Source organism: Flexithrix dorotheae DSM 6795 (genome assembly GCF_000379765.1).
GTDB classification, from domain to species: Bacteria; Bacteroidota; Bacteroidia; order Cytophagales; family Flammeovirgaceae; genus Flexithrix; species Flexithrix dorotheae.
In genome coordinates this window covers 1-57,671 of sequence record NZ_KB903453.1, presented here as the reverse complement: position 1 = coordinate 57,671, position 57,671 = coordinate 1, and the positions used below count along the sequence as shown (strand labels likewise).

The window sequence follows — 57,671 nt, the reverse complement described above, 5'->3', positions numbered from 1 at the left end:
CAGCAGGGATTTTTCCAGTAAAAGTTACTTCCTCCTGTCCGGATTCAATTTTTTCATTTCCCTCTAAACCTGCAACATATACATAAGCCTGTTCAAAATCTGATTTTTCACTTGCTGGCATTGGTCTGTCATTTTTGATGGTTCTTTCCAAAGCTGGAAAGGTTGCATTAATGGCCAACCCACTTTCTCTTGGAAACCTGCGAAGGGTAATGGAATAGTCTCCATCTTCCACAAATGCGATTTTCCATCGACCAATATTTTGGGAGGCTCCCGTTGCCCCATGTTGGTGCCATGCCCCTCCATGTTTGCCGGTAAACATATCATGAGCAGAAATTCGGCTTGGATTTTCTTTGAGTGAACCTACTTTGATATAACCATATCTTTCATTAGGACCTTCAGATATTATCGATTGCCACCACTTTTCATAGCCCTCAGCCAGGCGTGCAGCTACTTCCGGATGCTGCTCGATTATATTTTTAGTCTGACCGAGATCTTCATTTATATTGTATAATTCTTTTCCATTTACAAGGCGCCAGTCATCATCCATCACGGTATAGGATTTATATTTCACAAGATTTTGCTTGCGCTGTGTATCCATATACAAAATGCGATTTTCCCAGTTTTGATTTTCTCCATAAAGAAGAGGTTTGAGGCTTTTGCCATCAAGAGGTTTTACAGGATTAAAATCAAACCCGAATAAGTCCACAAAAGTGGGAAGGAGATCATAATGTGCAACCAACTGATCAATATCTTTACCTCCTGTTAGTTTCCCGTTTGGCCATCGTATAAACAGAGGAACCCGATGTCCCCCCTCGTACACACTTCCTTTACTTCCTTTCATACCCGCATCATATACCTTATTTCCACCCGCAGTACCATTGTCAGTAGTGAAAATCAAAATGGTATTGTCAGCCAAATTTAACTCATCCAGCTTTTCCTGTAGTAATTTAAAATTGTCATCGATATTGGTGATCATCCCGTAAAATCGCTTATAACGTTCGGCCAGTTTCTCTTCATCTATATCTTTATAAATATCGAAATAGGCTTCAGGAACATTAAGAGGGCCATGAGGAGCGTTGGTGGAGATATAGCAAAAAAATGGATTATCTTTATTTTTTTCGATAAAGTTCAAAGCCTCAGCAAAGAATACATCTGTACAGTATCCCTTGTATTGCTCGGTCACACCATTGTGCCAATAGGAATCATCAAAATAATCATTTCCCCAATAATCCGGACCTTGCGAAATACCACCACCACCATGCCTAACCACTTCATGAAAGCCCCTATCCTCAGGACGATATGGGTAATTATCACCTAAATGCCATTTGCCAAACATACCATTTGTATAGCCATTTTGAGCAAAAATCTGGGGTAAAATTACTTCATCTTCGAAAAGCAAAGAACGACCGGTTATGGTATGAAAAACATTAATCCGGTTGGTATGCCTGCCAGTCATCAGGGAACCACGGGTTGGGGCGCAAGTGGTTGAAACATGATAATTGGTAAACCGAATGGCCTGTTCATAAAACTTATCAAGATTTGGTGTTTTAATATAAGGATTTCCCATACAGGCGAGGTCATTCTTTCCCTGATCATCGGTGATCACAATAATTACATTTGGTCTTTCTTGTGCCTGTAAAACTGATGGAATAAGGATAAAAAGTAATGCAGGAAGCACATATACTTTTAGCAAAAGTTGATTTTTCAATTTATTTGTCTTTTAGTTTTAAAAAAAGGTGTTGCTCACTTGAATTAGGATTAAATAAATTTACCGGGATAATTTGGACTAAATGTTTTTATGATTTTGTTTGGAGAAACAAATAGTCAGGACCATCACCTAAAAATCTCCTTTAAAAAAATGGTTGATTTAGTTAAGTGTCCAAAAAGGGTATTGATTAGAATAATTCCCGGAATTTTCAATATTTACCTTTCAACATTAGAAAGGGCTTTTATCAAGAAACGATACCAAAAAAAAGCAAATAATTATGGAATAAGCTAATTATTAAGTTATAATTAATTCACTATCAATAGTATATCAAATACTAATTTCAATAATTTGTGAGGATAGTTCTTGACATTTTTGGTGCAGCATGTGAGGTTTTAAAATGATTTTCTGTTTGGCTGAATGGGAATTTTTTCCTAACTGGATTGCGTTCAAAGACATACCACAAATCTCTCTTTGTCGTATGTCTGACTGCATAATGCCCATAGGAAGGACAGTCTTTGATACGATCGTTAATCTGCTTTTACTTTTTCTCCTTTACCTATACATTATTCCTCAGTAGTGAAATCCATCACTGTAGACCAATCACTCCAGTTAAGACTTTTGTCCCGGTACCGTACCCTCCAATAATAGGTTTTTCCCGGTGCCAGATACATGATTTTCTCATCGGTCAGGTCATCGTTTTTTTGTTGATTTTCATAATAAAACCAGTCCTCAAATTGTTTCCAACTATCCACTGCCAAATTTTTAAACTCCTGATCAGTGGCTACCTGCCAGTGAGATGCTCCATGTGCTGCACCTACAAAATCACTTTTAAATGAATTCGCCTTTAAAACAATTTCCCTGTTTGCTATTTTTTTTCCTTTTTCCGGTGATATTGCCTCAGGTGCAAGAGGACTTTTATCAAATCGCCATACCGTGAGACTGTCGCGAAGTTCGTTATCTCTTAGTTTCAGTTCATTGCCCCGGCTATATCTTTTAACTGTCATTTTTGGGTCACCATTATTTGGATCTATATCCACCATTACAAAACCATATTCATCCTGGGAAACAGTAAATTCCTCATAATTTCGCTGTTCGTATTCACCCCAATAATCAATATCTCCACCAGAGGTAGCCACATTAATCCACAAATGCTTATGATCTCGGGATTGTCCTCGGGAGTACGCATGGGTGTGCCCAAAAAAGTGAATACTCGGTTTGCCCGATTCACTACTGAAAGTTTCCAGTTTTTTCACTATTTCTCCGGTAAAATCTTCTTCTCCATCCAACCAGAATTCAGATTTGAAAGGATGATGAAGCTGGGCAAATACAAAGTCAATGTTAGGATCCTGAGCGGTGGTTTTCAAAATTTTATCCAGCCAGTCCTTTTGGTCCTGCAAATGGTATTCCTCATTAGAATCTAAACCAATTATCCGGATATTACCATAGTCCTTATACCACCAGTGGCCATCATAAGCTGGAGTACCATTGGCTGGAAGACTAAAATATTTGAAAAAAAACTGGGAATTTCTTTCGTGATTTCCCGGCACAGGGTATACAGGAACATTAGAAAAAAGATTACTTCCGGGATCAAAAAAATCTCTTTTCCATTGTTCATAAACAGTTCCCCGATCTACCAGGTCACCAGGAACCATCATAAGTGCCAGGTTCTCAGGAAGCATTCCTCCATATTCTTTTTTTAGGAAACTGAGGACGCCATCATTTATTAATTCTTCAAATTTGTCTGGATATTTATGGTCATTCTGCATATCACTCATGGCCACCAACCGAAAAGATTCACCATCTGTGGCAAAAGGAGGAGTTTTGAATTGATAAATATCTGAGGTCAGCTTCCCGGTTTTTACCCTGTAGTAATACAGGGTAAATTTTTCCAGGCCAGTCAGCTCTACTTCATGAATCCTGGATGCAGTATAGTTTATTGACTGGGCATTTCCTGTGGCCACTTTACCCAATTTGGATGTTTTCCCAAATTCCACAATACTTTCTTCACCCACAGAGGTTTCCCATTTAATCTTAATAGAATTAGGTGTGGCATCTTGCAGGAAAGGCTTTACTAAAATTTCTTCTGATTGTGAAAATAAAATGGCGGGGATAAACAGGCAGACAAATAAAGGAAAAATGAACCTTCTGATAATCATAATTGTGAATTAGTGGGTGAATTAAATTTTTTTGAAAATTATAGCTGTAATTTTTTTCGGTAGTTAAGCAATTGTTAATAAAAAAACAATTTTTCTGATTTGAAAAAAAAATGGTTCCAGCCTGGCTTAAACCCAAGTTGGAACCAATTAATCTATTTATTTGAAAAGCTTCCCCGCCCTATTGTACCCTATAAATATCAGCTATATCATGAGGTAATTGAAGTATAATATTTTTTTCTAAGCCAGAAAGACACTTTTACCAGAAGAATTAATGCTGGAACCTCCACCAACGGGCCTATTACTCCTGTAAATGCCTGCCCTGAATTAAGTCCAAATACCGCTATGGCCACTGCAATGGCCAATTCAAAATTATTGCCAGCCGCTGTAAATGCAATTGATGCATTTTTATCATATTCTGCGCCCATTGCTTTACTGAAAAAGAATCCAATCAAAAACATTAAAGCAAAGTAAATAAGTAGTGGAACAGCAATTCTTAATACGTCCAAGGGAATTTCCACAATCAATTCTCCTTTTAGGGAGAACATGATCACTATGGTAAAAAGCAGGGCAATAAGTGTGAGGGGTGAAATAGCCGGGATAAATTTGGTTTTATACCAATCCTCTCCTTTTAGTTTTACCAATAGAAATCTACTTAATAAACCTGCAAAAAATGGAATTCCTAAATAGATGGCTACACTTTCGGCAATGGTGGCAATGGAAATATCAACGATGGCACCTTCAAAACCAAATAATGGTGGTAACTTGGTAATAAATAACCATGCATAAAAACTATAGCCAAACACCTGAAAAATACTGTTAAGTGCCACTAATCCTGCACCGTATTCTCTACTTCCTTCTGCCAGATCATTCCATACCAATACCATAGCTATACACCTGGCCAGCCCAATTAGAATCAAGCCTACCATATACTCCGGGTAATCTTGTAAAAAGGTTATAGCCAAAATGAACATCAGTACCGGTCCAATAATCCAATTCAAAACCAATGATATGGATAGAATTTTTACATTTCTAAATACTTTCGGCAGTAATTTATAATCCACCTTTGCCAGTGGCGGATACATCATTAATATCAATCCAAAGGCTATGGGAATATTAGTACTCCCGCTACTAAATGAATTAATGAATGAGGAACTTGAAGGGAAAAAATACCCAATGCCCACTCCTATTGCCATGGCCAGGAATATCCATAGGGTTAAATATGTATCTAAAAAACTAAGATTTTTTTTACTCACGATTGCTGTCTTTTATTTTAAAATTTCTTTTTTAATGATTAGCTGGCTTTTAATATGGTCGGCCAAAAAAAACATTTCTTTTCCAATCTCCTGTACAGTCTCATCATATTTCAGATCCTGTGAAGGAGTACCGTCATAATATCTGGGGTCCTTAAAAGGAAGAGAAAACCTACCTGTGGCGCCAGAAACTACCGGGCAGGATTTATCGGCATCAGAACAAACCATAATTGCAGCAAAGTCAGAAGTTGGATTAATTTTATGTGTATAGACTTTTGATTTCATTTTCCAAACCGGATATTTTCCCGGAGTAACTGAAACTACAGGGTTGTCCACATTCTTATTATAATGGATGGTAAATCCAGCTCTTTCCAATGCAGCAATTGCATGAGGATTAAATGCAGTGGCTTCCGTACCCCCGGAAAAAGATTCAAGCCCTTCAACCCCATAAAAAAGCAAGGCATACTTAAACCATACATCACTAATATGACTTCTTCTTGAGTTATGCGTACAGACAAATAAAGCAGAAAAAGCATCTTTTTCCTCCAGTTGATTAACCAGGAAATTTCCTATCTCAGTTAATTCCGATTTCCTTTCTTCTGAAATTTCATCAAGCTGTTTTACAAGAAGTTTGGTATTTTGTTCCAATTCCTGATTCACTTCTAGCTCCAATTGGGCATGGGCATTTGATATTCCAAAAAGACCCACTGCAACTATCAATAGTTTTTTAAGTGTTTTCATTTGACTTATGTTTATGAGAATAAATACATTAAACTAAATCTGTTTTGTTCTGAAAAATGGTTATCTAAGCACCAGTGCTCCACATCATGGAATATTATTTCCGAGTAAAAGCACGCTCTCTATCAGTCTTTTACAGCAAAATAATACACGATTATTTTTTGAATCTTTTTATAACTTTATTGCAATAAAACGATGAATAAGAGTAAATTTTTTTAGCAACAATCCCTTGATGAAGGATCGATAAACTTATCAAATAACTGATTAAATAAATTCTTAATTTCCTCCCAGCGAGTAGAATTTATGCAATAACTCACAGACACACCTTCAATGGTGCCCTGAATAATTCCAATTTCTTTCAACTCTCTCAAATGTTGACTGATGGTAGCCTGTGCCAATCCGAGTTCTTGCACCAAATCTCCATTAATGCATGCATCCGCCTTAATCAGGTATTGAATAATCGCAACCCTGGCAGGATGTGCGAAAGCCTTCGCCACCTGCGCTAAATCATTTTGTTCCTGACTAAATAAATCTGTTTTGGTTACTCCCATCTTTATTTATTAATTCATTGCAATATTACAATTAACTTTTAAAATAATCAAACCATTCTTTTATTTATTTTTTTGAAATAGAAAGAATGGTTTGATTTCAAAATATTGAAGTTTATATCTCCTGGAGATTTTACCCGCTCTTTCAGGCTCGAGCTCCTCAAATTTTATCCGATAATCCTGGCATGATGCTATATTATTAAATAATTGCTATTTTTAGCCAGACTTTTTAGTAGTCATTAAAAAATAAATTATAATTCTTTTAGTTCTGTATTTGCAGAACCAAAAGAATTATACTAATTTTGTTTTAAATTCGAGCAATATACGAACATGAATGAAATTCATCTTTCCAACAATCAAAAAGAATTAATCGAAAAATTCGGTGTTTTTCTTGAATCAAAAGGCTGGCAACCAGCCATTGCCAGGGTATTGGGATTATTAATGATATCTGATACAAATGAATTGACTTTTGACCAGATTCGGGAAGTATTACACCTTAGCAAAAGTGCCACAAGTTCAGCATTAAATTTCCTTTTAAATACCAATAAAATAGAGTATATCACTAAGACAGGTGAAAGAAAAAGATATTTTCGGATCAGGCAAATAATGTTTGAAGATATTCTTAAAGAAGAACAAGACATGAGGCACAAATTTATTTCTGTGCTCAAGGAGGTACATGAATTAAAGGAAAGCAAAAATTTGAATGGCTTATGCGAAACCATTAAAGATGTGATTGATTACCTGGAATTTACGAATAATCACCTTCCAAAACTTTATGCGGAATGGGTTTCGAATAGAAGAAAATAATTTTTTTACATGGTTAGTTCTTTTTTTACTGAACTAACTTTTCAAAAAAGTGTTAAATGAACAAATTAAAATCAAATGCAAAAAAAAATTAACCTGCTCTTTTTGAGCTTCATTTTGTCACAAATTGTTATTTACAACAATGCGTATAGTCAGGATATCACCGACAGACTTGCATTAAAGGATTGTATTAATTATGCCCTTAAACATAGCCATGATGTAAAAATTGCAGATTATGAGTACGAAAGTGCTGAAAACCGAATCAAGGAAATTCGAGGGACCGGCTTACCCCAAATTAATGCTTTTGCCACGTTTGACAATAATTTAAAATTACCAACCCAGGTGTTGCCCGGGGAAATTCTGGGTGAACCAGGCACTACCCTACCTGTCCAATTTGGTACTACATATTCTTCCACAGGTGGGATAGAGGCCAACCAGCTCATCTTTGATCAGTCTTATTTTGTGGGCTTGCAAGCTACCAAAGCTTCAAGGGAATATTATGCCCTAAACCAATTAAAAACTGATGAGGATGTCATTTATCATGTAGCGTCCAATTATTACAATGCATTGTACTTACAGGAGCAACTCAATATCATAAACGATAACCTGAAGAAACTGGATCAGTTACTTTCCATCATGAAAGTCAGAGTGGAAAATGACCTGGTAAAATCAGTTGATTACAACAGAGTGAAGGTGAATAAAACCAACCTGGAAACTCAAAGAAAGAGTCTTATCACTAGTTTTGAAAGCCAGGTAAGTAGGTTAAAATACCTAATGGGCATGCCCATTGAAGAAAATATTTCACTAGATAATACAGCCATTACCACTTTCAATGAAAAAGAAGTTTTAAAAAACAACAATCTTGAAATAGAAGAAAGAATTGAAATTCAAATCCTAAATAAACAACTGGAATTGAATCAGTTAAACCAGAAAAACATCCAGTCTGGCTACTATCCTTCCTTAATGTTGTACGGAAGATACTACTTCCAGGGCCTGAGAAATTCCTTTGGAGATTTGTATTCCAAAAAGTGGTTCGATGCAGCAGTTATCGGATTAAAACTGAATATTCCAATTTTTGATGGCTTCCAAAAAAAGTATAAAGTAGCTCAATCTAAAATTGATCAGTCTATTCTTACCGAGAACATCTACAAAACAGCATCCTACATTTCTCTTGAACAACAAACAGCTAGTTCTCAACTGATGAATAGTCTGGAATCTCTGGAAGCCCAGGAAGAAAATATGGCTCTGGCGGAAAAAGTATACAACCAGGTAAACAGCCTATATAAAGAAGGAGTTTCCCAACTTTCTGATCTACTGGATGCAGAAACTTCCCTGAGAGAAGCCCGAATAGGATATAATACAGAAGTAATCAAAATTAAACAAGCGGAACTTGACCTTATCAAGGCAAAAGGTCATTTAAATTCAATCGCAGAATAAAAATATAATCGTCAACCAAACCTCAGTATAAATTAATCCCATGAAAAAAATAATCGGAATAGTATTAGTAATTTCTTTAATTAGCATAGTAGCCTTCACGCTTTCAAGCAATAAAAAAGAAATGGAAGAAACCGCTGCCTCTTTACAGCAAAAAAGTGAATCCATTCCAGTTACCATTACTTCCTTAAAAGAAGAAGAAATAAGCGGAAACGTAAATTTAAATGGCACCCTGGAACCGAAGGCTGAACTAGAGCTGATGTCTGAAACCCAGGGGAAAGTTGTAAAACTTTTTAAAAGAAAAGGTGATAAGGTTTCCGTTGGTACCCTATTGCTTGAGGTAGATAATGATTTAATTAAGGCACAACTCATTGCTGCAAAGGCTCAGTTTGAAAAAATGGAAAAAGACGTAGCCAGATTTGAAAAGCTGATTAAAGAGGATGCCATTACGGAACGTGATCTGGAAGATGCCAGACTTGGATTGAAGCAAGCTGAAGCCAGTTATAAATCCATACAAAAGAAACTTGAAGATACTTATATTAAGAGTCCAATTAATGGTGTAATTCACGATGATTATATTGAAATTGGCAGTTTTCTTTCTCCTGGGAAAAAGGTTTACGATATTGTAGATGTTTCCAAACTGAAGCTGGAATTAAAACTCCCTGAATCCTACATACTGGAGGTGAAAGAAGGCCAGATAGTTGAAATTAACACCGATGTCCATCCGGGTGAATCCATTGAGGGAAAAGTGCTCACCATTGCACAAAAAGCTGATAATACCCTTAAGTACAGTGTGGAAATAGAAGTTTTAAATAACAAAAAAGACCTTCCTCTAAAAGCCGGGATGTACGCTGTAGCTAATTTCCAATTTACTCCAAAAGCTTCTGTAATCCTGGAGAGAAAGGCTATTTCAGGAAGTTTGAAAGAACCCAGTGTTTATGTAGTAGAAAATGAAACTGCGAAGCTGAGATCAATCGTCATCGGAAGAGTGTTCGATGATAAGGTTGAAGTAATCAGTGGGCTTAAAAAAGGCGAAAAAGTAGTACTCAGTGGACAAATCAACCTTAAGGATGGCACCAAAGTAACCGCTATATAATCAAAACAACTCAAAATATATCTTCATGCAACTTACAAAAGTATCGATAAAAAGATCAACCGTTGTAGTGGTAATATTTTCCCTACTGCTCACATTTGGGATCGGATCTTATATGAATCTGGGTTACGAACTTATCCCTGATATTTCACAACCCATTGTAACTGTTACGACAATTTATCCTGGTGCATCTCCGGATGAAGTAGAAACTTCAGTTACCAAAGAAATAGAAGATGCAGTGGCCTCATTGGAAGGACTTGACAGGATAAAATCTTATTCGCTGGAAAATGTATCCATAGTCATTATCGAAATGGTAATGGGCACTGATCCTGACAAAGGATTGCAGGATGCCCAAAGAAAAATTGATGCTATCTTAAAGGACCTTCCGGAGGATGTTGACCCTCCTTCATTAGAGAAATTTAATGTAAGTGACCGGCCAATAATGTATGTTGGAGCTGAGGCTGATGTAGCCTCCACAGAATTTTTTGATTTGGTCAAAAATAAAATTCAACCTTCTTTAGCCAGAATTCCCGGGGTAGCCAAAATTGCCCTTACCGGTGGTGAAGAAAGGGAAATTCGTGTGAATATTGATAAAAGTAAGATGGAATCGTATAAATTATCCATTTTGCAGGTGAGCCAAAAGATCAATAATTCTAACCTGGATTTCCCTACAGGAAAAGTAAAAAGCCAGGACGGACAGGTAGCCATCAGGCTGGCTGGGAAGTTTAGTTCTTTAAAGGAAATAGAGGATTTAGTGCTGGTTCACCATGACGATGGAGGGATGGTGAGATTAAAGGACATTGCTGAAGTTCAGGATACTAAAATAGAAACTGAAAAAATCAGTAAGATTGATTCAAAAGAATCCATCATGTTGGCCATTCAGAAGCAATCCGATGCCAATGCGGTGGAGGTTAGTGCACTTACAAAAGCGGCTATGACTAACCTGGAACAAGAGTATGGGAAAATTAATTTAAAATTTTCAATTGCTCAGGATAGCGCCATCTTTACCCTTGAAGCTGCTGATGCAGTAATTCATGATTTAGTAATTGCAATTATATTAGTGGCCGTGGTGATGTTATTGTTTCTGCATAGTATAAGGAATGCCATAATTGTAATGATCGCTGTGCCTGTTTCCATAATTTCCACTTTTACTTTTATGTATTTATTTGGGTTTACCCTAAACCTGATGACGCTGCTGGGACTTTCGCTGGTAGTGGGTATTCTGGTGGATGATGCCATTGTGGTAATTGAAAATATTTACCGGCACATGGAAATGGGTAAAAACAAAATACAAGCCTCCTTTGATGGAATCAGAGAGATTGGAGCTACAGTAGGTTCTATTACTTTAGTAATCGTAGTTGTGTTTGTACCCCTGGCTATGTCAACCGGTTTGGTGGCAGATATTGTAAGGCAATTTGCTGTTGTAGTGGCTATCTCTACTCTTCTAAGTATGTTTGTAGCTTTCACCCTGATTCCGCTTTTATCTTCCAGGTTTTCAAAACTGGAACATATTTCCAATAAAAATTTAATTGGTAGATTTATTCTTGGTTTTGAAAAATTGATTGATGCCTTTATTGAGGAAATTACCAATATGTTAAAATGGTGTTTCAATCATAAGATTGTGACCTTCATTGTGGTAATCCTGATGTTTTTTGGATCGGTTGCTTTATTGCCTTTTGGTTTTATCGGTAGTGAATTTATTACCAGTGGTGACAAGGGAGAATTCCTGATCAGGTTAGAGCTGCCAGATGATGCCACTATTGAACAAACCAACTTCGTGACTCAAAAAGTAGAAAAAATTCTGACTCAAAATCCTGATGTCACTAAATATTTTACCACTGTAGGAGAAGTCACTGATCAGTTTTTGGGTACACAGGATAAAGCAAATGCTGCGGAAATTACTGTAAAACTAATTGATAAGGAGGCCAGGGATTATTCCACAAAGTTTTTCTCAAGGAAATTAAAAGTGGAACTGGAACAGAAGGTTCCTAATGTTGAATTTACCACCGTGAACGTATCCATTATGGGAACAGCAGAAGCGGCACCTATTCAGGTCATTATCACAGGTCCGGAATTAGATTCTCTTTTGGAATTCTCGAAGGTGGTGGAGAATGTGGTTGCCAGTGTAAATGGAACAGCTGATATTAAATCGAGTGTGGAAGCTGGTAAACCTGAAATCAGTGTAAAAATAGATAGGGATAAAATGGCCTCACTTGGTCTTTCCCTGGAACAGGTAGGTGGTGGAATGCGGGTAGCATTTAACGGAAATGACGATACTGAATACCGGGATGGAGAATATGAATACGAAATCAATATCAGGCTTGATGAATTTGATAGAAGGAATAAAACAGATTTAGGCGCACTTACTTTTATCAATAACAAAGGACAGGTTATTCGATTATCTCAATTTGCCAATATTGAAGAAGGAGTTGGACCAACAAGGCTGGACCGGGAAAACAGAATTGCAGCTGTAACCATTGCCTCCCAGGTATTAGGTAGACCGGAAGGTATAATTGCCGCTGAAATTAGGGAGAAAATGGATAAGGTTGATATGCCTGAAGGGATGAGTTACCGGTTAGGTGGTAATACAGAAAACCAGGATAAAGCTTTTGGTACTTTGGGAATTGCACTACTGGCTTCGCTATTCTTTGTGTACCTGATTATGGTAGCACTCTATGATAGTTATATATACCCACTGGTGATCATGTTTTCCATACCACTGGCAATTATCGGAGCATTGTTGGCACTGGCATTGGCCAAACAAAACCTGAGTATTTTCTCAATTCTGGGTATTATCATGTTAATTGGTCTGGTGGCCAAGAATGCCATTCTTGTGGTGGACTTTACCAACCAATTGAAGGAAAAGGGAATGGATGTAAAAAATGCATTAATACAGGCTACTCGAATTCGTTTCCGTCCAATTCTTATGACCACCATTGCTATGGTAATTGGTATGATGCCCATCGCCATGGCAAGTGGACCAGGTGCCGAATGGAAAAACTCTCTGGGTTGGGTGCTGATTGGAGGTTTGAGTAGTTCTATGTTCCTGACTTTGATTGTAGTGCCTTTGATCTATTATGTATTTGACAGGATATTAGAAAAACTTGGCATGAACACACCAAAAATCATCGAAATTGATGAAACACCGCTAAGTGAAATGCCAAGTGAGGCTGATGAATTATTGGGGAAAGTAAATGCAGAACAGGAAGAACACCTTAATCCACAAGCCTTAAGTGGCCAATAATTTGTCTTTGAAAGGGGAGTTTATGACTCTCCTTTCTTTACCATCAATGTAAGCCAACAGTTTTTTACCACCATTTATGTAGTCCATAAAAAATTATTCCGGTCCATAATTTAAATTGCTATGGGGATTTTCTACCAACCTAATTTATTGGTTTCCACTTTAAAAAAAGGGCTTTTATGGACCCTCAGTCTTGCTTTTTTTATATTCATCAGATTTTACGGAATTGAAAATTTTAATGGAATTAACCCAATTGATAATCTTGGACTTTCCATGCCATTATTGCTGATATTGGGTTTAATATTTGGTTTTTCCTTTACTTTACTTGAAAAGTTTTATTACAAAAGATTTTCCCATAAAACCTCATTTGGCAAAGTAGTTCTGATCAGCATTTTTTATTATATTATTACTTTATGCTTGTTGCTTTTTATTCTCTTTTTATTTTTCCTAAAACAATCGCACCAACCATTTTCCCTAACCAATCTTGAAAAGTTTTTCTTTGATGACAGCATAACCACTTTCCTGGTTTTCATTTTTGTTACTACCTGTATTTTTGGTTTTTTTAAGCAAATGGACCGAAAATTTGGACCAGGAAATATGTTCAAAATGCTTAAAGGAGACTTTTATTCTCCCAAGGAAGAAACCCGTATATTTATGTTTCTTGACTTAAATTCTTCCACTTCAATAGCAGAGGAATTGGGACATGTCCGATATAGCCAATTACTTCAGGATTGTTTTCATGATGTTTCTATTGTGCAAAAATACAAAGCTGAGATTTATCAATATGTAGGAGATGAAGTAGTACTGACCTGGCCCATTAAAAATGGAATTGACAATAATAATGTTATACAGGCTTATTTTGCTTTTATTGATGTATTAGCCAAGAGAAAGGATTATTACTTCTCCCAATATGGTTTTTTACCCTCATTCAAGGCCGGGGTTCACTTTGGGAAAGTGACCGTAACGGAGGTAGGAGAAGTTAAAAGGGAAATTGCCTTTCATGGGGATGTATTAAATACCGCTTCCAGAATTCAGGGAAAATGTAATGAAATTGGGGAATTATTTTTAGTCTCCAGTGAGTTTGCTAATCTTTCACACCGTCCTTCCACCATAACCTTTAAATCAATAGGTGAGATTTACTTAAAAGGGAAAAATAATAAAATGAAAATTTGTGCAGTTAAAAGAAATTCAGAGAACATCAATTTGAATCAGAACAATTTAAACCAGCTGGAATACATAAAGTGTTAATTCCATTTTCTTAAGAGGAGAAAGAACCTGCGACAGTCTCCCCCCCGCTATTTTTATTTAGAATTTTATCCGTTCATAAGCCTTCCTTTGTATCATTCCGGTTCAGGTACATAAACTCAACCAGCTAAACTTTGCAGATAATTATAAGCATAATTAAGCTGTTGTAAAACAAGATTAGAAATATAAATTAAAGCACTTAACTTTAAATATCCCCGCAAAAAAGAAAAGATTAAAATTTAATCTTTGTTGAAAATTTCCAAAAAATATTATTAATCCAATATTTTTTTTTCGTAATTGCAAGTCCAAATTTTTATTGATTAGCAGGTTTTTGCCATTTCCTCTACTAGCCAATTGATTAACAAATAATAGATTGTAGTGCATACAATTAATAAAATGAACAACACATTCTGAAAAAATTAAATATGAAAGTCCTTAACCAACAAAACCTATCCATTGAAAAAAGATTATTTGCCAAAAGTATAAGCCTTTACGAGAGTAAAGGTGACGCTGAGATTTGGGAAGATTTTAAAAATGGTAACGGAGAAGCCTTTAACTACATCTATTGTCATTATTTTCCAATTCTTTTTGTTTATGGCCATCAATTTTCAAAAAACAGAGAACTGATCAAAGACCTCATTCAGGACTTGTTTTTAAATATTAAAGTGAACAGGAAAAAACTTGGCCCTACACTTTCAATTAAGTTTTACCTCTTTAAGTCATTCAGACGAATGATTATTAAGAAAAAAGCCAAACTGACTGATTTTTCTTATGATGATTATGGGAAGGATTTTGACTTTGAAATAACACTTTCCCATGAGAGAAACCTGATTGAAGATCAGAAACAAAAGGAATTAAAAGAAAAGCTGGAAAAGGCAATTAATTCTTTAACAAAAAAGCAGAAAGAAATTATTATATATTATTACTACGAAGGGTTTACCTATAAACAGATTGCCTCTATAATGGGTTTTTCCAAGACTGAATATGCCAGAAAATTAATTTACCGTTCAGTGGAAGCCTTAAAAAAACAGTTTCCTGAAAAAGATCTTTTAATCATGTTGCTTGTAACCAAACCCTTTGCAAACTAATAATTTATTTCATTGGTTATCAATCTGTTATATAATTTATTGAAAATTTTTTAAATAGTTTATACCCTTTTGAATCAATTCCCTCTATGTATTATTAGAAAATGAATTTTTATGTAGATGGGAAATGAAATACGATAACTACTCCATAGGTGATTTCCTTGAAGATGATTTTTTCGTGAAATGGGTAAAATATCCTGATGCGGAAAGTAATTATTTCTGGAATAAATGGTTGGCCAACAATCCGCAAAAAACAAAGCTGGTTTCAAGGGCTCGTAACATTGTGGAATCAATCACTTATGAGCACATAGAACTACCCACCGATCAGGAATTTATCGAAGTGCTGGAGAACATCCACAAGCTTAGTTCATCCCCAACCATAAAAGTCCGTTTGCATCAAAGAATGTGGTTCAGGATGGCAGCAACCTTCTTAATTTTATTAGGCTGTTTCACGCTGTTTTATTTTCATGAAGATTTAATACCCCCATCCCAATCGGTTCAGGTTACCAGCCATGAAAGCCCTCAGATGATGACAAAGGAAACCAAAAAAGGGCAAAAGTTGTCAATGGTACTCGGTGATGGCACCTTTGTAAAACTAAATGCAGAAAGCGAATTAAAACTACCAGAAAAATTTAGTAACGACAATAGATCAGTTGCTCTTACCGGAGAAGCTTATTTTGAAGTGGCTAAAGATACCACAAGGCCATTTATTATTCAAAGTAAAGGAGTAATGATTATGGTAGTGGGCACCTCCTTCAATATAAAAGCCTATCCGGAGAAAGAAATTGTAAAAGTAGCTGTGACCAGCGGTAAGGTGATGGTAAAGGATCAGCAGAAGGGAAAGGATCAGACTCAATCCTATTTACTTGAAAGGAATGACTTATATATTTTTAACAGTAATACAAGACAGGAAAAGGTATTTCGAAATACAGATATCACAGATGAAACAGCCTGGAAAGATGGTATTTTAGTTTACAAAAAAGCATTGCTTCAGGATATTTTTAAGGATGTAGAAAGATGGTATGATGTGGAAATATCCCTGGAAACCCCTGTTTCACAGCAAGATTTATACAGTGGCAGCTTTGATAACAAATCACTACAAAACGTACTTCAGGGAATAAGTTTTTCTTCTGGACTTTCTTATCGGATTGAAGACAAAATGGTTTTTTTCTATAAAAAATAAGACTGGCTAGTGGTGGCTAACCAGTCTTGATATTTAGAATTTTTAATGGTAAAAGCAGGTATTCGTTGGAGCGAGACCCTGCCAATACATTTTTTGTTAACTCTAAACACTTAAATTTATGAAATTGAAATTTATACGACAACTAATTCGTATGTCTACCTACACATTTTTAGTAATTTGCTTCCAAATTTATTTTGCAGGCTTATTGATCGCCAACAATTCAGAAGCTCAAAAATTAAAACTTGAAGAAGTTTATGTTTTAATCCAGCACTCTGAAAATCAACAACTAAAGCAAGTCTTTAGAATGATTGAGAAAAAAACTGATTTTCGATTCACCTATAATGTTTCCTCCATTAACGACAAAAAAGAGATTGGCTTAAAAAAAGGTTATCAGTCTTTGTATGAGGTATTGCACAGCCTTTCAAAAGATGCTGATATTAGATTTAAAAGAATAAACAGCAGTATTTATGTCAGTAAAATTGACAGTAAAACCAAAACTAAAATTATTCAGGATGATCCTGAATATTCACAGCAACTCATTTCAGGAAAAGTAGTCTCTGAGGATGAGAATGAACCACTTCCAGGGGTGAGTATTTTAGTGAAAGGTACCTCCAATGGAACCACAACTGATATCAATGGAAATTTCAGCCTCATGGCTTCAGAAGAGGATATACTTGTATTCAGTTTTATCGGATTTGAATCCCAGGAAATGACTGTCGGAAATCAGACAGAGTTTAATATAACCATGAAAACCAGCCTTGAACAATTAGAAGAAATTGTAGTGGTGGGATATGGAACCCAAAAGAAATCTGACGTCACCGGTGCAGTAGGAACAGTTAATTCCGAAGATATTTTGAAAGGACCAGTAAATAATGTTTTACAAGGTCTTCAGGGAAGAGTTGCAGGAGTTAATGTATTTCTAAATTCCGGATCTCCAACCAGTAGTCCCCGTATCTTAATCAGGGGTCTGGGTACAATTAACTCTTCCTCCAATCCATTATTTGTGGTTGACGGGGTAGTGATGGAAGATATCCAATTCCTCAATCCCAATGATATTGAGAGTATGGAAGTATTAAAAGATGCTTCAGCTACAGCGATTTATGGTTCAAGGGGAGCCAATGGTGTAATTATTATATCCACCAAAAATGGCAGTAAGATAGATGGCATGATTGTAAGCTATGATGGCTTTGTAAGTTTTGGGCAGTTGAGGAAAAAAATGGATTTACTGAATTCCAAAGAATGGCTGGAAGTTGTGGAAACAGGTATGAACAACACCCCAAAATATCGTCCAGACTCTCAACCAGTATTTACCGCTAATGATCCAAATTTATTTGATAGCAATGGTAATCCATTATATGATACCGATTGGCAGGACGAAGCCACACGTACCGCAGTTTCTCAAAACCATCAGCTTTCCATTCAGCAAAAATCTGAAAAGTCATCTTATGGAGCCTTCCTTAACTATTCTAAAATGGAAGGAATAATGCTTAACAACTACATGGACAGGATCAATGGCAAAATTGTTTATGAAGGCAATCCTAAAAAATGGCTTACCTTCGGTTTCAATCTATTGGCTAATTATACCAAGGAAAATGAATTTGATGAAGGAGGTGGATACCAGATGCCAAGGAGAACAATGATTGAGATGCCTCCAATTTTCCCAGTGAAATTTCCTGACGGAACATGGAGTAACAGCCAGATGATTGAAGATCCCTATAACCTTGAGGCTATGGCCAACCCTGTCCATGTCCTTGAAACACAGGATAGAATCAGAGAGAGAACCCAGCTTTTTGGAAACACCTATTTAATATTCCATCTAGCAAAAGGGCTTGATTTAAGAACCCAGTTTGGTTTTGATAAACACGATAGGAAATATAAAAATTATAGCCCTGTGGACTTAATTAATATTTCTTCTCCACTGGGTACAGCTTCCCTAACCAACGAGTCTGTGTTGTATTGGCAACAGGAAAACTTCCTGAATTATTCGAAAGAAATCGAAGACCACAGAATTACAGGGGTATTGGGACTGAGCTGGCAAAAAAGATCTTCTGAATTTTTTACAGCGGGTGCCAGAGGATTTGCGGATGATTTCTACAGGTTTAATAGATTGCAGGCTGCCAATCAGCCAGATGCGCCTACATCAGGATATGATGAATGGTCGATGAATTCTTACTTTTTGAGAGGAGGATATACCTACAAGGATAAATACATGCTTACCTTTACCGGAAGGGTAGATGGATCATCCAGATTTGGTAATGATAATAAATTTGGATTCTTTCCATCACTGGGTGTAGGCTGGATGCTATCTAATGAGCCTTTCCTTTCTTCCTCATCTGTGATAGATAATCTTAAATTAAGATCCAGTTATGGAATTACAGGAAATACAGAAATTGCCACCTATCAATCACTCGCTACTATTTCTGCCGGAACTGTACTGATAAATGGGACAAGAGCCACTGATAGTTATGTAAACCGGTTGTCAAACCCAAGCCTGGAATGGGAAAAAAGTAGTCAGTTTGATGTAGGGATAGAACTTGGTGTGCTCAAAAACAGGGTGCGACTAGAAATGGATTATTATTATAAGTTAACTACCGACCTATTATTGGATAAACCTATTCCAATGTCTACAGGTTTTAGTGGTGTTCGGGATAATATAGGTTCAGTTTCAAACAGAGGGATAGAAGCCCTGCTTACCACGGTAAATGTTCAAAATGAAGGATTTTATTGGGAATCGATTTTAAATTTTAATCATAATACCAACAGAATTGAAAAACTCGGTGAAAATGATGAAGATATTTTCCCCGGCCCCTGGTGGGTTTCCGGAAGCCAGACTATTCTCAGAGTAGGTGAACCTCTTAGTTCCTTCTGGGGATTTGAAAGGTATGGTACCTGGGGAACTGATGAAGCCACGGCTGCAGCTGAAGTAGGAAGTGTACCCGGAGAGGCTAAAAGGTCTGCTGAAAAAAGCATTATTGGAAATGGATTACCTACCTGGACTGGTAGTTTTGTGAACAATTTCAGGGTCAAAAACTTCGATTTCACTGTGGATCTCCAGTTTGTATATGATGTAGACTTATTACAACAATTCTATCATTCTACTGAAGACAGGTCTGGTATTGCAAATGGCTTAAGGACAATTCTTACCCAGGGATGGACTGAACAAAACCAAAACACCATGGTACAGGAAATTCGAAATCAGGCTTACGCTGGTCAGAATAGTGAAATTGACAGTAGATGGGTAGCTAACGGATCTTATTTGCGAGGGAATTTATTCAGCGTTGGTTATACTTTTAATGATGAACTACTTTCAAGACTTAACCTTAAAAATTTCAGGGTTTATGCTACGCTTCAGAATGCATTTGTACTACACTCTGATGAATTTCAGGGACTTGATCCAGAGGCGACTTCCTGGGGAGGAAATCAGTGGGGCCAAAATATCTTTTTCTTCCAATACCCCCGACCAAGAACCTATACCCTTGGTGTTAACCTTCAATTTTAATTTTAACCATCAGACGATATGAAATACTTTAAAATATATATAATTAGTTTTCTAACCATTTTTGGAATTTCATGCTCCGATTTCCTGGAGGAAAAACCAAGAGATGAAATAAGTATTGATCAGTACTTTGAAACTCCGGCACATGCTGAAAATGCAGTAAATTCTCTTTATAGAAATGGTGCCCCTCAAATGTATTCCAGCGGAGGGGTATATAGTGGGACAAGGATTCTCCTGGGCCAGTATATGACTGGGTTTTTCGATAATGAATATAAAGGACAGGAACCTCATATTCAAAATGCGCAGCAGCTTACCCTTAATGGGATTAACCTGGATGAATACTTATCGGGAATATGGGGTGACCTTTATTTGGGAATTTCCAGGGCAAATAATGCCATAAAATATATCCCTGAAACTCCTGGACTAGATACTGAACAATCCAATAAACTAATGGCTGAGGCCAAGTTTTACAGGGCATTTGGGTATTATTTCTTAGTGAGACTTTTCGGTGATGTGCCCCTCATTGAGGAGCCTTATGAATCACTGGAAAATTTATTTGTACCAAGAAGTTCTGTAAATGAGGTTTATGATCTTATCACTTCAGATTTAGAATTTGCCGTAAATTCCGGAGGATTGCCTGAAGCTTCTATGGTAAACAATGGCTATAGAATTACGCAAGGTACTGTGGCTTCCTTATTAGCAGAAGTTTATCTGACTATGGGCGGATATCCTTTGGAAACCAATAAATATACTGAAGCCGCCCAAATGGCCAGAAAAGTTATTAACAGTAATGTTTATTCCCTCACTCAGCATGATTTTGATGTAGAAGGAGAGCTTATTCCCGAAAGAAGTGCCTACAATAAAATTAGAAATGAAGAAGCACTTGCCAATGAATATGTTTATTTAATTGAATATTTTGTCGGCATTTCTACTTCAGTTTATCCTCAATGGTCCTATCCGGTTTCTTTTGCATCTGATGTAAAATATGCCATTACGAATAGTGCCTATCAACCGGTAAAAGAGTTTTTATGGGGTTACAATAAGGACATTGACTTAAGGATGCAGGAAAAACAATATTACCATAGCTCATTTGAAGCCAATGACGGAAGTATTGTAGAATTTCCAATGACACCATTTATTTGGCATGACGATGAAGCACTTTTTGAAACAGCCAATTCAGGAAAAGACCTGAGAGCTTATAGCTATGCAGATGTTTTACTTATTGCGGCTGAGGCAATTGCAAAATCAGAAGGGGTAACCGCTGAGGCAGTAGATTACCTCACACAAGTGAGAAAAAGAGCTTATTGGGAATTAGATGAAGCTACTATTAAAAGTGAATTGAGTGGCCTTTCTGCCGATGAATTTATAGAAGAGGTTTGGAAAGAAAGATACCGGGAACTTGTTTTCGACTTCAAGCTTTGGTTTGATATGGTCCGAACACGAAAATATCCTAAAACCTCTGAAACAGGTAATGGAGAAATAGACTTTGTGAATTTCGTAGGCCAGGCCAACACCTGGGGCAAAACCTTCGAAACCAAACATTTATTGTTGCCTTTACCCGAAAGAGAATTGCAAAGAAATCCCAGCTTAAAGCAAAACGAAGGTTATTAATATTTTAGAGGAAGTTTAGTTGAAAACCAGGGAGAAAAGACAGCCCTTTTCTCCCTGGTTTTCTTTTTAAGTAGTAATTCAAAATTAATCGTGAAGTATTTTGCCATAAAAGACTGATAGAGAAATTACTATTTCTCAGAAATAATAGTTCCCGGTGTGGAGCACCCGGTATGGAGTACCCGGTGTGGAGCACGAGTGCTTATAAATCAATCCTGAATACGGGTTTCCTCACATTATTCACTATTACTTATTATCAATTTTAACATTTAAATAATAACTGAACTCTATTGCCAAAAACAGCATTTATTACCCTAATTAAAATTTCAGGTCAATTATTTCCAAATCAGGAAAATACTCCTAGCTTTGCGGGCAAATTAAATGCGATTCCTTGCACTAATATTAATCCTGGTTTACCAGATGGCTGCCTTCAGGCCCTTTTATGCTGTTTTGGACTTCCAAATCAATCGGGAATATATTGCTGCTAACTTGTGTGAAAATCAGGAATTGCCCATTCCGGTATGTGGGGGAAAATGCTATCTTGTAAAAAATCTGAAAAAATCGGTGGAAACCCCGGAAAGCAACAATCCTTCGAATCACAAAGGAAAATCTCAACAACAATTAGAAGAATTACTTACCCGTACCGGATTTGAGTTTGATCATTCAATACCTGATTTAAAAAGTCATAAAATATATTACGACCACTATTCTTTTTTCCCAAAAAAGATTTACAGTAAAATTTTCCTTCCTCCGCCCATTGTTTAATTACCCTTCTTTTACGTAATCACAAACGCAATTTGCCATGCTCTTTCCAAAACAGGGAGTGTCACTCACTAGTGCTTGCTAAAAGTAGTTGAAATACACTACAGTTCATTAGGCATGCAATATTAACTTCCGTGAGTTGAACCTATGGATGTGATGGGCAAGACTGGCTTATTTCGAAACAAAAAGGAACAAATTTAAAGTTGATTACAAAAAGCGAATTCCTCAACTGTATCCATCCTGAGTATAGAATATAGACTCCGTTGGGTACAGCCAGCGGCATAACAAAATCGCAATTTTGTGAAAAACCTCATTCTAAAAGTAAAAAAATGGAATACATAAACAGGTTATGGGTAGGCCTTTTAACCCTAGCTATTCTGATTGGGTGCGAACCCACCAATAATAAAAATGAAACTGAAAATCCTGCTGAATTGAAGGAACAGGAAGTCATGGAAATCCATGATATTGCCATGGCAAAAATGGAAATAATTTACAACTATGAAGTCAAATTAAAAGCAAAATTGGCTGATCAGGGTCCAGATTCTACAAAAATCAATCAGTATTTAGAAGATTTGAGTATCGCACATGAGAGCATGATGAACTGGATGAGAAATTATAAAAAACCTGATGGCACACGTCCCCAACAAGAGGTAATTACCTATTTGGAAAAGGAAAAAATTAAAATTGAAGAGGTAAATACGTTTACTCACAAGGCAATTGCCCAGGCGGAAGCATTTATTTCATCACATTAACTTATTGTTTAGATACCTCTAAATGAAATGCTACGCCATCATATTGCTGTTTTTTTATCAGTTTGTGATATTCCGCTCAGGCTATATCTGGGTAGAGTTTCAACTGAACCGAACATATATTGCCAAAAATCTATGCGAGAATAAAACTGCTCCTGTTCAGGTATGTGGCGGAAAATGCTATCTAACCAAAAAACTTAAGCAAAGTAATGAAGCCCCTAAAAATTCAACAAATGACAAAAAACGATTTAATCATAATGAATCAATCAGTATTCTTTATGATCAAATTAATATCCTCAAAAAAATAACCAATCAGCTAGAATTAACTTTTTCAGGTGATTATCTCTTTCTCTTCAAAAGCTTTATCCAACCAGTGGACAGTCCTCCTCCCTGAGTCTTTGTTTGAAAAATTCAACAACCTAAAGACAGATAAGGCATAACATAACAAGGTACAGGACATATCTCCTGATTACCCTGGGAAAGCTGTGTCTGCATATTTCACATTTCAAAATTATAAACATGGACTCCAAAAATATTACCCTTACCATTTTATCACTTTTCCTAAGCTTTTTAGCATGTGGACAAAATTCAATTTCTGGCATAATAAGCGATGAACAAACTCAGGAACCAGTCCCGTTTGCCTCAATTCTCAATTTGCGCACACAAAACGGAACTACCTCGGATTTCCAGGGTAAATTTCACCTGGACAATACAAATGAGCAGGACTCTATCAAAATTCAAATGGCGGGATATCAAACCCAGGTAGTTTTAGCCCAAAATAGCCATGTTGTGCAAATGTCACAAAAGTCAATTACGCTGGAATCTGTAGTGGTTTCTGCCAACAGGGAGCAGGAAAAGCGTACAGAGGCACCTATTGCCATCACCTCAATCGGTCCGAAAACCATTGCAGAAAACAATCCCACTACCATCGATCAGATTGTAAACCAATCAGCTGGTGTTTACATGGTTGATTTGGGCAATGAACAACATACCATGAGTATAAGAAGACCCATAGATTATGGTGCATCTTATCTGTATTTAGAAGATGGGGTGCCTATCAGAACTTCCGGGATATTCAATCACAATGCCCTTTTGGAAATGAACATGGCCAATACCAGCCGAATTGAAATCATTCGGGGCCCTGCCTCCAGCATGTACGGTAGTGAGGCCATTGGTGGAGCTATCAATTTTATTTCTCCCAAACCTTCCGTGAACCCTTCTGCTGGTATTAGCTTACAAGGCAATAATATTGGCTATAAAAGAACCGATTTTCATGCTTCTAATTCTTTCCAAAAACTGGGGGTAAGAATGGCTGGATATTATGCCCAAACACGTGATGGATACCGGGAACATAGCGATATGGATAAGCTGGCATTGAGTCTTGCACTTAATTACAGTTTTAGTCAAAATACAGAATTAGTCTGGAGCAGCTCTTATATAGATTATTTTTCTGATATGAGTGGATCATTGGATAGTGCCAGGTTTTTCAGCAAAAATTATCAGTCGGTTCAAACATTTACCAACCGTCAGGTAGATGCATTCAGGTCGAAATTAGCTTTAAATCATTATTGGAACGATCGATCAAAATCCAGTGTAACGGCTTATTACCGGAACAATACTATCAAACAAAATCCATCTTATCGGGTAGCAGATGATTTTAAACCCTGGATTCCTTCCGGAAATCCAAATAAAGCCCATGGTGTAGTCAATGACTATGGTTTTGAAAGTGTGGGAATGATCGCCCAACACAAGCAGGATTTTACCTGGCTAAATGCCTCGCTGGTAGGCGGTGTAAGTATGGAAATGACCCCAAGTGCTTTCGAAGAAATTTACACTACCATTTATAAAAGTGACGCAGGTTATTACGAATCCTTTACTGCCACCGATAGTGCATTAGCGGATTTCAAAACTGATCTGGTCAATACTTCGGCTTATGCTCAATTGAAAATTGAACCTGTGAAAAACCTGAGGCTAATTGGAGCTTTGAGGTATGATAATTTTACTTATAAATTTGACAATAACCTCGGTCCCAATTCATTTACAGCCGTTCAGGATGGAGAAAATGTATTCAATCAGTTTACCCCAAAAGTTGGTTTAACTTACGACCTTATGAATAATTCCGGGTTTTATGCCAACTTTAGCCAGGGATTTGTTCCTCCGCAAGTCTCAGAACTGTATAGAGGACAAAAAATCCCTGCCCTAAAACCCGTGTATTATAATAGCTATGAAGTAGGCGGTTGGGTAGCCTTCGCCAATAAAAAAGCTAAGCTGGAAGTGTCTTATTACATCATGGATGGTAAGGATGAAATCATTTCGGTACGGTATGATGATGGTACTTACGGGAGGAAAAATGCCGGAGAAACCAGACATAAAGGAATAGAATATGCACTACTTTATCAGCCGGTAAAAAGCATTAGTCTTCGAATTAGCGGTACTAATGCTTCCCATAATTTCACAGATTATGTGGAATCAGGAACGGATTTCTCCGGAAATGAAATGGCCCTTTCCCCGGGTTGGATTGCCAATGCCCAGATTACTTACAGACCTTCCTGGCTCAAGGGTTTCAGAACAAGTGTGGAATGGCAGCATATTGATGAATATTACATGGATGCTGCAAATACCAAAACCTATCCCGGGTATGACATTTTTAACCTACGACTGGGCTATGAGTGGAAGGCATTTGAAATCTGGTCCAACATCATCAACCTGACAGATGAATTGTATGCTACAGTGGCCAGTGCCTCACAATGGGGAGAAAGTTATACTCCCGGCAATCCCCGAAATTTCAATCTTGGAATTGCCTATAAGTTTTCTAAAAAATAAATTCTTATTCCCGGCCATTGGCTGTTAAACCATGGCTGGGAAAAGTATTTTCAAAAACAGTGAACATGAATACCTTAAAAAATAAAATTCCCTCCCAAAGAAAAAATCAATCCTGGAAAGGGATCACCTATAAAGTTCATAAAAGACTGGGTCTTGCCATCATGATTCCGGTGTTATTATGGGTAGTTAGCGGGTTAATGCATCCTTTTATGGCCAACTGGTTTAGGCCAGAAATTGCCCAAAGATTTATAATTCCCCAACCCGTATCCGATTCAGAATTAACACTGGGATTAAAAGAAGTTTTAGTGAAAAATAACATTTCAGCCTTCAATAATGCCCGACTAATTGAGCTGGAAGGAGCATATTATTATCAGGTGGCACTAACTGAAAATGAATTACTTTATCTGAATGCTACCCATGGAACAATTACGGAAAATGCAGACCTGAAATATGCAGAACAACTGGCCAGAATTTTCCTGGATGATCAAACATCTGCTTTGTTATCCAGTGAACTAATTACCGAGTTTGATACGGATTACCGGGAAATCAATCGATTACTACCCGCCTGGAAACTAACTTTCGACCGACCTGACGGAATGGAAATTTATATAGAAACCAGCTCATCCAGGCTAGGAGCCTTTAATTCTACCATTAAAAAAATTCATGGCAGAATATTCCAGCTTTTCCACAACTGGGGTTTTATCCCCGGACCAGCCTGGCTCAGGCTAACTGCAATATGTTTTTTTAGTGCATTTGTTTTTATTACAGCCCTGGCTGGCCTGATCATTTATGGCTTTGCCTGGAAGCGGTTTAAAAATATAAAACACGAGAACAATAGTACTCGAAAAAGAAAATTACATCGGAAAATTGGCCTGGTATTTTCCCTTTTTATGTTCATGTTTGCTTTTAGCGGCTGGTTCCATGCTATTCAGAAATTTAAGGGGGACAACCGTCATGAAATTTTTGATAAAAGTACCATTTTAACAGCCAGTCTGGATAAAGATTTCAATCAATTGATTCAGGAACTTGGTCAGCCCGTCATTAACTTCAGTCTGGCAAATTTTGGCGGAGAGAGTTATTTCAGGATAATGGTGAAGGAAGGAAAATTTGCCAAACCACTTTATTTTTCCACCAAAACAGGTAATCTTTTATCAGATGGCGAAGCACAATATGCCAAACACCTGGCTAAAGATTTTGCTAATTTTCCTGAAATAGAAATCAGTGAAATCGCATCAATTACTCAATTTAAAGGAGAATATGGATTTGTGAACAAAAGATTGCCAGTACAAAAAGTGCTTTTCAAATCAGTGGGTAATCCTGCGGTTTATGTAGAAACAAGTACTGGTAAATTAGGAGCCATAGTTACAGATTCCGACCGAATGGAGGGATACAGTTTTGCCTTTTTACATAAGTTCCATTTCCTGGACGGATTTGGAAAAAACTTCAGAGATATATTGACCATGTTAGCGGCTTGCTCTCTATTGGTTACAGCTTTCCTGGGTTGGCGAATCAGCAAGTAGACTTTTCTTGACACACATGGATAAAAAAAATTAACTCCATGTGTGTTTTTTGATGTTCTTCCCCCCTACTCCAGCGCATTTTAAAGATGATGCTACACGTTTGCCTGGCAGAAATTTTTGTTCATTGATGGCGACCTAATTGTATTTTTCAACTTTTAAGTAGTAATTCAAAATTAATCGTGTAGTATTTTGCCATAAAAGACTGATAGAGAGATTACTATTTCTCGGAAATAATAGTTCCCGGTATGGAGTTCCCGGTATGGAGTTCCCGGTGTGGAGCACCCGGTGTGGAGCTCGGGCGCTTAAGAAAAAAAGGGATTGAACGTAAGTTTATTCAATCCCTTTCCTAATTAATATTTCAATACATTTTTTCGGAAAATTTTTTATTTAATCTGATTTTCCCAAATTACTGATTGATCAATAAATTTATCATTCCTTATTTATCACTAATTATTGTGTGGCAATGTCACCAGAGGAATTATTCTCGAATGTATTATCTGACTCTGATAGGGAATTTCCACCCTGCACAAAGTCAACACCCCAACCACCGCTATCTTTAATAGTAGAATTGGTAATTTTAAGGTTTCCCTTACAATGAATCACCAAATTCCCCCGGCCTCCTGCATTATACATTTGTTTGGAACCTCCTCCTGAAATCTGACAATGCATAAGTTCATTTAAACTGGTACTGGAATTGAATCCTAACCCTAACCAGGTTCCTACTCCTTCATTTGCTCCTCTGAAAATGATTGGATTTTCCGCAGTTCCAATTGCCTTTATAGAACCCGTAGTCGGGATACAATCAACACCCGGACTACCTAACACAATCCCTGCCCCGGTTTCAAATTCAAGAATGGTTCCAGCCTCAATGGTAATGGCTTTTTCTACATAAACCTCTCTTCCACTGTTACTTACATTAATTCTATAGGGTACATCCAGTGCGGAAATACTCAGGTCATTATCAATTAAATCTTCTCCTTCTACTTCAATAAAGGCCTTTCCGTTTTCCTCTGCATAGCTGGAAGTTTCATCCAGTTGATCCGATTGATTGAAATGAATATAAACAGGAGCCTCTTCATTATCTTTTAAAGTATTATTCTGAAATTCATCTAACACCGCATCTTCATCCAACATATAAATTCCATATCCTCCGCTTTGGGAAATAGTGGTGTTTTGAATTTTCACTTTACTTTCGCATTGTAAAGTAATATTGGCATTCAGTTTACTTGCATTAAAAATTTTAGCTGCACCCCCACCACTTATTTCACAATAAATCAATTTGTTTTCAGGACTTGAGGAATTAATGCCAATGCCCAGCCAACTTCCTTTCCCATCCGAAAATCCTTTAAAAATAATTGGTTTATCTACTGTGCCAGTGGCATTAATGGTCCCTGTGGATAAAGAACAATCTACCGCATTTTCCCCTAACCTAAGTCCGGCCCCTGAAGCAAATTCAAATGTAACACCAGGTTCAATTACCAATCCTTTTTCAATATAATATTTTTGGTTTTCAGTAAATCTGTAGGGTAATCCAACATCCAAAACAGTGGCATCTTCCTCAAGAATGGAATTAAACACCTCAATGTAAGCCTGACCATTCCCATTGACATAGTCCGTTCCATCATCCAGTTTTCTAATCTGATTAAAATCGATCCCTACAGGAGAAAGTGTATTGTTCTGAATCACATTATTTTCGAAATCAACCAAATCACTATTTTCTGTAATAAAAATTCCATATCCATCATTATCCCCAATGGTACAATCTACAATACTCCCTTTGGAATTTGCTTTGCTGCTTAATTGTACAGCTCCTTTTACCCCGGATTGTGATGAAGCAGTCCGTCCTGCATGTTTAATTTCTACAAATTCGAGCCGGTTTTCCGGATTAGTAGAAGCAAAGTAAACGCCTTTCCAAATTCCGGCTGTTTCACTTGTCCCTACAAATTTAATGGGATTGTCCTCCGTTCCTATGGCTTTTAATCCTCCCCCATCGCTGGTAAAAATTCCACTTTCCTCTCCCTCAAACTGAATAATTACACCTGGTTCTATGGTTAGCAAAGCATTATTTTTTACAGATATTGCACACTTTATTATATAATCAACTTTATCCCCACTTTCTACATCCTCCCAGGTAGTGGAACTGGTAATTTCATTTTGTGTACAATCAAACTCGATTCCTGTTTCTTCTTCTACGGTAAATACAGGACCACTTGCTTTTTGCCCATTTACGGTTACAGAAACATTTCCCGTGGAGGCTGAGGCTGGTACTTCCACAACTAATCTGGAAACGGCAGCCGAGATTACCGTGGCTTTTTCATCATTAAAACTCACTATATTCTCTGAGGGCGTTTCGCTAAAGTTCGAACCATTGATGGTAACTTCAATACCTACCGGGCCTGAAGTGGGATCAATAGAATTGATTACCGGGGCAGGAATCGGATCATCTCCTTCCTCTTCCTTACATGAAATAATAAATAGATTAGAGAAAATAAATACGACCAGAAAGGTCAGTATTCGATAAGAATTTCGGGTACAAATTGAAGGGAGCATTTCTATGGGTTTTAAGTTAAAAAATAGGCTAAATCATTAAAAAAAGCTGACTTTTAATCTTGTTGAATTGGGCGGATAAAAAGTTGCCTATAGTTATTTACTTCCTTGCAAAAAATAAGGGTAAAATCATTTAGAAAAATTAAGAAAATTCCTGACAGAAAACCAATTTTTTAACATTGCCGAATAGATTTATAAATTCCTGGATTTCAAAGGGGTAGCTTTTATGTTTTATTCTTATTACATTTTCAATTCTTCAGATTTCATTTGAGTGAAAACAGGTTCAAATCAACTTTTGGTCCAGGGATGTGATTAAAAAAACAGGTGGGTGAATAACAGAATTGAAAATAAGCTAAAAGTACTAACAGGCTTTTTGAATCATTCCTCTATCCTCAAGTAGTCAGCAAACTTAAAGTATTCTTCAAATTTGCTGATTCCTTTATTTTTACCATTAAGACAGGTCATTATAAAAAATTAGGTGTCATTTTCCCATTCCGGTTAGAAATAACCCTTTTTTTTAAGGCATCAAATTAATATTTTCCACCTTTACTTTCCAGTCTTTAGGGAAACCCAAATGGGCTTGTGGATTTTCTTGTGTTCCTGTTGCCATCATGGCTAATGCAATTAATACGCCTCCATTGCCTGGTAAATACAAGCGTAATCTATCTGTTTGATAGTTATGCCCATTTTTCAAATAAATATTGGTGGTAATAGGCATGAGTAAAGCATCTACGGCCTTTTCTGGATTACCCAATCTTGCAGCAGTCATGGCGGTCATAGGAAAATCCCAACCCCAGGTATCTTCCCATTGCCAGTCAGTCCATATTTTATTAAAGGTATTTTCCATTACCTTTTGATCAAAGCCTTCAGTAGCCGGTAACATGCCAAAAGTGCCTAATACACTTGGATGGTCAGTCATATACCTTTCGGTGGTATAAGAATCCGGTGAACTTTCTGTAGCTAAATACAAATTGTCTTTTTGTGGTAATGGGGAAAGATTTGCCAAAACTTTATCCCATTTGGTATTTCTTTTCAGACCTTGTCTTTCCCTCCACTTTTGGGCAGTTTCCAGTCCCCATCGCCAATAAGCTAATTCGTAAGTGGGATTAAAGGTAGTTTTAGGATCAAATCGCTCCTGGGCCGGAATGACACCCACCCCCAGAATATAGCGTTTCAATGCCGGATCGAAATAGGCAAAATCCGCCATAAATTCGGCTGTTTGAGCTATCAAATCGGCATATTTTTCTAATGTTTTTTTATCCTTTTTGATATTATAAATTAATTCGGAAAAATAGATAATATGGGGTTGCTGCCATATCAAATAAGACCCGACAGAGGAAGCCGTTTCCCCACCTTCATTATCAGTCATTTTTTGCCATCGAACACCTTTAAACCCTTGTCTCTGTGCAATTTCTTTGGCTATTTCGCAGCTTCTAAAATACCATGACATTTGTTTTTCCAGTATTTCAGGTCTGTTCCACAAGGCAAAGTGTACTCCGTGCCACCAAGCCATTTCCATGTGGGGTTTGCCATACCAGGAATTACAGGTTAATCCAGTTTCCTGGGGAAAAGAATTACCTCCACAATTCACTTTTGTGAGGTACATAGAGAGAATCATTCTTCGCTCAATTTCATGTGCTCTTTCATCTTTGGTTTCTCCAAAATCTATCATTCCTCCGCTTTCCCAAAATTGTTGGTAAGCCTTGTGTGTCTCTGTTTGAAGCTGTGTGAAATCACTTTTAAAATGCTGCTCCGCTTTTTCTGACAATACAGTGGTAAACTCCCATTCATATTGATTTGCAATTGGCTGAATGATAAAGCCTTTGGGTGTAGCTTGTGAATTTTTTAAATCCAGTGAAGAAGCAAAATGGGTAAAATACTTTGTGTTATTTAGTTGCCTTTCAATACTTAAAGTCTGCTTATCTTTTGAAGAAAGTGTTAATCTTTTGGCTTCTCCATCATCAAAGTTCACCGCTTCATCTAAAAAGGAATCTGTTGGATAAGGATAGTTGATGGTAATACCTAATCTTCCCTCTTTCAATAAATTACTTTTTACTTTTACCCCCAATACATCTGCATTTTGCCCCACCAAAGTAATCACTTCAACCGTTTCGCCTTCCACATCAAACTGGCTGCTCAATTCTCCTTTCCACACATCCAGTTTCTGATTGATTTGTTTCACATCATCCACAGTAATGATACTGCCATCTTCTTTCTGAATATACCATCCCACCGTAGCCAAATGAATACGATGTGGATTTTGGCGGATATAATTGGCTGCTTCCCACTGTCTAGTGCCTTTATCCCATTGGCGCGCATAAGGCACTTCTCTTCCATGTGAAAATAGAGGGGCCAGGGTTTCTTCAATTTTATAGGTTTTATCAGTAGGGAAACTGTGCCAGCCCCATTCGGAAAGTGTTCCCAATGGCATTCCTTTTTGGTAATGTTGCGGGAAAGTCTGCAAGCCTGTAACATCCATTGTCATGGCAAAACTTCCGTTCCCCAAGCTCAAAGCATTTAAAGTATCCACTTCTGTAATGCTTACATTATGGCGGTTCACTACTGCTTTTCTGTCAATAGGGGTTTGAGCAATGATTAAAGTTTGATTGCCCAAAATGAACAGTAGGTAAAAAGTGATAAGTTTGTATAGTTTCATTAGATTATTATTCATTTAACTAATATATAGTTCAAGCATCCGCTTGGACTTAACATTTAGACAGCATCTCACTGTCAACCAATACTTCAGCGAGACACTGAAACTATTTACAAGTACAACTACTAGGTGTGTGGAAGACCTTGCTCCAGGTTAGAGTCTAACCCCTAATCACGAATCCCTAACAACTAATCCCTAATTAACCACATTTTCCCCAATTAACTTATACATTTCGCTACCTGCCAATAGAAAACAGCCTAAGCCATAATCTTCAAAATCTGGCATGCTGTCATAAGTAACCGGCTGACCATCTTTGGGTTCTTTGCCCGTTCCTTGTACATAACCCAAAAATCCATTCGGATGAATTGATTCGGTGACAATAGCCTTCCATGCTTTCATGATCACAGGTTTGTATTTTTCTTCACTGATTAGGCCATTATTAATGCCCCAGGCCATTCCATAAATAAAAAGGGAAGTTCCAGTAGTTTCTTTGCCACCATATTCTTCAGGATCATGTAAACTGACATTCCAAAAGCCATCTTTTCTCTGTAAAGGTACTAATGCCGCTAACATAGCTTTAAGGTCAGCTTCGTATTCTGCTCTGTGCGGTTCATCTTCGGGGATGAGTTCTAAAACCCTTACCAAAGCGGCTACTACCCAACCATTTCCCCTCGACCAATAGCAATCTTTTCCATTAGTTGTAGTGTAAGGAGGATCAAAGTCTGCATCACGCCACCACAAGCCATGCTCAGGATTCCACAAACCATTATCTCCAATATTGTTTTTGGTATAGGCATACATCTCATACATACGCTGAAAATAAGCAGTATCATTATACACTACTCCAAGGCGGGCAAATACGGGCATTGCCATTTGAATCGCATCAATCCAATCCCAATCATCTATTTTATCGGTCACCATCATGCTATCCATAGAGGCTTTGATTTTTTCAATTCTCACTGGATCCTTATCAATCAAATACAGGTCAATATAAGTTTGCCCTGCACATTGGTTATCTGCATTACGTGTATATGTTTCTCCATCTCGCAAATCCCATTTGTGAAATTCTGCCCAACGAACAGCATAATCATAATAAGCAGGATCAGCCTTTAATTTATGCAGCTCCATCAATCCTTCATAATACACTCCCCTGGTCCAAATATTACTAGCCCTTGATCTATTAGTGACTATTCGTTTGCCCACATCCTGCCATTTATCCATAAAATATTGATTGGTCAATACCATGTTGTCAAGGATAGTCTCCTGACTAATCACCTGACTTTCCTCATTCTGCTGACTACTACAAGCACCTAGCAGTAAAACACTTGCAAGTGCTGTAAAGTGGATAGTTTTACTTATATATTTCATATTTTTAAAAGTTTAAAATCTTGATTTTTCTATTTTAATGGGCGAAAGGTATTTCGCCACGACAAATACTAATTCCTAACCACTAACATCTAATCCCTTATAACTAACCCCTAATTCCCATCAGGTTTCATTACTTCCACATAAGGACTCTCAGACCAAAAAAAATCTTCAAATTTATCAGGTTTAGATGGGTCGAAGGGTGGAATATTTTCCTTCAAATGATTGGCCAAGGACAACTCACTTTTTTTGATACTTTCTACAATGCACCTGGCAATTTGCATAGCACCATAGGTACTAAAGTGAGTATTATCAGCCAAAGGCTTGTCCTGATTAGGGAAAGTTCCTGCGGGGAAATGCACAAATGCTTTTTTCGATTCATCTACTCCCATCGCTTCATACAGTGTTTTGCTCATGGTGTTTAGATCAATCAATGCCACATTTTCCTCCCGGGCAGTTTGCCGCATGGCTTCGGGGTAATCTTCTAATGTGTTCACAATCTTGCCCTCCTCATCAAATTTTCTACGATGCATGGAGGTAACCAATACAGGTGTCGCACCCTTTGTCCTGGCAGAATCAATAAACAATTTCAACATTTCCTTGTAACCTGAGAAAGCATCTACATGTGCTCCACCAGGTTTTTGGTCATTGTGGGCAAATTCAATGAAAAGGTAATCTCCTTCTCTCATCAAACTCAATACCTTTTGCAGGCGTTTTTCGCCCACAAATGCCTTCAAAGTTTCACCCGATTCTGCAAAGTTGGCAATGGCAATATCCTCTTTAAAAAATGAGGGAAACATTTGCCCCCAAGCCGCCCAGGGTTCATATTCCTGGTCAACCACCGTAGAATTACCTGCTAAAAACACGGTAGGTACATCACTCGCTTCCATAATCTCCACCGAAGTGATGCAAGGTTTTTTATTCCCAAATTCCAGGGTCAATCTGTTGTCCCAATTCAAATAAGGAAACTCTCTGGATTTTAAGCGAATCTTTTCCGTCTCATTAATTTGTGGGGTACGGACATTGACAACTATATCCTGGGTGACTAATTCATTGGCTAGAGTCGCCACTTCGGGTATCATCAATCGCCTCGATTCTGCTTTTACAGTAGAAAAAGTGGCTTCTTCCGCATTGCCAAAACCGATTTTTACCTTATAATTTCCTGCTGGAAGATCCACCACAAAATAAAAAGGCTTTTCACTTATCAGGAAATCATGATGCAAAGCATCATTTCCCTCCCGTTTCCCTTCCTTCACAGCTTCATGACTCAATAACCCATAACCTCTTTCAGTGGAGTATTGCATATCTGCTTTTACTGGTAAACAGTCTGCAGCAAGTGCGTCACCTCCAAAATCAAATTTCATCAAAGGTTGACTTTCCTCCATTTCTGTCACTTTTTCTGTGACCTCCTCTGATTGTTTTACACCGCCACCACACGAAAACAAAGCACCCAATAAAATCCCAATTCCTAATGTGTTCCAGTTCATATTTTTAATCCATATTCTATTAAAAAAGTGTCAGTTAGGTGAATGGTTTCTCTCCCCGACAGGATCCTAATAACTAATCCCTCATAACTGACTACAAATTACCGTTTCCCAGTAGTAGGATCTGCCCAATCATCGGTTCTAAAAGGCGATGCAGGTAATCCTGTTTCATTGGTTAAATTCGGATTTGCAGGGTTGTTGTTAAAAGCATAGCGAACGGCTATGGGGGATAATACTTTATCAGACCAAACTTCAATTTTATCTTTGCCTACGATTTTCGCTTTGGCCCAATACCACTTTTTATCAGCTCCTGCGATGGCAAACTCTGCTAAATCACCTCCATCTTTTGTTTGCAACCCTGTTCCAACTTCCTCAAACCAAATTTCTATTTTTTCATCTTTCACACCAGACCTGACATACATAGGAGGAGTCCCTTTTATATTTTCTCCATACACTTTCTCTCTGGCCCAAAGTGACATTCGATTTCCTACATCCAATTTATTTCTTGGATGGATATCATTCGCTTCCCCAATATCAATAATCACAATTAACCCGGAATTGACTGTATTCACCACAGTTCTTCTCTGGGCTTCTCTTATATGACTCCAGGCTTCATCCATAGGGGTTTCACAAACTTCCCTAAAGTTGGGTAATTGTATAATTCCAAATGGAAAGTCCCCCTGCCCCCATTTTTCTCTCCACGATTTGATAAACACTGGCAACAACAAACCATATTGTTCTGCTCTTTCCTCATTGGATTCTCCCTGATACCAAAAGGCTCCTTTAATGGCATATGGAATTAAGGGGGCAATCATATTATTATAAATGGAGGAGGCAATCCGGTAATCTCGTAAAGCATCTGGAACCCGTGGCTTTCTTGGAAGTTTTTCTCCATTAATTTCAGTTTGCTTAACAGCTTCTTCCCAATTCTTTAAATCCTGCTCAAATTTCGCTTGTACAGCTGGTCTTTCCTTTTCCCAAATTTCAGTTCGTTCCACACAAGGACGAAAATCATCCGAAGCGAGTAAATATTCTTCGGGCATCCAGGCTTCTACTTGTGAACCTCCATAAGATGAATTGATTAAACCTATTGGAACGTTTAAATTTTGGTGTAGATCAAGTCCAAAAAAATAGCCCGCAGCACTAAATTTTCGTGCTGAAGCTGGTGTACATTCCTGCCAATTAGCTAATACTCCTTCGTGTTTTTTAAAAGCAACTCCCCTACTCACGTTAAACAGACGAATATGGCTATGATGGGCTTTGGAAACCTCTTCCTCTCCATTATTGGCCTGTTGTAATTCCCATTGCATATTCGACTGCCCAGTCAACAGCCAAACCTCCCCAATTAATATTCCATTTAAATCAATTTTTTCACTTCCTGTTATACTTAATGTCTGGGGGTTTGCATTCGCTTCCAGGGGTTTTAAATTTACCAGCCATTTTCCTGAGACCTCAGTTTCAGTTTCAACACTTTGCCCTCCAAAATTAACCGTGATCTTTTCCCCGGGTTCAGCCCATCCCCATATAGGTATAGGTTGATTCCGCTGTAAGATCATACTATCACTCAGGATTGCAGGAAGTCTTATTTCTCCCTTTAAACAATTGGAAATTACAATTAAAGGAAAGAGCAGTAAAACTATTCGTATTTGAATTATTTTTTTCATGCTATAAGCTCGGACTACATTTTTACTGACTGCTTTTATCTGCTTTCATGGGGACAATGGTTACCTGTCCTAATAATCCAGAGGGTTGTAACTTCCAATCAGCTGCATTAAAAGGCTTATAATTTAAATCCACAAAATTGATTTCATGATATTTTCTCCATTCTACGCCCTTCTTATCCAGATCAATAATCCGATTAGCCATCAGATTAGTCACTTCAATTTTAAGGGTATTTTTCCCTTCTTTTAAGTATTTCCCAACCCTGGTCTGAAAAGGGATTCCCCATAATATTCCAACTTCTTGATCATTTATCCATATTTTGGCACTTTCTCTCACATCTCCAAGCTTCAAAAGATATTCATCTGCATCCTTTTGAGGTATTTCAAATGTGGTGGTATATTCCGCTGATCCGGAAAAGGCCTTTGCTTTTTCATCCGGTAATTCAGTCCAGGATACTAGATCTGTAAGTGATTGGCTTTCAGGCAGCTCCGGGCCTCCGCTGGTAAATTTCAACTCCCACTCTCCAGAAACAATAGTGCCTTCTTCAGAAGACTCTAGGTAAAGCCACTCTTCTATGTTTTCCAATTTTCCTGAAATGGTTTGGATAAATACTGATTCCCCCGGTTCCATCTGCACCCTGACAGTCATCTTTTCTCCTTCAGAGGAAACTTTCGCAGCACCAAAGTTTCCGGTTAAAGGATCAAAAATAACAGCTGCATCCATTTTGGCATTCAGAGGAAGCCAGGTATCAATACTGGTGGCAGTATGATTTGCCAGGTAGTAAATTTTATTCCCATCCAGGTCTTTTCGAATAAACTTAAGCTTATTATCGGTAAGAGATTCCCTGAAAATATTTTGGTATTCCAATGCTTTTTGAACATCCTCTGCCAAAAGAATTAATCCCTTTCCGTATTTCAATTCACTGATGCCGGAATTTACTTCAGAAAACTTTAGCTTATCCAGCAGGATTCGTAATTCCTGCCTTCTTTTTTCCAATTGGTAATATCCGGGAACATCTTTTGGAAGTTGTTGGAAAATTATTGTTCCTCCATTTTCTGCCAATGACAATGCAGCATTGACTGTTTCAACAGGCATTAAATTACAGGCTGGAATAATTAAAGTCTGGTAAGGATTTGCATGGGGTGAAGTAGAAATTGTATTACCCTTAACCTCTGCCTCCTTGATTAATTTATCCGAAACAAAATCCATGGAATAGCCATTCGTGTATAATTTATCGGACATTTTATAAAAGGGTGTTGGATGCATCCATTCATCTATATGATGGATACTCAACAATTTATTAATCTGCCTGGGATCATGCCACACATCATATACCGGCCAGTAAATTAAAAGTTCATTATCCGATTTTCCTTTTTGTAAAAAGGATTGGCATCTGGTAATATATTCATTCAATCCATTGATATGCGGCCAGAAACTATTGGAAGGAGCCATATTGGTAGAGGCGTAAAACAACCATCCTGGCCAGCCAGCCTCCTCAGGTGAGAAGGTGGTTCCGTGATAAAAAACATGGTTCACTCCGGTTAAAAACAATTGTTCCACTTCTGGTTTACACTGAGACATGGATACTTTAAAATGTTCTCCCAACCAGGTAAAAGATTCTGAAGATACCAGAGGTTTACCCGTAACATTGGCAGCAGAAGTAGCAAATTTGATCATCAGTGGATCAGGATCTATATTCCTTTTATCCACTGTATAATCAGGCAATCCGGGGATGGGAAAATAGGTAGAACCAAAAGTCTCCGTTTCCGGAATATCTACCGCAGCATACAAATCCAGTAAATTCCCGGGTGAACCATGAGCCTGATTTCTGGATAATCCACCTTGCTTGTGAATCCAGTTATGCCAGGGCTGGGAAAAATTTTCCAACAACATATCGGAAATGGTTTCCCTATAATCTGATTTTATTCGGGCGATGGAATCCACATCTTCCATACTGGTCAGTTCTCTTAAATATTCCCCCGGGTCATATCCTCTTCTTTTTTTAAATTCTTCAAAAAGCGTTGGAGACAAATCTGCTCCATATACCTCATAACTATCATTGAAAAATGCCCTTACACCTGTTTGTTCTTTACCAAAAGCCTGATCAAATCTTTCCAGATAAGTATCCAGAGCATCTTTTGACATGTGGTCCATGGTAAAACCTTCCCCACCAGGTGCAGCTCTTTTTACCTTTTGCAGAGTTTTACCGGAAAAAGCAGCTAAAATATTCCATTCTCCATTTTCCGGGGTCCAGTCTAACTGATTCCCATCTTTTACTTTCTCTATAAGATTGATTTTTTCTCCATCCTGATTAAAAGCCATGAGGGCCAGTAACTCTACTCCAACTTTTTGTTGACGAGGATCCTTTACTTCGATTTTCTCCTTTAATTTTTGTCCGGATTTTAAAGTATATTCCTGCACAATTAATTTTCCTGCGGCAAATTCAGGGGTAATTTGCGGTCCACCAAAAGGCCAGCCTGTGCCTACATTCATATCTACTGCCATGCCTAATGCCCTTGCTTTATTTACAGAAAAGTATAAAGCTTCCATCCATTCAGGAGATAGGTATTCCAAGTACTTTTCCTCAAATCCTTTTGCTCCATAAATCGGGGTAATTTCCACTCCTCCAATACCGGCATCAGCATATTTCTTCATCAGCTTTTCGATATTCGCAGAATCCACCGCACTTCCCATCCACCACCATCTGGCCCAGGGTTTCATTTCTACACTGCTTTCGGGCCAGGAAATTTCTGTTACTACTTTTTCAGGAACCTGCTTGTTGCAACTTGCCGGGAATAAAAATAAACAGGCGAAAATCAGCGGAAGGTATAGGTGATTATTAAAATCAGGCTTGTTGTTTTTTTTCATTTTCAAATTATTTAATAGATCAGGGTGTACCGTAAAATAAAGTTATCAGGGGTAATTCCCTAATCCATCCACATTTTTCAATCAGACACTTTATAATTGATTGATCAGATTTTCCCTTTTTTCCAGTGTGACTAGCACGAAATAAGGGAAATATGTTTGTGAGTTAACAATCTGATTATCAATCCTATAATTCTGTTACTTATTTAAGACCTGTGGTACTAGAGATTAATTTCCCTTTTCAATTTCAACATTTATTTCAGATTTAACACCTAATCCTGGATTTATATAAAGTATTTTTTGTGCTGATTCATAATACCATCCTTTTGAACCCTCACTCCCTGAAGGACTTTCCAGTTTTTTCAAATCAGATTGATTTACCAAAACATTGGCCGGCTCTGTTCCTAAATGAAGTTGAAGGTAATACGCTCTTTGTGGAATTTGATATTGACCGGTAGGCTTAGGGATATTTACTTTTACTAATGCTTCATCCTCTATACATGTTACTTTAGTAGTGGCATATTCACCCTGTTGATAAGCCATGCTTTTGCCATCATCCTCATATAATTCAAAGGAAGAGGATTTTCCCGGGTAAATATCCAGTATTATTCGCTCTGTTGGGGTTTCACCAATAAACTGAGGAGGCTTTTGCATTGGAATAATTCCCCCTTCTTTTATAAAAATTGGCATTTGATCAATCGGTGATAAAACACTGATATATTGTTTCCCCTCGTACTTTTCTCCGGTCCAATAATTAAACCAGTTGCCTTCAGGAAGGTATACCACACGGGTTTGGGCCCCTTTTTCCGTAACCGGGCAAATCATCATGCTGTTTCCAAACATATACTGATCGGCAATTTCGTATACATTTTCGTCCTCCTGATAAGCCAGTACCAATGCGCGCATAATCGGAATTCCCCTTTGATTCATTTCGAAAGAATGACTGTAGATATAAGGAATGAGGCTGTATCGAAGTAAATCGTATTGTTTGAAGATTTCCAAGGCTTCTTCGCCATAATTCCACGGTTCTTTGTATCCCGGATGATCCATACCAAACAGGTGAGCTACCGGACTAAACATCCCAAACTGACACCATCTGATATACAATTCAGGATCTGCCGCATGTTCAAAACCACCCATGCAGTGTGCCCAGTTACCTACTCCGGATAAACCAATATTCAATCCTGCCTTAATTACCGGAGCAAAATACTGCCATTCACTGGGCCAGTCTCCTGCGAAAATATAGGGATACCGCTGAATCCCGGCATAACCTTCCCGAGTCATGTTCATCCCCCGTATTCCATTGTGTTGACTAAATTTTTCATATGGTGCTTTTGCGTAGGCAATAGGAAAGATATTGTGTAGTTTTTTCGCCTCCAGACTAGTTGGTCCAACTTTATCACTTTCATTCGCTTTTCTTCCAAATGCACTTCCTTCATCAGTTTTAAAGAACATTGCTCCCAGCGAAGCCACTTTCATGGCCCCATTTTCCCACCACCAGTCAACTGATTTTTCATCAAAGAAATTGACAAATTCTCCAGGTTTCCCTTCTTCAGGATATACATACCCTTTTTCCTGAGCCTGTTCCAACAAATTGATTGTATTTCCATTATCAAATCGGGGTCTGATATGGACTCCAACCATATTTAAATTCATAGCGTATAGGCTGTCGAACATAGCTTTGGGATCGACAAAAGTGGGTCGCCATTCAAATGTGGTAGCACCTTTTCCGCCTGTTTTACCAAAAATTCTCCAGGTTGAATCCAGATGCAATACATCCAAAGGAATTCCCTGGTCCCGGAACCTTCTCGCCAGTGCCACTACGTAATCAGTGGAAGTAATTTCCTCATGCCCCCAGGTTCCTCCACTATAAGTTCCCAATTGTAATCCCAAACCAAATTTAGGCATTAAAGGCGCCTTTCCGGTTATATTGGTATAATGGTCAAGAATATGGGGGAAATCCGGGCCATACATAAAATAATAATCGAGTTCACCATTTTCAGCACTGAATGTATAGGTTTCGAGGTCACTACTCCCCATGTCCCATTCAGTTGCATAAGAATTATGTAAAAATATACCATATCCTCTTGTACTCATGAAAAATGGTACAGGACTATAATTCGCTTTCAAAATGTTATACGCCCCCACAATATGAGGTCTTCCAATTCCCCTGCCTACATCCAGATTTACTTTTTTACCCCTTCTGTCCATAAAATCCATTCTTTCCCCAAAACCGAAAAAGTGTTCATCCGGAAATAATTTCTTTTGGGCAAATACCTGATTTTGACTGGTAAAATGTCCCTGATCATCCGCAAGAAGAACTTTACCATTCTTATCAGAAACAATAATAGTAAAAGGTTTCTTAGTCACTTTTACATCTAACATTTTAGAGCTGATCATAAAATGATCGTTTTCTTCCTGAGCCTTTACATCTATTGCAGGCCAATCGTAATTTATGACCATATAAGGTTCATTTTCCTCAAAATTCCTTCCCCAGCTGCTTCTTATTCTCAGGATTTCTGGCGAACAAAATTCTAACCTCACATCAGCATTTTCATTTGAAAAGAAAAAGGTATTCCCTTCTTGTTTAAATCCTGATTGATAATTCCCTATACCTGTTTCTTCCTGGGCGATTAATTCAAATGTAAAAAATAGTAAAAGGGTAAAAAGTGATATTAATTTAGAAATCTGCATATTTTATTGTTCTGTATTTAATCCTGAAACCTTCTTTTGGAATAACCTTCTAGCCAAATGATTTCAGTGGACTTAAAAACCGGAGGGAAATATTTCCCTCCAGTTATAATTATTTTCTTTTGCAAGATCAGGAATAAAGGATTTCTTAATCCAGCATTTTTTCCACAACTCACCTATTTATAGGCTTCATTTTGTTCATAAAGCCCTTGTTTTACGTCCAGTTGACTTTGTGGAATTGCGTAAATAATATCGTTGGCATTTATATTGGAGATTTTGTTGGCTGCATCATCTTCGGCTTCCCAGGTAGTCATCACCTCCAGAACTTTTCCGGTTCTCACCAGGTCATGCCATCTCAATCCTTCTGTCACAAACTCTCTTTTTCGTTCTTCCAAAAGCATATCTAGATCTACATTTGAAACTGAACCTAACCCAGCTCTGTCTCTCACCTGGTTTACAATCTGATCAATCTCTGCCTGGCTTCCACCTGTTTGCAAAAGTGCTTCAGCTTTCATCATCAAAATATCGGTATACCTGATAATTGGAAAATTAATGCCCCAGTTAAAGCGATCTGCAGGAAGATAATCCAGATCAAGAAACTTTACGAACTGCGCATTATCTATCAGGTTACCATTATCATCTGTATAAGATGGAAGAATAGCAAAATCATCACGAACATCCTCAGGTTCAAAAGAAGCTAAAAATTGATTAGATGGCCTGATCGGAGAATCTCCTGGAACTCCACCGGGAAATGGAGTCACCAGCCTGCCATAAGCTTCATCGTACATGGAAGTAGGCAAAATAGTCCCAATTCCCCTGTCACCCGTAGCCAGATCATTAATTGCTTGTACATCAAAAACAATATCAGGATTATTTTCATTAAGATACCCAAATATTTCTGAATAATCTCCAACCCAGCCAAAACGACCACTACCAATGACCTCATTTAACAGGTTAAGAGCCTCATTATACTTTCCAGCATCCATACCAGGTCCTTCAATGCCATAAGTAGGTCCGGACATGGTGAGGTAAACTCTTGCCAATAATCCTTTTGCCGCCAAAGTAGTAGCTCTTCCACTTACATCATAAGAATCTGGTAAATTATTGATGGCATCGTTCAAATCTGATTCTATCAGGGCATAAACATCAGAAACCGGCATTCTCGGAATCTCAAGAGCCTCAGATGGGGTAAGCACGTGGTCAAAAACCGGAACTTTTCCAAACCATCGAACCAGGTCAAAATAGAATAAAGCTCTTAAAAATTTCGCTTCTCCAATTAAACGATTTCGGACTTCTGCTTCAGGAACTACAGATTCGTTAATTTGATCTAAAACTGTATTGGCTCTAAGGATTCCATTATAATTCACATTCCAGGCTTCTGCCATCAATGGATTCGTAGCCAAAGTTCGCTCAAAATTATTAATTGGGTTCCAGTCCCGGACACCAGTACCGGGGGAATATACAATATCAGAACGTACCTCAGAGAGCATAAAATGTCTCACTGAATACCCATTAAGTGCATTATAAGTACCATTTACAGCCTGTTCGAAATCAGTGGCATTTCGATAAAAGTTTGCAGCACTGGGCTCTGAAATAGGAGCTTGATCCAAATCACCCTCACAAGCCCAAAAACCCAAACATGTCGAAAGTAATATATATATTATTCTTTTCATTTTCAGCTTAATTTTGATTTGTTAAAATTTAAGGTTAACCCCAAAAATCATAGATTTTGATAATGGGAAAGCGCCATAATCATCCCCTCCATTGTTTACCGCTTCCGGGTTAAATCCGCCATCATATTTGTCTCCACCAAACCAGTTTTCAGCAGTAACATACACTCTGGCACCACTTATTATATTTGACTCGAATAGTCCGCCTAAGTTATAGCCCAGGGTAATATTCCTTACTCTCCAGTAATCATTTGGATAAAGCCAGTCCGTATTTTTGATCCTGCCAAACCCGGAAGGAGATTTTCTTACTTTTCCCACTACATCTTCTTCGGTAATGTTGCCATCTTCCTGCCATCTTACCCTGTCTCTAATATAACCCAGGTGATTATCCGCTTTACCTTGTCCTGTCCTGTTCATGGCCCGGCCAAAAGTAGAGTAAATTAGTCCTCCCCATTGTCCTTGTACCAGTACAGAAAGGTCAAATCCTTTGTAACTGAAACTATTGGTAATTCCCCATACATAATCAGGGTTGGGATGACCAGAATAAGTCCTGTCATTGGCATCAATTTTTCCATCACCACTTACATCGAGGTATTTTGGGTCACCGGCTTCCTGATTACCCAGCAAAGGATACCCATCTGCAATATCCTGGGAAGTCAGTATACCAATATCCTGCACCAAATACAGGGTGTACATGGGCCTTCCCACTTCCAGAATGTTATGGTTGATATCAAAACTACCACCTAAAATAGGAGTATCATTTGGGCCCAGCTTTTTAACTTCATTCGTATTGTGGCTGAAATTCAAATTGGTATTCCATTGGAATTCACCAACCATATTTCGAGTAGTAAGCTCAATTTCCCATCCCTTGTTCAATACTTCTCCTATATTAGTCAAAGCATTTCCGAAACCACTAGCGGTAGGAACTGGAATGTTTAACAGGAGATCCCTGTTATTTTTGGTATAATAATCAAAAGACGCAAAAATTCTATTTTCAAATAATCCCAAATCAAAGCCAATATCCACAGTTTCTGATTCCTCCCAGCTCAAATCCGGGTTCGGAAAGTTTACAGGAACCTGACCATTCACAAGGGAACCACCAAAACTATAGTTGGCAAATCCTAACCTGGCAATCTGGTCATAATCCCCTACACCATTGTTACCAGCAATACCCCAGCTGGCTCTGATTTTTAAATCACTCAAAACATCAATATCTTCCAGGAAGGATTCCTCAGAAATTCTCCATCCCACTGAAGCAGAAGGGAATATACCCCATTTGGTATTGTCACCAAATTTAGATGATCCATCTCTTCTGATACTGGCCTGCACTAAATACCTGTCATCAAAATTGTATTGGGCCCTGCCAAAATAAGAGATCAAAACATTCTTCCTTTCGCTTGATGTTCCTGATGTACTGGAAGCAGCATTAATAGTAGTAACTTCATCGGAAGGGAACCCGGTACCACTAATGCTAAAGTTTTCGAATTTGTAGGTACTGTAAGAGTAACCTGCCAAAGCAGAAATATTATGGTTCCCAAATGACTTATTGTAAGAAAGTGTATTTTCAATTACAAAGTTTTGCCTGGTATATCCCTGATACCTGCCACTTGCAGTTCTGTTTCTTGTGACAAAAGCGGGTGTCCAGCTTTTGTCAGTATTATTGTGCACATCATAATTCACACTTGATTTGAATTTTAATCCACTTAACAATTCATATTCACCATATAGGGAACTGATGGTTCGAAAAGTTTTGGCGTGTCCTACCTGCTCTCTTGCAGAAGCCAGGGGGCTTGACCTGGAGGTACCCCAGGCATATGGTGGATTATCTCCCACATTATTTCCATAAGGTCCTGCAGTAGATTCCACTACTGGCGATGTACCCACAACAATATGGGTAATGGCATCCTTACCTTCCACTCCGGGATCATCTTCAATACTATAAGATGGAGACAGGTTTAATCCAAATCTCAATTTGTTATTAGGCGTAACCTCCACATTTGCCCTGGCACTAAAACGCTGGTATTCCACTCCCTGAGCAACTCCTTTTTGATCGAAGTAATCTCCTGAAATATAATACTTTACCACATCGGTTCCTCCGTTTGCAGAAAGCTGGTAGCTTTGAATGACTCCCTTTCTGAAAAACTCATCCTGGTAATCAATATAATCCAACCCTTCATGGTTAGGGGTAAGCCATCTGTCATCATACATGTAGTTAGTATTTACACTACCCGGAGGTAATCCCAATAATGCTCTTCTTTCCTCTGTAGTCTGGCTGGAAGTAGCTCCTAAATCACTGGCATGATCTCTCACCCAGGCATAGTCAATATGTTCCATTTGCCTGTCTACCCATTCCTCAGCACTTAAAACATCCAGTTTCTTAACTGTCTCACTCCAGCCTGCATAGGTATTAAAACTAATTTGAGGTTTTCCCTGCTTCCCTTTTTTAGTGGTAATCAAAACCACTCCATTTGAACCTCTGGAACCATAAATAGAAGCTGAAGCAGCGTCTTTCAATACTTGTATAGATTCAATATCATTGGGATTCAGATTGCTTAATGGATTACCATTTCCAAATCCACCGGAACTGGATTGTGGGGATACCTCCAGCGGGAATCCATCTACCACATAAAGAGGCTCATTGTTAGCGGAAATCGAACCTGTACCTCTAATCTGTATGCTGAAACCTTTTCCGGGAAGACCACTGGTTTGTTTAACCCTTACTCCTGCCAGTTGCCCAACCAATACCTGATCTACCTTTATAAGCGGTCTTTCCGTTACATTTTTGGCTTCCAGAGTGGCTATTGCTCCAGTAATATCTGCTTTTTTCTGAGTACCATAACCAATCACCACTACTTCCTCCAATTGTTCCAGGTCTGGAGCAAGAGCCACATTTAATTCTGTCTGATTGGTGATCACGACCTCATAAGTATTGAAACCGATGTAACTGAATTGCAAAGTTGCTCCTTCCGGAACATCTAATCTATACTTCCCTTCCACATCGGTAATAGTACCTGTAGAAGTACCTTTAACTAAAATGCTCACACCAGGTAGGGGTGCATTATCATCTGATGAAATTACAGTTCCGGAAATATTCCGTTGTAAAACATTTTCTTTTTTAATTATTTCCTTTACCGGTGGATTAAAGGCTTTTTGTTTCCTTACGTGAATATTTTCATCTATCCTGGTGAACTGCAAGCCTGTTTCCTTGGAAATTTCCCTCAATACATTAGCTAAGGATTCGCTTCTTGCATGAGCAGTTACTCTTTGTTGTTTATTAAGTAAAATCTTATCATAGTTAAACTTAAATTCAGTTCGCTTTTCCAATGCAATAAATGCATCCTCTACAGAGACATCGTTAAGATTAATACTAATGTAAACGTCCTCTATACTGACTTTCTGAGCAACCCCATCCTTTGCCAGCATCATACTACATAACAGGCATTGGATCACAATGCCAAAAAATGTGTGCTTAGACATAAATAAAATTTGTCTTAGTATTTTCAATTCCATATTTTTAAGTGTTTTTGGTAATTATTTACTTTAAACTCGGAGCCTTTAAATTCCGGTGATAGCGCGTCCAAACATTATTGCCGGTTTTAAAGGTTTTAGACAGCCTTATCTTTTAAAATCAGGCCACAAGAAGATATTTAACTTGTATTCCATTTCATATTTACATTATCATTGATTGAGTTAAAAAATAGTCACTGATTTATCTTTCAATTCATATTGAATTCCGGTAGCAATAGAAATACCCTCCAACACATCCCCAAGGCTTTTTCTTTCAAATGATCCGTTATACAAGATATTAGGCTCGCTTTTCATCTGAAATTTCACACCATACCATCTGGAAAGTTTTTCGGAAATTTCTTTAATTCCAGCATTTTTAAAATAGATTATACCATCCTTCCAATAGGTGATTTCAGGATCAAATTTTCCTTTTTTTAGTGCTAAAACATCTTTGTTGTAAATGATATTTTCACCTGGTTCCAGAAAAAGAATTTCGTTTTTTGCTTTGTTATTTGCGCTACTAACCTTAACTTTTCCACTGGTAAGGGCCACTTCAATATCCTGATTATTTGGAAATGCGGTAATATTAAAAGAAGTCCCTAAGGCGGTGGTTTCAATATCTCCAGAAATTACTTTAAATGGACTTTCCTTATTTTCAGTAACTTCAAAATAAGCTTCTCCTGTTAAATAAACCACACGTTCATTTTTGGCAAATTGATTGGGGTAACGCAAGGAACTGCCTGAATTTAGCCAAATCTTAGTTTTATCTGATAAGGTAATTATGGAACGCTTTCCATCCGGGTTGCGCTTTTCTTTAAAAATAACCTGATGAGTAGCCTGTGAGTTTTCACTTTTTTGCTGAAGGTAAAGATTTAAACCACTCCAGATAAAAAACAGCACCACAGCCGCAGCAATAAATTTCCAGATTTGGTAAGAAGAACTTTTGAAAGAAATTATTTTGGGTTGCTTTTCCTGGTTTTCCATGGTGGTTTTTACTTTTTGGAAAACCTTTTCAGGTTCAAGAAGACCCTCTTTTTCTGCCTGGAACTTATTTTTATCCCACCGACTCTCCATCTGTTTAATCGCCTGGTCCTCATTATCAGGGTTTTTTATCCATTTAATGACTTCCATTGCTTCCTCATCTGAAGCTGTATCATTAAAATATTTTTTTATTTTCTTAAAGTCCATCCTCTTTCCATTTTCATAATAAAAATTAGTCCTTGTACCTAAAGCATCAGGCTAAACCAACAAACCAAAACAGGTAAAAAGCTGGTTTGCCCCTGATGGATTCAAAGCATTAGAATTTGCCTTTCACCTATATATACAATCAAAAGAAGGGAGGGTACGATCCGGAAATTAAAAATTTTGGAAAAATTTTAAAATTATTAAAAAAACAAGGCTGTGAGGGACATGAGAGCATTTTGAAATATAATTCCGGATATCAATTAAAGCTTTTGTCATCTGATCTTTTACCGTATTGATCGAAATTCCCAGTTTTTCTGCGATTTCCTTATGGGTCAATCCTTCTTCCCTGCTCAATCTGAAAATTTCTTTTCGCCTTGATGGAAGATTATCATATGCCTCCCGGGAAAGCTTCTCTAATTCTTCGAAATATATTTGTTCTTCTATTTGGGAGCGTAAATCTACTTTCTGTGTTTTTTTATAATCCAGATATAACTGATGGTAACTTTTTTTCTTCAGAAGGTTGTATACCAGATTCCTGGTTACGGTACGCACGTATCCTTCAAAAGACTTTGAAGGATCAAGCTTTTTCCTATTATCCCAAACCTGAATGAAGACATCGTGGACCACTTCTTCAGCATCTTCTTTTACTTTTAAAAAGCCTTGTGCAAAATAAAATATCTTATGGTAATATTTAAAGAACAATTCTCTAAAAGCTGCATCATTGCCTAGTTTTACCTGTAAGACAAGATCATTTTCATCACATATTCTTTTTTTCAAGGATGCCACGACTTTTCAACTTTAATTGACCTAAAGTTAAACAATTTAAGAAAAAATTAAGTAAGATCAGTCTTTTCGGGTAAATTGTTTCCACATTTCTGAGTAGGAAATTTCCTGTTTTTTCAAGCGTTATCGATTTAATTCTCACCTGGTAGTGATTTTATCTTAAGTTTTTACCACATGAAAAAAAGGGGACTAATTCAAAAAAATGAACGAATACCTTAAAATTAAAGAAACCGGCTAACCATACTTTCGGCAAACCGGCTCCCTAAAAAAGGTCAATTTCGACAAAAAATCAGGTTACTTTGGCATCAGCACCCCATATTCATTTTCAATATGGAGTTTTTCAATGTCCAGGTCATCCAAAACAATCACCCCCTGAATAGAAGAGAACTTTGAAGGGTCCTGTTTCCATGACCATACTAATTTTCCCTCTTTAGAAAACTCAAGTAACTGGGTGCCTTCATTTCCCTGATCTGGGCCATGTCCCTGCCAGTTGGCCACTACAAAATTTCCATTTTTCATAATTTGCAATCCTGAATAAAAATTTCCCCGCTTTTCTTCCGGCCCACAGAAAGCTTTAACAAGGGTGCTTTTAGCATTAAAAAACTGGAGACTTCCTCCATAACCACCAGCTACCACCGTTTTCCCATCTGGTAATCTTATGGCCTGCCAGGCATGGGGATTCTCCCTGCCTCCTATTTTTGCCTTCCAAACAATTTTACCTGCTCTATCCCCTTCTATCACCAAATCATTTGCTGTAATCAGAAAGTTCCCCTCTGGTGTTTCTCGTAGCAACCGGGCATATTTAAAGTCAGGATAAACTATTTTATGTTGAATACTCCCTACTTCATCTACCTCTAAAAGCACAATTCCTTTTTCATTTTCCCAATCTAATCCTACCAGCATCGTATTTCCATTTCGAAGTCTTCGGGCCGCAATGGTCTTAGGAAATTTAGTAAGTTCACCAACTTTTTCTCCAGTAGTAATTAATCTTTCTTCGTACCCATTTTCAGTTCCGATCATCACCTTTCCCTGACCGACAAGCTGTAAATCCCTGCCTTTGGGAATGGGTTGGTACCAATTTTTTGAAGGATCAGCCAAATTGGTATAACTTAATTGTGATAATCCTTCATCTCTTAATAAAAAACTTCTATTTTTTTCCCCCCCGGTCTCAGGAGATATAGTTGAAACAAAAGCTGAACAAACTAGAATTGTTAAGCTTAAAGACAGAATAAATTTCACAAAATTCATGGTTAAAGAAGGTAAAATAATGTATAGACAAAAAGTTATACGCTCAATTTTGATACAATTATGCAGGGCATTATTGTCCAAAATTAAGCGTTGCAACCCAATTGCCTAATTTCTGTCGTATTATTTCATTTCTTCAACAATGATTTTTAAATTTAGTGAACCCGATTGATGTTGTCTAAAGTTAGGGATTTCAAGGGAAGAAGTTTTACTTTAGACGACTTCCCTTACTTTAATTAAGCTTCATAAACTTCTCTAGGACGATAGAGAATCAAAATTTGGATGATTAACAAAATGACCACAAGAGAACCTACTTCTAATCGCGAAAGCAGGTTGCTTGTGGCAATGGCCCGATTTGACCGGCTGATTTGTCTTTTGCCTTCTACCAATTGTATCTCCGATAACCCATTCAGGTCCACAATAACCTTAGAAAACTGGTTTTTTACTTCTTCAGTCAAGGTAATTTCTTCTGATCTTGACGAATGGTTATACAATTGATTTTCCAGCCAGTTTAATTGCTTAAGGTCCTTCTGAAATAAATCAAGATAATGCGCCTCTTTTTGTGTAAGTTTTGTAGTTGCAAATTTTTCAATCAGACTTTGAATGGAATCATTTGCCTCATGTGTGATATTAGCTGATAGCTGATTTTCTTTTTTAAGCTGTAACTGCCTGGAAATCTTGTAAATATAGTCATTGGCTACAAGTCTATCCTCATAAACAGTTGCCAAACTATTTTGTACAATTTTAAAATGGTTGTTATCCATCATGTTCGTGACAAGCAATAACAGGAAGATCAGAGTTAATACAGCAATAGCTAAAATCTTTTGTCGTATGGTAAGTTTCATTTTCATTATGAGTTGTTAATATAATTTTAAAAAACACTAAAGTGGTCATTTGAGTTGGATATGGATTCAGTATGTTACTCCATGTTTCAATCCTTTTTAAAAATCAAAACCGGCAGCTTTGCAAATTTTAATACACCCAAATCAGACAATTTTTCTTTGCAGGATTTCAATAATATCGCCTGAATCACTAAAAGACTTACCTCTTTATCATGGGTTATTCGATCAACGGATTGAGCAAATTTATTACTTTCGATAATTTCGTAACTTAGTAAAGCAGCATGAGTCCTCAGATTTGTTTCTACATTATTTTTTAACTGTCTCATTTTCTCCAGAAGTATGAGATCTTTTTTAGGTGTGATGTGAATCACACGTATTGGCGCTTTAATGGGTAAGGCCAATCTGCTAACAAAGCGTATGGCGTCCAAATCATCCTTATGAAAATCAGTCAGGAAAAGAATAGATTTGAAAATATTGAAATGGTAATCATTAGGGACCATTAATAGAGGGATATTCAAATAGTCCAAAACTTCAAATTTGTCCATTCCAAAAAACTGATCTACAAAATTTTCTTTATCCAGTTCGGGAATAATGACAAAATTATGCCTTAAACTTTTTACGTTCTTTAGCGACCCAAAAAGCTCACCTGTTTCGATTTTCAGATTTTCTTTCAGTTCGGTTTTACCCCAACAACTGGATTCTTCAATAAACCTATGTATTTTTTGCTTGATTTCATTCCGGTCGTCAAGTAGAATTGTATCTAATGTATCGGCATACGGAATACCCATTCCCAGTCCTGAACTTATGGCATATTCATAAATATTGATATTATAAACCAGGTGTACTTCCAACGGAATAAACCGCCTTAAATGCATCACGTATTCCAATACTTGCTTCGATCTTTCAGAAAGATCAATATATACTATCGCTTTCTTCATTTTATTAGTTTTTAATCAAATATGATTTCCAGGTTGAAAAAATCTGATACGCTTTCGAAAAATACTTATACTTTTACCGGAGATTATTTTTAGGGGTATTTTTCACATCTAAAATCCTGATAACCCCTTTTCCCCTTGGAAAAATCCAATTTACCTGATCTCCAATTCCGTAGCCAATTAGTGCCGAACCCATTGGAGAAAGCACCGAAATCTTATCTTGTACAATGTTACTTTCTGAAGGAACTACCAATTGTAATCCACTTTTTGGGCCATAGGGAGTTTCCACACTGACAATACTATTGAGCCTTACGATATGGTCTGGCATATCTTCTGCATCCTTGACCAGAGCATAATTTAATTCTTTTTGAAGGCTGTCCAGACAACTCTGGTTTACAGGATCTGAAAATTTTCGGTTTTCTAATAATCCTAAAATCCAGTGATATTCATCCTTTTCTAAAATGATAGGTTGATTTCCCATTTTAATTATCATTCAGGTAAAACATGGACAAAAAATTACAATAGGTATACCATTACATTTAAACTATTGTATTACAGTAATTTAACTGAATTATTTTCAAAAAATGGAAAGAAATAAGCGGTACATTTTCACCCAGTTGGTACATTAAGTACCGGTAATTTCCTGGAGTTTTAGCCTTAAGGTTTTTCTATTTATACCTAAAATTTCAGCAGCTTTTGTTTTGTTATTGTTTACCGATTGAAGCACCTTGATAATGTGCTTTTGTTCAAGCTCTTTTAAGGATAGCATAGCTGTGGAATCATCTGAGGTTGACCGGGCAGATGTTTTGATATAACCGGGTAAATGTTTTGGCTTAATTTCACGGTCGCAAATGATGATGGCTCGTTGAATTACATTTTCCAATTCCCTTATATTTCCTGGCCAGGAATGTTTTATAAGCAATTTGACCGCATCATCAGCCAATAAGACTCCATGTTTGTCAAATTCTTTTGAAAATTTTTGCAAAAAGTGATTGGCCAAAAGAATAATATCTTCTTTGCGCTCCCTCAAAGGCGGAATAGAAACAGATATGACATTCAGCCTATAGTAAAGATCCTCTCTAAAACTCCCCGATTTACTCATGGCAAACAGATCACTATTGGTAGCAGCTATTATTTTGGTATCAATAGCCTGAGGCTTATTTGTACCAATCATGGTAATTTCTTTTTCCTGAATGACCCGTAACAAACGGGTTTGAACCCCAGGAGAGGCATTACCGATTTCGTCTAAAAAAATGGTTCCTCCATTAGCGGCCTGAAAAAAACCAGTTCTGGTTTCATAAGCACCAGAAAATGCCCCTTTTATGAATCCAAATAATTCGCTCTCCAGCAGGTTTTCCGGGATCGATCCGCAATTGACAGCTATAAAAGGACCCTGGCTATTTTTACCACTATAATGAATGGCACGTGCCACTAATTCTTTTCCTGTACCGCTCTCCCCGGTAATTAAGGTGGTCACTTTATTGTTATTTATTCGCTTAATAAGATCAAGAAGCTGATGAATGGCTTTTGATTCGCCAATTATGCCCCAGTGATTGTCAATAGATTTGGAAGATTGAATCTTCTTAGTTTTTGGGGGTTGGTGCTGTAATATTTTCTTTACCGCTTTTTTTAGTTCTTCAGCAGTGAATGGTTTTACTAAATATTCCAGCGCACCTGATTTCATCGCTTCCACAGCTCCGGATACCGAAGGATAACCGGTGATCACCAAAATTGGAATACCCGGAAAATTTGTTGCACTATATTTCACTAACTCCATCCCATTTGTGACTGGCATCTGAAGATCTGTAATGAGTAAATCAACATCCGAATGCTTTAAAATATCTATGGCATCCTGAACCGTTGAGGCCTGGAAAGTATCATAGTTTAAGGAGGTTAATTGCCTTTGAATCACCTCAAGCATATCATAGGAATCATCAACAATTAAAATGCTTTCTCTACTCATGATCTTGGGTTAATGGAAAAACAACTTCAAATGTGGTTTCTTTTTTTTCCTCCGATTGGAATGAAATCTCTCCTTTGTGATTTTTCACAATTCCGTGAACCACACTAAGCCCCAGTCCTGAACCTTCTCCCGTTTTTTTGGTGGTAAAAAAAGGTTCGAAAACCTTATCCTTAATTTCCTCCGGAATTCCATGGCCATGATCTGTGACCGTTAGGGTAAATTTAGTTTTATCACTTTTCAGTTTGATCAATATTTTTTGTCCGGGCAGAGAAGCATGAATGGCATTTATCAATAAATTAAAAATTACCTGAGTAAACTGAACTGTATCCACCTGAGCCACCAGTTCATCCGCATTTTTATTGAAAATGACATCCACATGTGCCGATTTTATCGTGAACCTTAGAAATTCAAGCGCATCGTTGATGAGATCAATAATAGAAACTTTTTGCATTTGCTGAGGCATTTCACAAGAAAAAAACATTAGTTTCTTTACAATTTCACGAGAATGCATCACCGAATGAATAATTTTTTCAATGTCGTGATTAATCTGGTAGTCCTTATTTCTTTCCTGTATAAGCTGGGAAAAACCCAATATATTTCCCAGAGGCGTATTCAATTCATGGGCTATCCCTGCGGTAATTTCTCCAAGAATAGCCAACCTGTCATTGTGCTGAAATTTTTTCCGCATTTTTTCCTCCCGTTGCTTTTGTTCATAACGATCTATGATACCTGCAACCTCCTGAGCCAGGGTTTTAAGTAAAATTTTTTCTTCAGGAAGAAAATCAGCATGACCATATTTTTTTGAATCGTAATGAATAGCTAAATACCCCCGATCCTGATTATCTACAGTGATTAAATTTTTAAGAGATACGTATTTCTCAGGAAGCTTATCGGAAAAAAAGAATTTTGAATCAAGGTTAAGCTCTGCAATCCCATGTTCCGGATATTTCCAGGCATCAGGTAAAATCTGCACAATAGATTGCAATTGATCATCTAAGGCTAAAGAAAGATTTGCCCCTATATTGGATATTTCATAAAGACAGGTAAGTTCCTTTATGCGTTCATTAAGGGTTTCTATCAATGGGTTTTCCTGCATCTCCAAAAAATAGTTTTTATACAAAGATCATCTTTATTTTGAATAAAAAAGCCTCAATTAAAACAACTTTAGAAATAATCAGGACTCCAGTTTTCCCATCAGATAGAGGGCGTCCAGATTTGGAACAGGACTTCCTCCCGCCTTTTCCAGGGTTACTGCAAAAGCATCTGAACCCACAATTTTTTTCATTTTTTGAATTTCACTGTTGGTCTCAAAAACTCCGGCATCTATGGGCTGCCCATCTTTCAAAGCCCAAAGTTGATATTGCATACCTTCCGGGGGTAATGGTAGCTGGCGAATGTTAAGAAAAACATCTCCAGAAGACTTATCCCAATATACAATGGCCTCCGATTCCGGGGCTATTTCCAGGCCTTTTAACTGGATAAACTGGGTGGAATTATTTTTTAAAATACTGAGGTAATTTTTGGTGGATTGCAATTCATTATTAGTCTGATCAAAAGATTCAGCCAATTGCTGATTGGCCAGTTTAATTACCCCCAATTCCTTTTCCACTGCCTGCAGTTTGGACCAGAGGTAAACAGAAGCCACTGAAGTAAGTATAGCCAAAGTTACAGATGCCGCCACAAGCCATTTTGGAGCAAACCCAGTATTACCATCCACTTTATTTGTCACCACTTTCATAGAGGGGCTTTTCTTTTCCTTTTTATCAAATTTTGAAAAGAATTTTTCTTTCATCCCTTCTGGAACTTTTCGGGCATGCGCAAAGGCATATTGCTCCATGGATGCTTCTATTTTACTGAGCTCCTCCTTAATTTCCGGATATTTAGCAGCCATTTCCTCCACTTCCACCTCTTCTCTTGGTGAAAGGCTGCCCATTACATACAACTCAAGCACTCCGGACGATATGTATTCTTCTTTTTTCAAATATTAAATATGGATCTAAGTTTATTCATGCCCAACCTTACTTTTGATTTCACCGTTCCCAGTGGGATATCAAATTCCTTTGAGATTTCAGCCTGCGTATATCCCCTGAAGTACATTAAATCGATGAGTTGCTTTTGATCTTGATTTAAACCACTTACTATATCCTTCACATCAATTGCTTCTGAATTAATGGAGGGTTCGAAATGATTTTTTTCCATTAATGAATAATCCTCCGGACTATCTGATTTTAACTGACTTTTAAAATCTCTGGATCTGGTTTTGTCAATTGCCAAATTTCTGGCAATTTTTGCCATCCAGGTAAATAACTTTCCCTTTACAGGATCAAAGCTTTTTATATTATCCCAAATTTTTAGAAAACAATCCTGTAACACCTCCTGAGCCATTTCTTCAGCAGGAACTATCCTACTAATTATGCCAAATAAAGCAGCAGAATAATGGTCGTAAAGGTATTCCAAAGCTTTCCTATCTTTCTGCATTAAGCGTAGAACAAGCTCATTCTCAGATGTCTCCCGTGTTTTTTGAATAGCTCTTTTATTATTTTGAAATAAGAAATTCACTGATATAAAATCAGTGAATCTGCATATCTAAAGTTAGTAAGTATTCTATAATTATTAACATCAGTACCACATTTTTTGTGGAAATCACCAATTGATCAGGACCAATACCTTTTTAATATTGACAATTTCCACCTCAACTTCAGTCCGTTGAGTCCTGCTCCGGGTGACAAATTAAATGGGTGTACGAAGGACTTCCTGAGGGTAAAAAAACTGGGCATTGGGAAATAAAAAGTATTATCTTGTAAAAGTACAATAACCAAACTATCCAAAAC

Annotated in this window: 38 protein-coding genes (1 of these 38 running past the window's edge); 14 read left to right on the top strand and 24 right to left on the bottom strand. The window is 37.5% G+C overall.

What is annotated here, in order from left to right; all coding sequences use genetic code 11:
- From A3EM_RS0122020 to A3EM_RS0121985, 5 genes are all read right to left on the bottom strand, one after another.
- Window positions 1–1,708, bottom strand: partial view of an arylsulfatase gene (locus A3EM_RS0122020; protein WP_020530418.1) — the 5' portion only. The gene continues 83 nt to the left of window position 1, outside the view; the window shows 1,708 of its 1,791 coding nt (coding positions 1–1,708); the start codon lies at window positions 1,706–1,708; its stop codon lies beyond the left edge, outside the window.
- Between the two features lie 563 nt (window positions 1,709–2,271).
- Window positions 2,272–3,864 (bottom strand): purple acid phosphatase family protein, encoded by a 1,593-nt coding sequence (locus tag A3EM_RS0122005; protein ID WP_020530415.1) that lies wholly within the window; start codon window positions 3,862–3,864, stop codon window positions 2,272–2,274.
- Between the two features lie 206 nt (window positions 3,865–4,070).
- Window positions 4,071–5,117 carry an ACR3 family arsenite efflux transporter gene (gene arsB, locus A3EM_RS0121995; protein ID WP_020530413.1) on the bottom strand — a complete coding sequence of 349 codons (1,047 nt, stop codon included), beginning with the start codon at window positions 5,115–5,117 and terminating at the stop codon, window positions 4,071–4,073.
- Window positions 5,118–5,129: 12 nt separating this feature from the next.
- Window positions 5,130–5,855 carry a low molecular weight phosphatase family protein gene (locus A3EM_RS0121990; protein ID WP_020530412.1) on the bottom strand — a complete coding sequence of 242 codons (726 nt, stop codon included), beginning with the start codon at window positions 5,853–5,855 and terminating at the stop codon, window positions 5,130–5,132.
- 212 nt (window positions 5,856–6,067) lie between these two features.
- Window positions 6,068–6,403, bottom strand: a complete 336-nt coding sequence (locus A3EM_RS0121985) for an ArsR/SmtB family transcription factor (protein ID WP_020530411.1) — start codon at window positions 6,401–6,403, stop codon at window positions 6,068–6,070.
- A gap of 327 nt (window positions 6,404–6,730) precedes the next feature.
- Between A3EM_RS0121985 and A3EM_RS0121980 the strand changes: the two genes are divergently transcribed.
- The 14 genes from A3EM_RS0121980 to A3EM_RS0121900 all read left to right on the top strand — a co-directional run bounded on the left by A3EM_RS0121980 (window position 6,731) and on the right by A3EM_RS0121900 (window position 27,443).
- Window positions 6,731–7,207, top strand: a complete 477-nt coding sequence (locus A3EM_RS0121980) for a GbsR/MarR family transcriptional regulator (RefSeq protein WP_020530410.1) — start codon at window positions 6,731–6,733, stop codon at window positions 7,205–7,207.
- Window positions 7,208–7,282: 75 nt separating this feature from the next.
- On the top strand, window positions 7,283–8,641 hold the full coding sequence (locus A3EM_RS0121975; RefSeq protein WP_020530409.1) for a TolC family protein: 1,359 nt from the start codon (window positions 7,283–7,285) through the stop codon (window positions 8,639–8,641).
- Window positions 8,642–8,681: 40 nt separating this feature from the next.
- Window positions 8,682–9,734, top strand: a complete 1,053-nt coding sequence (locus A3EM_RS0121970; RefSeq protein WP_020530408.1) for an efflux RND transporter periplasmic adaptor subunit — start codon at window positions 8,682–8,684, stop codon at window positions 9,732–9,734.
- A gap of 25 nt (window positions 9,735–9,759) precedes the next feature.
- The gene (locus A3EM_RS0121965) at window positions 9,760–12,975 is read left to right on the top strand and encodes an efflux RND transporter permease subunit (RefSeq protein ID WP_044239409.1); all 3,216 of its coding nucleotides are present in this window, start codon (window positions 9,760–9,762) and stop codon (window positions 12,973–12,975) included.
- A 120-nt stretch (window positions 12,976–13,095) separates the two neighbouring features.
- The gene (locus A3EM_RS0121955; RefSeq protein ID WP_020530405.1) at window positions 13,096–14,220 is read left to right on the top strand and encodes an adenylate/guanylate cyclase domain-containing protein; all 1,125 of its coding nucleotides are present in this window, start codon (window positions 13,096–13,098) and stop codon (window positions 14,218–14,220) included.
- A 422-nt stretch (window positions 14,221–14,642) separates the two neighbouring features.
- A complete protein-coding gene (locus A3EM_RS43325) occupies window positions 14,643–15,305 on the top strand; it encodes an RNA polymerase sigma factor (RefSeq protein WP_020530403.1) in 663 nt (220 codons plus the stop codon).
- A gap of 124 nt (window positions 15,306–15,429) precedes the next feature.
- Window positions 15,430–16,485, top strand: a complete 1,056-nt coding sequence (locus A3EM_RS0121940; protein ID WP_020530402.1) for a FecR family protein — start codon at window positions 15,430–15,432, stop codon at window positions 16,483–16,485.
- A gap of 118 nt (window positions 16,486–16,603) precedes the next feature.
- Complete coding sequence (locus tag A3EM_RS0121935; protein WP_026210508.1) at window positions 16,604–19,984, top strand: SusC/RagA family TonB-linked outer membrane protein; 3,381 nt, start codon at window positions 16,604–16,606, stop codon at window positions 19,982–19,984.
- 18 nt (window positions 19,985–20,002) lie between these two features.
- Window positions 20,003–21,592 carry a RagB/SusD family nutrient uptake outer membrane protein gene (locus A3EM_RS0121930; protein ID WP_020530400.1) on the top strand — a complete coding sequence of 530 codons (1,590 nt, stop codon included), beginning with the start codon at window positions 20,003–20,005 and terminating at the stop codon, window positions 21,590–21,592.
- Between the two features lie 378 nt (window positions 21,593–21,970).
- Window positions 21,971–22,354: a hypothetical protein gene (locus A3EM_RS43320; protein ID WP_020530398.1), complete on the top strand. Its 384-nt coding sequence runs from the start codon at window positions 21,971–21,973 to the stop codon at window positions 22,352–22,354.
- A 326-nt stretch (window positions 22,355–22,680) separates the two neighbouring features.
- Window positions 22,681–23,103, top strand: coding sequence for a hypothetical protein (locus A3EM_RS46120; RefSeq protein ID WP_020530397.1), 423 nt, complete (start codon window positions 22,681–22,683; stop codon window positions 23,101–23,103).
- A 22-nt stretch (window positions 23,104–23,125) separates the two neighbouring features.
- Window positions 23,126–23,494 (top strand): hypothetical protein, encoded by a 369-nt coding sequence (locus tag A3EM_RS46115; RefSeq protein WP_020530396.1) that lies wholly within the window; start codon window positions 23,126–23,128, stop codon window positions 23,492–23,494.
- A 125-nt stretch (window positions 23,495–23,619) separates the two neighbouring features.
- Window positions 23,620–25,923 (top strand): TonB-dependent receptor, encoded by a 2,304-nt coding sequence (locus tag A3EM_RS0121905; protein WP_020530395.1) that lies wholly within the window; start codon window positions 23,620–23,622, stop codon window positions 25,921–25,923.
- 65 nt (window positions 25,924–25,988) lie between these two features.
- Window positions 25,989–27,443, top strand: a complete 1,455-nt coding sequence (locus tag A3EM_RS0121900; protein WP_157638022.1) for a PepSY-associated TM helix domain-containing protein — start codon at window positions 25,989–25,991, stop codon at window positions 27,441–27,443.
- Between the two features lie 450 nt (window positions 27,444–27,893).
- Here A3EM_RS0121900 and A3EM_RS0121895 read toward each other — a convergent pair whose 3' ends face one another.
- From A3EM_RS0121895 to A3EM_RS0121795, 19 genes are all read right to left on the bottom strand, one after another.
- Window positions 27,894–29,993, bottom strand: coding sequence for an IPT/TIG domain-containing protein (locus A3EM_RS0121895; RefSeq protein ID WP_020530393.1), 2,100 nt, complete (start codon window positions 29,991–29,993; stop codon window positions 27,894–27,896).
- A 514-nt stretch (window positions 29,994–30,507) separates the two neighbouring features.
- Window positions 30,508–32,646, bottom strand: a complete 2,139-nt coding sequence (locus A3EM_RS0121885; protein ID WP_020530392.1) for a hypothetical protein — start codon at window positions 32,644–32,646, stop codon at window positions 30,508–30,510.
- A gap of 192 nt (window positions 32,647–32,838) precedes the next feature.
- Window positions 32,839–34,011, bottom strand: coding sequence for a glycoside hydrolase family 88/105 protein (locus A3EM_RS0121880; RefSeq protein ID WP_020530391.1), 1,173 nt, complete (start codon window positions 34,009–34,011; stop codon window positions 32,839–32,841).
- Window positions 34,012–34,121: 110 nt separating this feature from the next.
- On the bottom strand, window positions 34,122–35,495 hold the full coding sequence (locus A3EM_RS0121875) for a rhamnogalacturonan acetylesterase (RefSeq protein ID WP_020530390.1): 1,374 nt from the start codon (window positions 35,493–35,495) through the stop codon (window positions 34,122–34,124).
- Between the two features lie 98 nt (window positions 35,496–35,593).
- Window positions 35,594–37,156 carry a sialate O-acetylesterase gene (locus A3EM_RS0121870; RefSeq protein WP_020530389.1) on the bottom strand — a complete coding sequence of 521 codons (1,563 nt, stop codon included), beginning with the start codon at window positions 37,154–37,156 and terminating at the stop codon, window positions 35,594–35,596.
- A 22-nt stretch (window positions 37,157–37,178) separates the two neighbouring features.
- Complete coding sequence (locus A3EM_RS0121865; protein WP_020530388.1) at window positions 37,179–40,022, bottom strand: glycosyl hydrolase; 2,844 nt, start codon at window positions 40,020–40,022, stop codon at window positions 37,179–37,181.
- 225 nt (window positions 40,023–40,247) lie between these two features.
- Complete coding sequence (locus tag A3EM_RS0121860) at window positions 40,248–42,713, bottom strand: glycoside hydrolase family 31 protein (RefSeq protein WP_020530387.1); 2,466 nt, start codon at window positions 42,711–42,713, stop codon at window positions 40,248–40,250.
- Between the two features lie 173 nt (window positions 42,714–42,886).
- A complete protein-coding gene (locus tag A3EM_RS0121850) occupies window positions 42,887–44,383 on the bottom strand; it encodes a RagB/SusD family nutrient uptake outer membrane protein (protein ID WP_020530385.1) in 1,497 nt (498 codons plus the stop codon).
- 21 nt (window positions 44,384–44,404) lie between these two features.
- Entirely contained in the window at window positions 44,405–47,890 is a 3,486-nt protein-coding gene (locus A3EM_RS0121845) for a SusC/RagA family TonB-linked outer membrane protein (RefSeq protein ID WP_245576535.1), read from the bottom strand.
- Window positions 47,891–48,070: 180 nt separating this feature from the next.
- Window positions 48,071–49,075 (bottom strand): FecR family protein, encoded by a 1,005-nt coding sequence (locus A3EM_RS46110; protein ID WP_020530383.1) that lies wholly within the window; start codon window positions 49,073–49,075, stop codon window positions 48,071–48,073.
- A 168-nt stretch (window positions 49,076–49,243) separates the two neighbouring features.
- Window positions 49,244–49,849 carry an RNA polymerase sigma-70 factor gene (locus A3EM_RS0121835; protein ID WP_020530382.1) on the bottom strand — a complete coding sequence of 202 codons (606 nt, stop codon included), beginning with the start codon at window positions 49,847–49,849 and terminating at the stop codon, window positions 49,244–49,246.
- Between the two features lie 300 nt (window positions 49,850–50,149).
- Entirely contained in the window at window positions 50,150–51,103 is a 954-nt protein-coding gene (locus A3EM_RS0121830; RefSeq protein ID WP_020530381.1) for an NHL repeat-containing protein, read from the bottom strand.
- A gap of 233 nt (window positions 51,104–51,336) precedes the next feature.
- Window positions 51,337–51,945 carry an MCP four helix bundle domain-containing protein gene (locus A3EM_RS0121825; RefSeq protein ID WP_157638021.1) on the bottom strand — a complete coding sequence of 203 codons (609 nt, stop codon included), beginning with the start codon at window positions 51,943–51,945 and terminating at the stop codon, window positions 51,337–51,339.
- 86 nt (window positions 51,946–52,031) lie between these two features.
- Window positions 52,032–52,880, bottom strand: a complete 849-nt coding sequence (locus A3EM_RS0121820; RefSeq protein ID WP_020530379.1) for a hypothetical protein — start codon at window positions 52,878–52,880, stop codon at window positions 52,032–52,034.
- 73 nt (window positions 52,881–52,953) lie between these two features.
- Complete coding sequence (locus A3EM_RS0121815; protein ID WP_157638020.1) at window positions 52,954–53,358, bottom strand: GreA/GreB family elongation factor; 405 nt, start codon at window positions 53,356–53,358, stop codon at window positions 52,954–52,956.
- A 144-nt stretch (window positions 53,359–53,502) separates the two neighbouring features.
- Window positions 53,503–54,840 carry a sigma-54-dependent transcriptional regulator gene (locus tag A3EM_RS0121810; RefSeq protein WP_020530377.1) on the bottom strand — a complete coding sequence of 446 codons (1,338 nt, stop codon included), beginning with the start codon at window positions 54,838–54,840 and terminating at the stop codon, window positions 53,503–53,505.
- Window positions 54,833–55,960 carry a sensor histidine kinase gene (locus A3EM_RS0121805; RefSeq protein WP_245576534.1) on the bottom strand — a complete coding sequence of 376 codons (1,128 nt, stop codon included), beginning with the start codon at window positions 55,958–55,960 and terminating at the stop codon, window positions 54,833–54,835. The genes A3EM_RS0121810 and A3EM_RS0121805 overlap by 8 nt, the downstream gene beginning before the upstream one ends.
- Before the next feature lie 54 nt (window positions 55,961–56,014).
- A complete protein-coding gene (locus A3EM_RS0121800; RefSeq protein WP_020530375.1) occupies window positions 56,015–56,821 on the bottom strand; it encodes an anti-sigma factor in 807 nt (268 codons plus the stop codon).
- On the bottom strand, window positions 56,818–57,318 hold the full coding sequence (locus A3EM_RS0121795; RefSeq protein WP_020530374.1) for an RNA polymerase sigma factor: 501 nt from the start codon (window positions 57,316–57,318) through the stop codon (window positions 56,818–56,820). Before A3EM_RS0121795 ends, A3EM_RS0121800 begins: the two co-directional genes overlap by 4 nt.
- Window positions 57,319–57,671 lie beyond the last annotated feature (353 nt).

Coding starts and splice junctions, on each gene's coding strand:
- A3EM_RS0121795 (WP_020530374.1), bottom strand. CDS start 57,318: ATGCAGAAAGATAGGAAAGCTTTGGAATACCTTTACGACCATTATTCT.
- A3EM_RS0121815 (WP_157638020.1), bottom strand. CDS start 53,358: ATGGGAAATCAACCTATCATTTTAGAAAAGGATGAATATCACTGGATT.
- A3EM_RS0121935 (WP_026210508.1), top strand. CDS start 16,604: ATGAAATTGAAATTTATACGACAACTAATTCGTATGTCTACCTACACA.
- A3EM_RS0121900 (WP_157638022.1), top strand. CDS start 25,989: ATGAATACCTTAAAAAATAAAATTCCCTCCCAAAGAAAAAATCAATCC.
- A3EM_RS0121885 (WP_020530392.1), bottom strand. CDS start 32,646: ATGAAACTATACAAACTTATCACTTTTTACCTACTGTTCATTTTGGGC.
- A3EM_RS46110 (WP_020530383.1), bottom strand. CDS start 49,075: ATGGACTTTAAGAAAATAAAAAAATATTTTAATGATACAGCTTCAGAT.
- A3EM_RS46120 (WP_020530397.1), top strand. CDS start 22,681: ATGGAATACATAAACAGGTTATGGGTAGGCCTTTTAACCCTAGCTATT.
- A3EM_RS0121830 (WP_020530381.1), bottom strand. CDS start 51,103: ATGAATTTTGTGAAATTTATTCTGTCTTTAAGCTTAACAATTCTAGTT.
- A3EM_RS0121965 (WP_044239409.1), top strand. CDS start 9,760: ATGCAACTTACAAAAGTATCGATAAAAAGATCAACCGTTGTAGTGGTA.
- A3EM_RS46115 (WP_020530396.1), top strand. CDS start 23,126: ATGAAATGCTACGCCATCATATTGCTGTTTTTTTATCAGTTTGTGATA.
- A3EM_RS0121985 (WP_020530411.1), bottom strand. CDS start 6,403: ATGGGAGTAACCAAAACAGATTTATTTAGTCAGGAACAAAATGATTTA.
- A3EM_RS0121865 (WP_020530388.1), bottom strand. CDS start 40,022: ATGAAAAAAAACAACAAGCCTGATTTTAATAATCACCTATACCTTCCG.
- A3EM_RS0121980 (WP_020530410.1), top strand. CDS start 6,731: ATGAATGAAATTCATCTTTCCAACAATCAAAAAGAATTAATCGAAAAA.
- A3EM_RS0121895 (WP_020530393.1), bottom strand. CDS start 29,993: ATGCTCCCTTCAATTTGTACCCGAAATTCTTATCGAATACTGACCTTT.
- A3EM_RS0121880 (WP_020530391.1), bottom strand. CDS start 34,011: ATGAAATATATAAGTAAAACTATCCACTTTACAGCACTTGCAAGTGTT.
- A3EM_RS0121940 (WP_020530402.1), top strand. CDS start 15,430: ATGAAATACGATAACTACTCCATAGGTGATTTCCTTGAAGATGATTTT.
- A3EM_RS0121825 (WP_157638021.1), bottom strand. CDS start 51,945: ATGAAACTTACCATACGACAAAAGATTTTAGCTATTGCTGTATTAACT.
- A3EM_RS0121820 (WP_020530379.1), bottom strand. CDS start 52,880: ATGAAGAAAGCGATAGTATATATTGATCTTTCTGAAAGATCGAAGCAA.
- A3EM_RS0121870 (WP_020530389.1), bottom strand. CDS start 37,156: ATGAAAAAAATAATTCAAATACGAATAGTTTTACTGCTCTTTCCTTTA.
- A3EM_RS0121810 (WP_020530377.1), bottom strand. CDS start 54,840: ATGAGTAGAGAAAGCATTTTAATTGTTGATGATTCCTATGATATGCTT.
- A3EM_RS43325 (WP_020530403.1), top strand. CDS start 14,643: ATGAAAGTCCTTAACCAACAAAACCTATCCATTGAAAAAAGATTATTT.
- A3EM_RS0121930 (WP_020530400.1), top strand. CDS start 20,003: ATGAAATACTTTAAAATATATATAATTAGTTTTCTAACCATTTTTGGA.
- A3EM_RS0121955 (WP_020530405.1), top strand. CDS start 13,096: ATGGGGATTTTCTACCAACCTAATTTATTGGTTTCCACTTTAAAAAAA.
- A3EM_RS0121990 (WP_020530412.1), bottom strand. CDS start 5,855: ATGAAAACACTTAAAAAACTATTGATAGTTGCAGTGGGTCTTTTTGGA.
- A3EM_RS0121860 (WP_020530387.1), bottom strand. CDS start 42,713: ATGCAGATTTCTAAATTAATATCACTTTTTACCCTTTTACTATTTTTT.
- A3EM_RS43320 (WP_020530398.1), top strand. CDS start 21,971: ATGCGATTCCTTGCACTAATATTAATCCTGGTTTACCAGATGGCTGCC.
- A3EM_RS0121850 (WP_020530385.1), bottom strand. CDS start 44,383: ATGAAAAGAATAATATATATATTACTTTCGACATGTTTGGGTTTTTGG.
- A3EM_RS0121975 (WP_020530409.1), top strand. CDS start 7,283: ATGCAAAAAAAAATTAACCTGCTCTTTTTGAGCTTCATTTTGTCACAA.
- A3EM_RS0121970 (WP_020530408.1), top strand. CDS start 8,682: ATGAAAAAAATAATCGGAATAGTATTAGTAATTTCTTTAATTAGCATA.
- A3EM_RS0121845 (WP_245576535.1), bottom strand. CDS start 47,890: ATGGAATTGAAAATACTAAGACAAATTTTATTTATGTCTAAGCACACA.
- A3EM_RS0121875 (WP_020530390.1), bottom strand. CDS start 35,495: ATGAACTGGAACACATTAGGAATTGGGATTTTATTGGGTGCTTTGTTT.
- A3EM_RS0122005 (WP_020530415.1), bottom strand. CDS start 3,864: ATGATTATCAGAAGGTTCATTTTTCCTTTATTTGTCTGCCTGTTTATC.
- A3EM_RS0121905 (WP_020530395.1), top strand. CDS start 23,620: ATGGACTCCAAAAATATTACCCTTACCATTTTATCACTTTTCCTAAGC.